General features: G+C 40.1%; 55 protein-coding genes, 2 rRNA genes, 1 pseudogene and 1 other annotated feature (1 of these 59 running past the window's edge). Of the genes and pseudogenes, 43 read left to right on the forward strand and 15 right to left on the reverse strand.

Annotated elements, in window-relative coordinates:
* From ACTWP7_RS02235 to ACTWP7_RS02245, 3 genes are all read left to right on the forward strand, one after another.
* Positions 1-139: ribosomal RNA gene (locus tag ACTWP7_RS02235) — 23S ribosomal RNA — on the forward strand; the annotation flags it as partial.
* 93 nt (positions 140-232) lie between these two features.
* A 5S ribosomal RNA gene (rrf, locus tag ACTWP7_RS02240) occupies positions 233-346 on the forward strand.
* A gap of 207 nt (positions 347-553) precedes the next feature.
* Positions 554-811, forward strand: coding sequence for a hypothetical protein (locus tag ACTWP7_RS02245; RefSeq protein ID WP_014644075.1), 258 nt, complete (start codon positions 554-556; stop codon positions 809-811).
* A gap of 96 nt (positions 812-907) precedes the next feature.
* Here the strand turns inward: ACTWP7_RS02245 and ACTWP7_RS02250 are convergent, their stop codons facing one another.
* Positions 908-2,167 (reverse strand): NAD(P)/FAD-dependent oxidoreductase, encoded by a 1,260-nt coding sequence (locus ACTWP7_RS02250; RefSeq protein ID WP_443121871.1) that lies wholly within the window; start codon positions 2,165-2,167, stop codon positions 908-910.
* Positions 2,168-2,272: 105 nt separating this feature from the next.
* On the opposite strand from ACTWP7_RS02250, the gene ACTWP7_RS02255 reads away from it, so the two are divergent.
* Both ACTWP7_RS02255 and ACTWP7_RS02260 read left to right on the forward strand, forming a co-directional pair.
* The gene (locus tag ACTWP7_RS02255; RefSeq protein WP_443121872.1) at positions 2,273-3,892 is read left to right on the forward strand and encodes a putative polysaccharide biosynthesis protein; all 1,620 of its coding nucleotides are present in this window, start codon (positions 2,273-2,275) and stop codon (positions 3,890-3,892) included.
* Between the two features lie 13 nt (positions 3,893-3,905).
* Positions 3,906-4,628: a pseudouridine synthase gene (locus ACTWP7_RS02260; RefSeq protein WP_443121873.1), complete on the forward strand. Its 723-nt coding sequence runs from the start codon at positions 3,906-3,908 to the stop codon at positions 4,626-4,628.
* A 48-nt stretch (positions 4,629-4,676) separates the two neighbouring features.
* Here ACTWP7_RS02260 and ACTWP7_RS02265 read toward each other — a convergent pair whose 3' ends face one another.
* Entirely contained in the window at positions 4,677-4,874 is a 198-nt protein-coding gene (locus tag ACTWP7_RS02265; RefSeq protein ID WP_412098132.1) for a DeoR family transcriptional regulator, read from the reverse strand.
* A gap of 174 nt (positions 4,875-5,048) precedes the next feature.
* Here ACTWP7_RS02265 and ACTWP7_RS02270 point away from each other — a divergent pair, with 174 nt between their 5' ends.
* The 5 genes from ACTWP7_RS02270 to ACTWP7_RS02290 are packed head-to-tail and all read left to right on the forward strand — an operon-like array spanning position 5,049 to position 10,143.
* Entirely contained in the window at positions 5,049-6,071 is a 1,023-nt protein-coding gene (locus tag ACTWP7_RS02270) for a potassium channel family protein (RefSeq protein ID WP_443121874.1), read from the forward strand.
* Positions 6,071-7,459, forward strand: a complete 1,389-nt coding sequence (gene pepV / locus ACTWP7_RS02275) for a dipeptidase PepV (protein WP_443121875.1) — start codon at positions 6,071-6,073, stop codon at positions 7,457-7,459. Before ACTWP7_RS02270 ends, pepV begins: the two co-directional genes overlap by 1 nt.
* Positions 7,460-7,481: 22 nt before the next feature.
* Positions 7,482-8,663, forward strand: coding sequence for an MFS transporter (locus ACTWP7_RS02280; RefSeq protein WP_014644068.1), 1,182 nt, complete (start codon positions 7,482-7,484; stop codon positions 8,661-8,663).
* Positions 8,660-9,208 carry an RNA 2',3'-cyclic phosphodiesterase gene (gene thpR, locus ACTWP7_RS02285; protein WP_443121876.1) on the forward strand — a complete coding sequence of 183 codons (549 nt, stop codon included), beginning with the start codon at positions 8,660-8,662 and terminating at the stop codon, positions 9,206-9,208. The genes ACTWP7_RS02280 and thpR overlap by 4 nt, the downstream gene beginning before the upstream one ends.
* A 14-nt stretch (positions 9,209-9,222) precedes the next feature.
* The gene (locus tag ACTWP7_RS02290) at positions 9,223-10,143 is read left to right on the forward strand and encodes an NERD domain-containing protein (protein WP_443121877.1); all 921 of its coding nucleotides are present in this window, start codon (positions 9,223-9,225) and stop codon (positions 10,141-10,143) included.
* On the opposite strand, the gene ACTWP7_RS02295 is transcribed toward ACTWP7_RS02290, so the two are convergent.
* Positions 10,127-11,149, reverse strand: a complete 1,023-nt coding sequence (locus ACTWP7_RS02295) for an EAL domain-containing protein (RefSeq protein ID WP_443121878.1) — start codon at positions 11,147-11,149, stop codon at positions 10,127-10,129. The two genes, ACTWP7_RS02290 and ACTWP7_RS02295, sit on opposite strands and share 17 nt — an antisense overlap.
* An 84-nt stretch (positions 11,150-11,233) precedes the next feature.
* Between ACTWP7_RS02295 and ACTWP7_RS02300 the strand changes: the two genes are divergently transcribed.
* Both ACTWP7_RS02300 and ACTWP7_RS02305 read left to right on the forward strand, forming a co-directional pair.
* Positions 11,234-12,169 carry a diacylglycerol/lipid kinase family protein gene (locus ACTWP7_RS02300; protein WP_443121879.1) on the forward strand — a complete coding sequence of 312 codons (936 nt, stop codon included), beginning with the start codon at positions 11,234-11,236 and terminating at the stop codon, positions 12,167-12,169.
* Between the two features lie 155 nt (positions 12,170-12,324).
* Positions 12,325-13,122 (forward strand): phosphotransferase family protein, encoded by a 798-nt coding sequence (locus ACTWP7_RS02305; RefSeq protein WP_014644063.1) that lies wholly within the window; start codon positions 12,325-12,327, stop codon positions 13,120-13,122.
* 84 nt (positions 13,123-13,206) lie between these two features.
* On the opposite strand, the gene ACTWP7_RS02310 is transcribed toward ACTWP7_RS02305, so the two are convergent.
* The gene (locus tag ACTWP7_RS02310) at positions 13,207-13,374 is read right to left on the reverse strand and encodes a hypothetical protein (protein WP_014644062.1); all 168 of its coding nucleotides are present in this window, start codon (positions 13,372-13,374) and stop codon (positions 13,207-13,209) included.
* Between the two features lie 260 nt (positions 13,375-13,634).
* Between ACTWP7_RS02310 and trmB the strand changes: the two genes are divergently transcribed.
* Both trmB and ACTWP7_RS02320 read left to right on the forward strand, forming a co-directional pair.
* Positions 13,635-14,276 (forward strand): tRNA (guanosine(46)-N7)-methyltransferase TrmB, encoded by a 642-nt coding sequence (trmB, locus tag ACTWP7_RS02315; protein WP_443121880.1) that lies wholly within the window; start codon positions 13,635-13,637, stop codon positions 14,274-14,276.
* A gap of 69 nt (positions 14,277-14,345) precedes the next feature.
* Positions 14,346-15,206 carry a YtnP family quorum-quenching lactonase gene (locus ACTWP7_RS02320; protein ID WP_443121881.1) on the forward strand — a complete coding sequence of 287 codons (861 nt, stop codon included), beginning with the start codon at positions 14,346-14,348 and terminating at the stop codon, positions 15,204-15,206.
* 52 nt (positions 15,207-15,258) lie between these two features.
* Here the strand turns inward: ACTWP7_RS02320 and ACTWP7_RS02325 are convergent, their stop codons facing one another.
* Positions 15,259-15,576 carry a PepSY domain-containing protein gene (locus ACTWP7_RS02325; RefSeq protein ID WP_014644059.1) on the reverse strand — a complete coding sequence of 106 codons (318 nt, stop codon included), beginning with the start codon at positions 15,574-15,576 and terminating at the stop codon, positions 15,259-15,261.
* 149 nt (positions 15,577-15,725) lie between these two features.
* Between ACTWP7_RS02325 and ACTWP7_RS02330 the strand changes: the two genes are divergently transcribed.
* A complete protein-coding gene (locus tag ACTWP7_RS02330) occupies positions 15,726-16,796 on the forward strand; it encodes a M42 family metallopeptidase (RefSeq protein ID WP_443121882.1) in 1,071 nt (356 codons plus the stop codon).
* A 72-nt stretch (positions 16,797-16,868) separates the two neighbouring features.
* Positions 16,869-17,375: a DUF84 family protein gene (locus ACTWP7_RS02335; RefSeq protein ID WP_014644057.1), complete on the forward strand. Its 507-nt coding sequence runs from the start codon at positions 16,869-16,871 to the stop codon at positions 17,373-17,375.
* 52 nt (positions 17,376-17,427) lie between these two features.
* Here ACTWP7_RS02335 and ACTWP7_RS02340 read toward each other — a convergent pair whose 3' ends face one another.
* Positions 17,428-17,868, reverse strand: coding sequence for a YtoQ family protein (locus ACTWP7_RS02340; protein WP_443121883.1), 441 nt, complete (start codon positions 17,866-17,868; stop codon positions 17,428-17,430).
* Between the two features lie 752 nt (positions 17,869-18,620).
* On the opposite strand from ACTWP7_RS02340, the gene ACTWP7_RS02345 reads away from it, so the two are divergent.
* From ACTWP7_RS02345 to motS, 14 genes are all read left to right on the forward strand, one after another.
* Positions 18,621-19,649 (forward strand): PTS transporter subunit IIC, encoded by a 1,029-nt coding sequence (locus tag ACTWP7_RS02345; protein WP_443121884.1) that lies wholly within the window; start codon positions 18,621-18,623, stop codon positions 19,647-19,649.
* 34 nt (positions 19,650-19,683) lie between these two features.
* The gene (locus tag ACTWP7_RS02350) at positions 19,684-19,995 is read left to right on the forward strand and encodes a thioredoxin family protein (protein ID WP_014644053.1); all 312 of its coding nucleotides are present in this window, start codon (positions 19,684-19,686) and stop codon (positions 19,993-19,995) included.
* Between the two features lie 147 nt (positions 19,996-20,142).
* Positions 20,143-20,961, forward strand: coding sequence for a DUF1444 domain-containing protein (locus tag ACTWP7_RS02355; RefSeq protein ID WP_014644052.1), 819 nt, complete (start codon positions 20,143-20,145; stop codon positions 20,959-20,961).
* A 3-nt stretch (positions 20,962-20,964) separates the two neighbouring features.
* Positions 20,965-21,570: a YtpR family tRNA-binding protein gene (ytpR, locus tag ACTWP7_RS02360; RefSeq protein ID WP_014644051.1), complete on the forward strand. Its 606-nt coding sequence runs from the start codon at positions 20,965-20,967 to the stop codon at positions 21,568-21,570.
* Positions 21,571-21,722: 152 nt separating this feature from the next.
* On the forward strand, positions 21,723-24,299 hold the full coding sequence (locus tag ACTWP7_RS02365; protein WP_443121885.1) for a DNA translocase FtsK: 2,577 nt from the start codon (positions 21,723-21,725) through the stop codon (positions 24,297-24,299).
* A 117-nt stretch (positions 24,300-24,416) separates the two neighbouring features.
* Positions 24,417-25,538 (forward strand): nicotinate phosphoribosyltransferase, encoded by a 1,122-nt coding sequence (locus ACTWP7_RS02370; protein ID WP_089754158.1) that lies wholly within the window; start codon positions 24,417-24,419, stop codon positions 25,536-25,538.
* A 209-nt stretch (positions 25,539-25,747) separates the two neighbouring features.
* Positions 25,748-27,040: a UDP-N-acetylmuramate--L-alanine ligase gene (gene murC, locus ACTWP7_RS02375; protein WP_443121886.1), complete on the forward strand. Its 1,293-nt coding sequence runs from the start codon at positions 25,748-25,750 to the stop codon at positions 27,038-27,040.
* A 209-nt stretch (positions 27,041-27,249) separates the two neighbouring features.
* Positions 27,250-27,666 (forward strand): DUF948 domain-containing protein, encoded by a 417-nt coding sequence (locus ACTWP7_RS02380; protein ID WP_014644047.1) that lies wholly within the window; start codon positions 27,250-27,252, stop codon positions 27,664-27,666.
* Between the two features lie 14 nt (positions 27,667-27,680).
* Complete coding sequence (locus ACTWP7_RS02385; RefSeq protein WP_443121887.1) at positions 27,681-28,112, forward strand: YtxH domain-containing protein; 432 nt, start codon at positions 27,681-27,683, stop codon at positions 28,110-28,112.
* 62 nt (positions 28,113-28,174) lie between these two features.
* Positions 28,175-28,498: a bacillithiol system redox-active protein YtxJ gene (gene ytxJ, locus ACTWP7_RS02390; RefSeq protein WP_443121888.1), complete on the forward strand. Its 324-nt coding sequence runs from the start codon at positions 28,175-28,177 to the stop codon at positions 28,496-28,498.
* A 262-nt stretch (positions 28,499-28,760) separates the two neighbouring features.
* Positions 28,761-29,819 (forward strand): bifunctional 3-deoxy-7-phosphoheptulonate synthase/chorismate mutase, encoded by a 1,059-nt coding sequence (locus ACTWP7_RS02395; protein WP_443121889.1) that lies wholly within the window; start codon positions 28,761-28,763, stop codon positions 29,817-29,819.
* 321 nt (positions 29,820-30,140) lie between these two features.
* A complete protein-coding gene (gene ccpA, locus ACTWP7_RS02400) occupies positions 30,141-31,142 on the forward strand; it encodes a catabolite control protein A (RefSeq protein WP_224893030.1) in 1,002 nt (333 codons plus the stop codon).
* 51 nt (positions 31,143-31,193) lie between these two features.
* The gene (motP, locus tag ACTWP7_RS02405) at positions 31,194-32,018 is read left to right on the forward strand and encodes a flagellar motor protein MotP (protein ID WP_443121890.1); all 825 of its coding nucleotides are present in this window, start codon (positions 31,194-31,196) and stop codon (positions 32,016-32,018) included.
* A complete protein-coding gene (motS, locus tag ACTWP7_RS02410; RefSeq protein WP_443121891.1) occupies positions 32,008-32,799 on the forward strand; it encodes a flagellar motor protein MotS in 792 nt (263 codons plus the stop codon). Before motP ends, motS begins: the two co-directional genes overlap by 11 nt.
* 39 nt (positions 32,800-32,838) lie before the next feature.
* On the opposite strand, the gene ACTWP7_RS02415 is transcribed toward motS, so the two are convergent.
* The 4 genes from ACTWP7_RS02415 to ACTWP7_RS02430 all read right to left on the reverse strand — a co-directional run bounded on the left by ACTWP7_RS02415 (position 32,839) and on the right by ACTWP7_RS02430 (position 39,141).
* Positions 32,839-34,011, reverse strand: a complete 1,173-nt coding sequence (locus ACTWP7_RS02415; RefSeq protein ID WP_443122133.1) for an acetoin utilization protein AcuC — start codon at positions 34,009-34,011, stop codon at positions 32,839-32,841.
* Positions 34,008-34,655 carry an acetoin utilization AcuB family protein gene (locus ACTWP7_RS02420; protein WP_443121892.1) on the reverse strand — a complete coding sequence of 216 codons (648 nt, stop codon included), beginning with the start codon at positions 34,653-34,655 and terminating at the stop codon, positions 34,008-34,010. The genes ACTWP7_RS02415 and ACTWP7_RS02420 overlap by 4 nt, the downstream gene beginning before the upstream one ends.
* Before the next feature lie 5 nt (positions 34,656-34,660).
* A complete protein-coding gene (locus tag ACTWP7_RS02425; RefSeq protein WP_443121893.1) occupies positions 34,661-35,308 on the reverse strand; it encodes a GNAT family N-acetyltransferase in 648 nt (215 codons plus the stop codon).
* Between the two features lie 251 nt (positions 35,309-35,559).
* Positions 35,560-39,141, reverse strand: a complete 3,582-nt coding sequence (locus ACTWP7_RS02430) for a transglycosylase domain-containing protein (RefSeq protein WP_443121894.1) — start codon at positions 39,139-39,141, stop codon at positions 35,560-35,562.
* Positions 39,142-39,265: 124 nt separating this feature from the next.
* Positions 39,266-39,472, forward strand: a binding site (T-box leader).
* An 80-nt stretch (positions 39,473-39,552) separates the two neighbouring features.
* Between ACTWP7_RS02430 and tyrS the strand changes: the two genes are divergently transcribed.
* Together tyrS and ACTWP7_RS02440 are read left to right on the forward strand one after the other, a co-directional pair.
* Positions 39,553-40,818, forward strand: coding sequence for a tyrosine--tRNA ligase (tyrS, locus tag ACTWP7_RS02435; protein WP_443121895.1), 1,266 nt, complete (start codon positions 39,553-39,555; stop codon positions 40,816-40,818).
* A 128-nt stretch (positions 40,819-40,946) separates the two neighbouring features.
* Positions 40,947-41,531 (forward strand): kinase, encoded by a 585-nt coding sequence (locus ACTWP7_RS02440; RefSeq protein ID WP_443121896.1) that lies wholly within the window; start codon positions 40,947-40,949, stop codon positions 41,529-41,531.
* Positions 41,532-41,588: 57 nt separating this feature from the next.
* Here ACTWP7_RS02440 and rpsD read toward each other — a convergent pair whose 3' ends face one another.
* Positions 41,589-42,191 (reverse strand): 30S ribosomal protein S4, encoded by a 603-nt coding sequence (gene rpsD, locus ACTWP7_RS02445; protein ID WP_014644034.1) that lies wholly within the window; start codon positions 42,189-42,191, stop codon positions 41,589-41,591.
* Positions 42,192-43,203: 1,012 nt separating this feature from the next.
* Here rpsD and ACTWP7_RS02450 point away from each other — a divergent pair.
* Positions 43,204-43,653, forward strand: a pseudogene (locus ACTWP7_RS02450) (GGDEF domain-containing protein).
* Positions 43,654-43,960: 307 nt separating this feature from the next.
* Here the strand turns inward: ACTWP7_RS02450 and ACTWP7_RS02455 are convergent.
* Entirely contained in the window at positions 43,961-44,440 is a 480-nt protein-coding gene (locus ACTWP7_RS02455) for a GAF domain-containing protein (RefSeq protein ID WP_443121897.1), read from the reverse strand.
* A gap of 123 nt (positions 44,441-44,563) precedes the next feature.
* Here ACTWP7_RS02455 and refZ point away from each other — a divergent pair, with 123 nt between their 5' ends.
* Entirely contained in the window at positions 44,564-45,166 is a 603-nt protein-coding gene (gene refZ / locus ACTWP7_RS02460) for a forespore capture DNA-binding protein RefZ (RefSeq protein ID WP_443121898.1), read from the forward strand.
* On the opposite strand, the gene hisJ is transcribed toward refZ, so the two are convergent.
* Entirely contained in the window at positions 45,149-45,958 is an 810-nt protein-coding gene (gene hisJ / locus ACTWP7_RS02465; RefSeq protein WP_443121899.1) for a histidinol-phosphatase HisJ, read from the reverse strand. The genes refZ and hisJ overlap by 18 nt on opposite strands.
* 159 nt (positions 45,959-46,117) lie before the next feature.
* Between hisJ and ezrA the strand changes: the two genes are divergently transcribed.
* The 5 genes from ezrA to ACTWP7_RS02490 all read left to right on the forward strand — a co-directional run bounded on the left by ezrA (position 46,118) and on the right by ACTWP7_RS02490 (position 52,330).
* Positions 46,118-47,809, forward strand: a complete 1,692-nt coding sequence (gene ezrA / locus ACTWP7_RS02470) for a septation ring formation regulator EzrA (protein WP_443121900.1) — start codon at positions 46,118-46,120, stop codon at positions 47,807-47,809.
* Between the two features lie 10 nt (positions 47,810-47,819).
* Entirely contained in the window at positions 47,820-48,137 is a 318-nt protein-coding gene (locus tag ACTWP7_RS02475; protein WP_443121901.1) for a hypothetical protein, read from the forward strand.
* 127 nt (positions 48,138-48,264) lie between these two features.
* Complete coding sequence (locus ACTWP7_RS02480) at positions 48,265-49,407, forward strand: cysteine desulfurase family protein (RefSeq protein ID WP_443121902.1); 1,143 nt, start codon at positions 48,265-48,267, stop codon at positions 49,405-49,407.
* 3 nt (positions 49,408-49,410) lie between these two features.
* Positions 49,411-50,619, forward strand: a complete 1,209-nt coding sequence (thiI, locus tag ACTWP7_RS02485) for a tRNA uracil 4-sulfurtransferase ThiI (protein ID WP_443121903.1) — start codon at positions 49,411-49,413, stop codon at positions 50,617-50,619.
* Between the two features lie 124 nt (positions 50,620-50,743).
* Complete coding sequence (locus ACTWP7_RS02490) at positions 50,744-52,330, forward strand: amidohydrolase (protein ID WP_443121904.1); 1,587 nt, start codon at positions 50,744-50,746, stop codon at positions 52,328-52,330.
* Between the two features lie 50 nt (positions 52,331-52,380).
* Here the strand turns inward: ACTWP7_RS02490 and ACTWP7_RS02495 are convergent, their stop codons facing one another.
* Entirely contained in the window at positions 52,381-53,184 is an 804-nt protein-coding gene (locus tag ACTWP7_RS02495; protein WP_014644024.1) for an NAD kinase, read from the reverse strand.
* Between the two features lie 238 nt (positions 53,185-53,422).
* Here ACTWP7_RS02495 and ACTWP7_RS02500 point away from each other — a divergent pair, with 238 nt between their 5' ends.
* From ACTWP7_RS02500 to ACTWP7_RS02515, 4 genes are all read left to right on the forward strand, one after another.
* Positions 53,423-54,415, forward strand: coding sequence for a class I SAM-dependent methyltransferase (locus ACTWP7_RS02500; RefSeq protein ID WP_443121905.1), 993 nt, complete (start codon positions 53,423-53,425; stop codon positions 54,413-54,415).
* Positions 54,416-54,537: 122 nt separating this feature from the next.
* A complete protein-coding gene (locus tag ACTWP7_RS02505) occupies positions 54,538-55,728 on the forward strand; it encodes an acetate kinase (protein ID WP_443121906.1) in 1,191 nt (396 codons plus the stop codon).
* Positions 55,729-55,833: 105 nt separating this feature from the next.
* Positions 55,834-56,685: an EcsC family protein gene (locus ACTWP7_RS02510; protein WP_014644021.1), complete on the forward strand. Its 852-nt coding sequence runs from the start codon at positions 55,834-55,836 to the stop codon at positions 56,683-56,685.
* On the forward strand, positions 56,666-57,181 hold the full coding sequence (locus ACTWP7_RS02515; RefSeq protein ID WP_443121907.1) for a MogA/MoaB family molybdenum cofactor biosynthesis protein: 516 nt from the start codon (positions 56,666-56,668) through the stop codon (positions 57,179-57,181). Before ACTWP7_RS02510 ends, ACTWP7_RS02515 begins: the two co-directional genes overlap by 20 nt.
* Before the next feature lie 34 nt (positions 57,182-57,215).
* Here the strand turns inward: ACTWP7_RS02515 and ACTWP7_RS02520 are convergent, their stop codons facing one another.
* A protein-coding gene (locus ACTWP7_RS02520; protein WP_089754275.1) for a universal stress protein crosses the window boundary here: on the reverse strand, positions 57,216-57,671 show its 3' portion. 3 nt of this gene lie beyond the right edge of the window; the window shows 456 of its 459 coding nt (coding positions 4-459); its start codon lies beyond the right edge, outside the window — the gene reads right to left on this strand; the stop codon is at positions 57,216-57,218.

Here is a 57,671-nt window from a genome sequence, read left to right on the forward strand (position 1 = left end):
TGAAGCCCCCCTTGAGATGAGATTTCCCCTTACGCCAAGTAAGTAAGATCCCTCAGAGACGATGAGGTTGATAGGTCCGAGGTGGAAGCGTGGTGACACGTGGAGCTGACGGATACTAATGGATCGATGACTTATCTATCCTTTAAAAAAGAAGTCGGAAGAGACGTTCGCTCGTCCGATGGTTGAATGATTCCTTATCCGGTTTTGAAGGTTCACTTTAAATTGAATATGATGTGGTGGTGAAGGCGAAGAGGTCACACCTGTTCCCATGCCGAACACAGAAGTTAAGCTCTTCAGCGCCGATGGTAGTCGGGTCGATCCCCGTGAGAGTAGGACGCCGCCACATCAATAGAAAAGTCTTGGATATTTTCAAGGCTTTTTTTTACGGGTGAAATATGGTGGTGACAGGTTATTCCATACACATATAAATGATACCCTTTCTTTTCCTTCTGAACTAAACCTAATAGACAATTAGATCTTACAAGGGAGCCAACTCTAATAGGGGAAGGGATTGCTCTTCGATAGCATCATAGTTATAATGATATAGGAATGTATGTTCGGAGGGGTTTCTATTAAATTAACAAGATGGAGCTATTCTGGAAGAAAAATGGTACGTGGCTATTTTGATAAATTTCCCAATACCACAATCTATTTTAGAAGAATTCGGAGCTATTATATCGTATATTCACTTGATTGGGTTAAGGAAGATCCGGTAGTGGAGAAAGAAGATAGAGAAGAGATGCAGATTCTCTTAAATAGAGAGCTAGGAAGAGAAAAAGAATATAAAAAAAGAAAATCGAGAAGCTCTTAATGCTTCTCGATTTTCTTATGGATAACGACATGAGGATCAATTTGAGGGAAGATCGAAACTGTCTTCATCTGTTTAACATGTGTCGTTTTTCCTTCCTCATCCCATCGATTCCCAGGCAGCATGCATCCCTGCTACTCGACCGGTTACCATTGCCGAGGTAATATTATATCCTCCGGTATAACCGTGGATATCTAGAATTTCACCACAAAAGTAAAGCCCGTTCATAAGCTTTGACTGCATAGTATTTGGTATAATTTCCTTAATTGATACTCCTCCACCTGTGACAAAGGCTTTTTCAATAGGAAGGGTATCGTGGGTTTTGACTTGAAAATGTTTGATAAGGGACACGAATTTCTGTAACTTTTGATTAGAAAGATTAGCTGCTTTTTCATCTGCTTCAATTTGCGTGTAATCTAATAAATAATCTAATAATCGTTCGGGAACGATCCCTTTTACCAGGTTTCTAAATGTTTTCTTAGGATGAGCCTTCAAATCCTGCTGAAGTTCTTCATAAAGGAAATGTTCTTTTTTATCAGGCATACAGTCTATCTCAATTGTAACCGGTTTATGACCTTTCATAAATTCTTTAACCACATATTGAGAACACCGCAGGATGGCAGGACCCGAAAGTCCGAAATGAGTAAAAAGCATATCCATGCGATGGGTCACAATCTGCTTTCCTTTCTGGTTAAGAACAGATACGTCTACTTCTCTTAAAGATAAACCTTGAAGACTTTTATCTTTTATAAATTCTTCGTTCGATCGTAAAGGAACCTCAGTAGGAAAAAGCTCCGTAATGACATGTCCTGCTTCCTTCGCCCAGGCGTAACCGTCTCCAGTACTACCCGTGTAAGGCACCGCTTTCCCTCCAACTGCAATAATAACAGCTTTCGTTATAACTGTTTCTTTGGATTGAAGTGTAATTTCGTGTCCTTCGCTGCCATAGTGAATACTCTCTACCGGTGTTTTCTTTCGAACCTCGACATTCAGCTTCTCCAGTCGGTCCAATAGAGCCTGTACAACATCTTTTGCTTTATTACTTACAGGAAACATACGGCCGTGATCCTCTTCTTTTAAAGCAACACCCAGTCCTTCAAAAAAATCTATGATGTCATAGTTATTAAATACTGAAAAGGGACTATATAAAAACTTGCCATTTCCCGGAATATGTTTGATCACTTCTTCTTCTGGAAGACGATTGGTAACATTACAGCGGCCTCCGCCAGAGATTGCAAGCTTAGTACCTAATTTATTTCCTTTATCAATTAGAAGTGTTTTTACGCCTTGTTCAGCAGCAGCAATGGCTGCCATTAAACCTGAGGGGCCTCCCCCGATTACGGTTACTTGGTAAGTCATGAGGTTCTTCCTTTCTTTTTGTCCAATCGTTCATTGTTTCACCTTTATCTATGATAAAATAGATGAGGTCGATTCTACAATAAAATTGAAGGTGAATAGTAAAATATGTCGAAAATCTTAAAAGGCACGATGTTATTAACAGCTGGGACTTTTTTATCAAAATTCCTGGGTATGATTTATACGGTACCATTTGAAAATATGGTAGGCACGGAAGGAACGGATTTATTTTCCTACGCTTATGTTCCTTATAGCATTCTTTTAAGCTTATCCAGTATGGGGATACCTGTAGCCGTGTCCAAATTTGTTTCTAAATATAACGCGCTTGAAGACTATGAAACCGGCAGAAGGATGCTGAAAGCTGGACAGACCCTCATGGCTATCAGTGGTGTATTAGCATTCTTAATCCTATTTTTCGCTGCTGAGCAAGTAGCTTCCTGGACAGTTGGAGCTGATTCACCCATTCTAGGTGACGCGACCATGGTGATCCAGATGGTAAGTTTCGCTCTGTTAGTGATCCCGCCTATGAGTATTACACGGGGATTTTTCCAGGGATATGAATCGATGGCACCTACGGCTGTTTCACAAGTAGTGGAGCAAATTGTAAGAATTGTATTCTTACTTGGGTCCGTTTTTATTATTGTTCAAGTACTGCAAGGGCCGATTTCAAGGGCAGTAGGGTTCGCAACTTTCGCTGCATTTATTGGAGGTATTGCTTCTTGTATTGTCCTGTATATTTACTGGAGAAAACGAAAACCATATTTAGACCGTCAATTAGACGCACAGGAATACACGTATGGTTTATCCAATAAAGAAATGTTTCAAGAGCTGTTTACCTATGCTGGTCCGTTTATTTTAGTAGGGATTGCTACACCGCTTTATCAGTTGATTGACCAGTTTACGCTGGAAAGAGCAATTACGGCGGCTGGAATGGAATATAAAAATTCTTTTTCAATCATTAACTTTTTAAGTCATAAACTGGTTATGATCCCTGTAACGTTCGGAATTGGTTTGTCTTTAGCCCTGCTGCCAGCTATTACTCAATCCTTTACGAATAAAAACATGAGGCAGTTGAATAACCAGGTGAATCAAGCCCTGCAGATCATTGCCATTCTTATTATACCTGCCGCAGTCGGATTGTCTGTAGTAGCATTAGAAGCTTACGGCACGTTTTATGGAGTAGATGAAAACCTTGAAGATTTTCTTTTTAAAGGGAGCTTGTTAAGGTGGTACGCTCCTGTTGGTTTATTCCTGGCTCTTTATACGGTGACGTCATCTGTTCTTCAGGGAATTAACCGTCAGAACTTTGCGGTAATCAGTCTGGGAACCGGCATTTTCCTTAAATTACTACTTAACACATGGCTTATTACTATAATGGGACCTAAAGGAGCCATTCTGGCTACCGGGATCGGAGTAGTAGCTGCCGTGACTTTGAACTTTTGGCGGATATTTACCGCGATAGAGTTCTCGTACAGACAATTATATAAGCGTACACTACTTGTACTTATTTTAACAACCATAATGGCCATTTCCGTCTTCCTTGTAAAAGGACTGGCAGGATTCTTTCTTAACCCGACAGAAAGCAGATTGGACGCTTTACTGGTGCTAATAGTAAGTATAGGCTCAGGCGGTATAATTTATTTGTGGTTAACATATAAGTCCACGTTATTAGAACGAGTACTTGGTGGAAGAGTAAGAGTATTAGATAAATTCTTAAAGCGCAGGTGAAGGAGATTTTAATATGAGGATCGATAAATTGTTAGCCAACATGGGCTATGGAACACGCAAAGAGGTAAAGTCTCTGCTTAAAGGTGGTAACGTGCGAGTAAATGGACAGCCGGAGAAGAGTCCTAAAACGCACATTAATACAGAAGCAGACGAAATTACTGTGATGGGAGAAGAAGTGGAGTACCGTGAGTTTATTTACATTATGATGAACAAGCCAGGGGACCTGATCTCAGCTACTGAAGACGCGAACGAGACTACCGTCATTGATATTCTTCAGCCGGAAGATTCCATATTTAATCCTTTTCCTGTCGGCCGGCTTGATAAAGATACAGAAGGACTTTTGCTGATCACGAATGATGGCCAGTTAAATCATCGGCTGACTTCGCCAAAAAAAGATGTTGGTAAAACATATTTTGCGATTATTGAAGGAAAGGTAACAGAGAAAGATATAGAAGACTTTTCTAAGGGTGTTACGCTGGATGATGGGTATAAAACTAAACCCGCTGAGCTCGACATCCTTGTATCGGATAATCGCTCCGAGATTGAATTAACCATAACGGAAGGGAAATTTCATCAAGTGAAACGAATGTTTGAAGCGGTAGGAAAAAAAGTGGTTTATCTTAAACGAATCAAAATGGGAACGCTTGAACTTGACCCGGAATTAGAACTGGGTGAATACCGTGAGCTAAGCGACGAGGAACTCAACTATTTATTCTCCATTACTAACCTTGAATAAGCACTAAAAAACCACCCGATCTTAAGGAAAGGGTGGTCTTGTACATATTTATCCAGTTTTAACTTTCTTTTTAGTAGTGGTCCACTTCCCACGATTAGGACTTGATACAAGTCCGTTATATTCCAAAACGCTTAAGTCCCTCTGCATGGTTCGATCTGTAATTCCGAATTCGTCAGCGAGCTCGTTCGTTGTCACAATTCCCTGGTCTCTTATAAAAAGATAAACAGCCTTAATTCGATTGAGCATGCGGGAAGATGGATGATTCAAAAAACCACTCCTTATTCGTTATCATTGGAATTTGTGGTGCCAGTGAAGATGGTTTCATTCTACTATAGTGAAAAAGGCTGGTGCTACAAAAATACACTAATTTTACAGATAATTCACTAAATTTACAACTTCTTAAAAAAAGGAGGCGGCGTGATGGTGATTCTCAGGAAATTCTTTCTTAAAATGGTGAAAATAAACAACACCGTGCTTTTCTTATCAAGTGCATTGCTTGTTATATTATCTTCCGTCTTGATTGTGCTAGTTGAGAATGAAACATTCCCTACTATCTTTGATGGATTCTGGTGGGTGATGACCACTGTAACTACAGTTGGATATGGGGATTACTTTCCTGTAACAGTAGGTGGGCGTTTAATCGCCATTGGCTTATATGTGATAGGAATCGGACTTATCGGAGTAGTGATCAGTAAAATCATTGACACTTTGGCTTTATTTAGAAAAAAACGTTTGGAGGGTGATATCATGTATAAGGATTCCGGACATTTCATCATTATAGGCTGGTCGCAAAAAGCCCATTTTGCCATAAAGGAGATTATAGATACGAATCCTAGAGCTGAAGTGATTATCATTGATCAGCTGAAGGAAGCCCCATTACTTGAAGAAAACATCCACTATGTAAAAGGGGAAGCTTCTAATACGGACACATTGGAAAAAGCAAATATTAAACATGCAAAGGCGGTCCTTGTATTTGCCAATGATAAATTGAGTAATGAGCAGGTAGCTGATGGACAGACATTATTAATTGCTTCCTCCATTGAGTCGATTGCTAAGGAAGTCCATACCATTGTGGAAATTATGGATGAAAAACATATTAAGAACTTTAAGCATATCCATGTCGATGAATTTATCCTTTCAAACGATACGATTTCCTCTCTTGCTGTCCGCTCAGCTTTCAGAAAAGGGGTTTCTGAGATTTACGGTCAGCTTTTAAAAAGATCTGTCGGAGAAGATCTATACCATATCCCTATGAGAAGCCACTGGAAGATATACAGAGACGCTTTTCAAGAATTACTGGGTGAAGGGGCGACTCTCATTGCTGACCGACAGGACTTGTCTATTAATCGTAAATTAGACGAATCTATACCAGAAAATGCAGAATTATATGCGATTTGCAATGACGAAGTTTACACAAAGATTATAAAAGGAGAGTCTTCTTAATGGATTTCAATAAATTGAGTAGTATGTACGAAGAGGAATTTGTCACAAAGGTGTCTCAAATTCTTAAAATTCCTAGTGTATACGAAGATAGTGAAGAATATCCATATGGAAAACCAATCGATGATGTGTTAGAAACCATGCTTCACATAGCTCAGAAAGATGGTTTTCTCACTAAAAATATCGATGGACACGCCGCGCATATCGAATTCGGGGAAGGGGAGGAATTATTGGGGATTCTTGGTCATCTGGACGTGGTGCCTGCTGGGAGTGACTGGACCACACCTCCTTTTGAGCCGACTATAAGAGATGGCCGTTTATTTGCAAGAGGAGCTCAGGATGACAAAGGTCCAGTCATGGCGGCTTATATTGCAATGAAAATACTTAAAGACAAGGGTTTTAAACCTAACAAACGAGTCAGACTTATTCTGGGGACAGATGAAGAAAGGGACTGGAAAGGGATAGATTATTATTTTAAAAAGGAGGAAATGCCGACTTTCGGATTCTCTCCTGACGCCTCCTTTCCGGTTATACATGCAGAAAAAGGATTATTGGATAGCTATATCACTTTTCCCACTCCTTTTTTCAGCGGGCATGAAGTTCCTGCCGTAGAGTTCGTCAGTCTAAGTGGAGGAGACCGCTTGAATATGGTTCCTGATCAAGCCAGAGTAGTGTTACGTTCTAAAGAAGACTTGGAAACTCACGTAAACAAGTACGCGGCGGAGCATAAAGTTAGTGTCTCCGTTGATAAAATTGAAGAAACTTATACGATTACATTTTATGGAGAAGCTGCTCACGCCAGTAAGCCGGAAACAGGCGTGAACGCCATTATCGAGTTACTCACCTACTTACTTACCGTTCCTATTCATTCAGAATGGAAGCATAAGCTTAAAAAAATCACTGAAGGTTTTAATCAGACTGATGGAAGTGGTCTGCTTCTTAAACAGTCTGATGAAGACTCTGGTGCACTTACTAGTAATCTTGGTTCTCTCAGCATTCAACCTGATAGTTCCTTAACTCTTGGGGTGAATGTCAGATACCCGGTTACATCTGAAGGGGAGGAAATTATCTCCACACTTCAAAGTTATGCAGAAGAAAATAGTGGTACCCTTGAAGTATACGATCATTTAAAAGCCTTATTCATGGAAAAAAACCATCCATTTTTGGAAACTCTTTTGCGTGTCTATAATGAGGCAGTAGGAAAAAATGACACACCTGTATCGATCGGCGGTGCTACATACGCTCGCTCCCTTCATGCCGGTGTAGCGTTTGGAGCAATGTTTCCGGACAGTCCAGATACAGCCCACCAAAAGGATGAACATGTCAGGCTCGCTGATATGAAGAAAGCTGTCGAGATCTATGCAGCCTCTATTTACGAACTGGCTAAATGATGATCTTTAAGAGGTTATTTTAATGACAAAGCCTTCAATTGAAAAAACGTATCGCTTTATCCAGCTTTTTTATTTTTTTGCATTCTTCTCCTTCGGTTCCCTTTTTCCGTTGTTATCGGTTTTCTTAGAAGAGGAGAAAGGACTGAACCACACGCAAATAGGTATAGTTATAGCAGCTTTACCGCTTGTTACTATTTTTGTCCAGCCAGTGTGGGGGATGATCAGTGATTATACCAGAAGGCCAAAACGGCTGTTAATGATCGCTTCCATAATGGCAGCTGTACTTGGTTTATTTTATCCATTTATGCAGCTCTTTCCTTTTTTACTAATTGGAATCATTTCTATTGCCTTATTTCAATCCGGCATTGTACCGTTATCGGACAGTTTGTCCTTGAACTTTGTGCACTCCAACGGGAAGGAATATGGGAATATACGTTTATGGGGTGCCGTAGGGTTTGCGGTATCCGTATTTATCCTTGGCCGTGTGACTGATTTGACGGGTTCTCTTAATTGGATCTTCTATTTCTTTTCATTCGGGTTAATTCTAGCCTTGCTCGCATTATTTCAATTTCCAAGACGATCTGAAGAAGTATCCGTTTCGTTCCGAGCGGGATTGAAGGTTCTGTTGAAACAAAAGCCGTTCATGCTGTTCCTGATTTCGAACTTTTTTATATTTGGTCCAGTACTGGCAAATAACTATTATTTTGGAACGTTTATTTTATCAGTAGGAGGTACATTATCTGGTGTGGGCATCGCTTTCCTGCTAGCAGCAGGGAGTGAGGCTCCCTTTATGAAATATGCCCAGAAGGTCATCGATAGTATAGGAGTTTTAAATGTTATTTTGTTTAGCTCGTTCGTATCTTGCAGTCGCTGGTTTTTGTACTTTTTTGAGCCTTCAAGTGAACTAGTATACGCAACAACGATCGTGCAGGGAATCTCCGTGGGTCTTTATATACCAGCTGCCTTGATTTTAGTTAGAGAACTGGCCCCTCCAGAGGTCCGTGCTACAGCTGTTGGTTTATACTCTGCTGTTGGAAATGGTCTAGGGAATGCCTTTTTCACCTTTACAGGTGGCGTAATGATTGATATTTGGAGTGCAGCCGGAATGTACGGGTTTTTCTCCGGTATGACATTACTTGGGATGTTATTAGTAACCGTGGTTAAGAAATGGACAACAAATTTGATGAAGGAGCCTATAGGATGAGTGCACACTATTTTTTTGGAATTAAAGCCTCTACTCACATACAAAAGTACTTGAAAGAGTGGCAGGAGATCCTTTCTAAATCAATGGATTATAAGGTATGGACAGATCCTGAGGACTTACACATTACCATAAAGTTTTTAGGAGGATGTTCCGATGAAATAATGAAAGCTTATCTAAATGAGCTTAAAAAACAAGAGTGGCCGGAATCTTTTTTCTTAAAGGTGGGTCCAGCAGGCTATTTCGGGCAACTGGTTAAACCGCGAGTGTTTCATGCAGAGGTTGAAAATGAAACGTCACTACAAATCATGAAAGATCAAATTGATCGTACAGGTGAAAAGTTTGGATTCAAAAAAGAAAATAGAAAATTTAATCCTCATATCACGCTGGCTAAGAAGAACGCTGAAGGGTGCTCTCCATTATCAAAAGAGGCATATTCCAGTGTTTTTGACGAGGAGTATTCAATGAGAGTTGAGCATTTTTATCTTTTTCGTATTCATCCTGATCAGAACCCAAAGTATGAAGTGGTCAAGAAATTTGACTTATAAGTAGAGGTGAAAAAGTGGCTCAATTAATTAAACTGCAAGACTATATATCCAGATATGAAATGGATGTCTTTCAGTATCCCAGACAATTTATAGAATTGAAAAAAGAAAAATGGAGTAAAACGAAGGAAGCGTATGAACAGGGTAGACTTGAAAAGAAAGATGAAAAAGAAATCGAACCTGAAGAAAACCCCCGGCAAGGATTGAAGCGACTCTTCTTTCGGTTCAAAGATAAAGAAAAACATGAAAAGGAAAGAAGTATAGAAAACGAAACTGCACCACCTGAAACGATTCAGGAGGTAAAGCAGAATTTTTTGGACCAACTGATTTCCTTTCAACTGAAATGGGCATCCACTACACTACAGGAAAAATCTTTTTTAGACAGGACCTATCAGAAAGATGAAAAACTAAAGTTTTTTCTGCAGAGATTTCCAGATACCTACTTTATTATGTATCATCCCGTAGTTAAGGTACGCAACGCAACCATGGAATCTGAAATCATACTTATTGGTCCTCTTGGAATAGAAATCATTTACTATTTGCATCTGCCCGGAGCTGAGAAGATCCTGCCTTCTTCTGATCATAGCTGGAATGCTTTACATAAGGAGGGCAGCTCTAAAGTTATTAATCCACTATTATCACTAAAACGAACAGAAACGTTTGTCAAAAGTGTTTTGAAAACATACGGAATAGACTTTCCTCTACGGAAGGTCGTATTAGCTCCTGATTTAACTTTTCAATCCTTCCAGGAGCCATACGATACAGATTATGTTGATAAGCAAAGATACGAAGAGTGGATGTATAATAAGAGGAATATAACTTCCCCGCTGAAGCATAAGCAGCTGAAAACCTCAGAAGCGCTTTTGAAGCATTGTCAGACTACGTCCTTCAAACGTCCTGCATGGGACACAGAAGGGGATTCTAAGGAAGAAGGTTAATGGTTTCCTTAGGAAGAGGTGCAGGCTTACCTATAAAGTACCCCTGTCCATAGTCAACGCCAAGTTCACGTAACCAGTCCCATTCGTTTCTTGTTTCAATGCCTTCTGCCAGAACTTTAATACCTAGGTTTGAAGCACGCCTCATAACTTGAAAAAGAAAATCTTGACTGGTCAAGTCCTCATAACAATTTTGGATATAGGAACGGTCGATTTTTAAGTAGTCAGGCTTTAACAAACTTAACATCTCGAGTGTACTGTATCCCGCCCCTACGTCGTCTAACGCAACTTTCATCCCAGACGTTTTGTATGTATCTAAGATTGATTTTAGGTGCTTTACATTTGTGATTTTTTCCGTTTCAACCACTTCAAATACTAAATCAGCAGGATCAATGTTAAACTCTTTTACTATTTGGAACGTATGTTGCAGGCAGAATTCAGGAACATAGATGGTGGAGGGGAGAAAGTTAATAAAAATTTTCTGGCCCTTTTGTAGAAAATCTGACTTTGCTTTTACAGCCGTCCGGCGTGCCTTTTGGTCAAGCATGGATTGAAGACCTGATCGCTGAGCATGGGAAAATAATTCAGCTGGATTTATGTTCTCACCTTCCGTGCGGAGCAAAGATTCATAACCATAGATTTCATCATTTTTCATGTCTACGATTGGCTGTAAGTGAGAGGTGAAGGTACCATGCTGAATAATCTCTCCTAATTCAGGTTTATCTAATCTTTCATAAAGGTGCTGAATGGAAATTGGCAAAGACTGGGTTGAATCTAAGTTTAAAATATGCAGCCAGTCTTTGGAAGTTGCTGTTGTTGGTGATGAAAGCAAGACTCCCAACGAAGTTTTAAGTTCTTTCTTTGATTTATACCTATAAATAATGGTCTCCTCATCTTCATGACTTACAAAAAGCTGCAACGGTTTAATGGATTTTTTCTGATTTAGTACGATAGATCCACTTTCTGGAATTAGGAAGTTTGTACCGCAGAATTGACAGTCTTTCGACATGAAACCCCTCCTCTTTGATGATATTACCATATAATATTACCATATTTTTAAATAATTTATCTTTTTAAATAGGAGAAATGTCATGTGTTTGTAATCATTATTAATCCTAAAGCAGGTCATGGACAGGCAGAGAGGTTATTTAGGACCATTCAAAAGGATCCTTTGTATCAGAATCAGAAAAAGAATTTTCAGACTCATTTTACTGATTATCCAGGTCAAGCCGAAAAATTGACGGGGGATCTTTGTGCTCTTTATCAAGACTTTCTAAATTACTTTATTGTGATCGGAGGGGATGGTACCCTTCATGAGGTAATAAATGGTGCGCATCATTACCCTGATCTTTCTATTGGTTTTATCCCGGCTGGAGCTGGAAATGATTTCGCGAGAGGGATAGGACAGGTTACAGACGGCGTCTCTTTATTTCGCAAGATGGTTCATGCCCCAAAGTTTCAAAGAATCCGTACAGGCACCTTCACATCTAATGATGGGGAGGCAGCGAAACCGCGTTCTTTTATGAATAGTATTGGATTTGGCATGGACGGTCTAATAGTGGAAGAAGCCAATAAATCTGCTTTTCGTAAATGGGCCAAGTATTTTCGAATGACTTCATTTATATATCCACTGGCTCTGCTGAGAGTTTTACCAAGATTAAATCCTATTTCAATAGAATTAAAAATTGATGGCAGAAAGATCGAATGTAAACAAGCAACAATGGTTACTATTACAAACCACCCTTATTACGGAGGAGGAATGAAAATTGCTCCTAACGCAAGTATTGAAAAACCAACTTTTCAAATTATCGTCATAGAACCTATGTCTAAATGGAAAATACTAGCATTCTTTAAAACTGTATTTACAGGACGGCACATTCAACAAAAAGAAGTGCATCAGTGGGAAGGGCAAGACGTTCACATTTCTTCATCTGAGCCTTTACCTTTTCAAGTAGATGGACAGAGTGGGGAGTGTTATGAATGTTATATTGAAAAAAGCACTTCCGAAAGGTCGATTTTTGTAGGATAAAATAGATATTTCTTGAAAGTATGCAGAGCAATGAGTTAATCTAATCTAAGGTAACTCTTTTTAGATCATTTTAAAGACTTTGGAACGGTCCTAAAGTACGATATACTGAAAGAAGTATAATCAAAGGCAGATTTGAGGAATTGAAGGTGAATTGGTTGGAACATATACTTGGTAATGATTGGACGGTAACACCAGCAGGAGGATCCACTGGAGAAGCATATTATGCCCAAACCGAAGGGAAACGTTTATTTCTGAAAAGAAATTCGTCTCCGTTTCTTGCTGTGCTTTCTGCCGAGGGAATTGTACCCAAGCTTGTATGGACCAAGCGGTTAGAAAATGGGGATGTAATCACGGCCCAGGAGTGGCTGGAAGGGCGCGAGTTAAATCCGGAAGAAATGAAACATCCTCGAGTAGCCGCCCTGTTAAGCAAAATTCACCACTCGACGGAGCTTCTAGATATGCTGATGCGGTTAGGAAAGACCCCGCTGACTCCTCACGAGGTTTTGAAGGACCTAAAAGAGAATCAGCAGGTTCTTGACGAAGTTGCACCTAAACTCAATATTCATCAGGCCATTCAATTTCTGGAATATAGAGTGGACGATGTAATACATGACTTCCATGTGGTTTGTCACTGTGATACGAATCATAATAATTGGCTTCTCTCCTCTTATGACCAGCTTTATCTGATCGACTGGGATAATGCGATGGTTGCAGATCCTGCTCTTGATTTAGGCATGATGCTCTTCTCCTATATACCAGAAGAAAACTGGCATCATTGGTTAAAAGAGTATGGAATCGATCCTGATACGCATTTATTCGAGCGGATGATATGGTATTCTATATCTCAGGCTCTCGCTTTTATTCAGTGGCATCAGATGAGAGGAGAGTACGACGAAGCTTCTATTCGTACAAAGAAGCTTAAGAAAATTATGGATAAACATAAAATCATTTAAAAATCATGATGGGATTCATGAGATAAACAAAAAACAAACCGTTGCTGTTAAAGCAGCGGTTTGTTTTTTATTTATATGTTTATATTAACCTTCAGTAATCGTAGGTGTATATTTTAGTTTTTTCTCTTTGACTTCAGTGCTCATTTTCTCGTTCATTTTTTCAAAAGGGTATACAAATAGTGCGTATCCAGCGAACATTACAGAGAAAGTGGCCACCACTGTCATATCAATTACTTGGTTCATCAATTTCATAAATTAATTATCACTCCAATATCCGTTATTATCACACAAATATAATGGTATATGAGAAAGCGTTTACAACCCAACCCCCTGTTTCAAGGATTTTTATCAGTTAGGAGAAGAACTTACTCTTTTTAGCTATATATCTCTCCCATGGTTAAACATAAGAGGTATTAGGCACAAATCCGTCTAAATTCACCGTATTTAATAAAAACTTTAAATTGGAAGCTTGTTCATGGTACGATTTTAACGATAAGAGGAGGAATCTAATTATGCGATTAAGGAATAAACCCTGGGCCGATGATTATATGCGGGAGCATGATCATATAGTTGTCCAGGAACCATTTAAAATGTTAGGTAAATGGAGCGAATTATTTAAGAACCCGAAGGCGCCTTTACACCTGGAAATTGGCTCAGGAAAAGGGCAATTTATAGCAGGTATGGGAAAACAGCACAGTGATATAAATTTTGTAGGAATTGAGCTTGTGAAAAGTGTAATAGTTGGCGCTCTGAAAAAAGTATTAGATGCAGATGTAGATAATGTAAGACTAGTGAACGAGGACGCTCAAGATCTTCGAGAGCTCTTCGGAGAGAATGAAATTGATCATATATATTTAAACTTTTCTGATCCGTGGCCGAAAAACAGACACGAGAAGCGTCGTCTTACTTATCACACGTTTCTTGACCAATATAAAAAAGTTCTTGTCCCTGGCGGTGAAATTACATTGAAAACGGATAATAAGGGCTTGTTCGAATATTCATTAGTCAGCTTTTCGCAATATGGAATGATCTTGGAAGATGTGTCGGTCGATTTACACGCAGATGAGGATCCTTTGAATGTTCCCACAGAATATGAGGAGAAGTTTTCAGCCAAAGGGCAGCCAATTTACAGATGCCGCGCACGTTTTAATTAACCTTACTTAAGCAGGGCTCTAGTCGATATGGTAGACTAGAGCTATATTTACGTTAGGGGAGATGCTTACATGAAAACAATGCAAGTTGGACGAGCCAAATTGACTTGGCTGGATGGTGGAGTTACTCATATGGATGGGGGAGCTATGTTTGGGGTTGTTCCCAAACCTTTATGGAGCAGAAAATATCCCGTCAACGAAAAGAACCAAATTGAGCTCCGAACGGACCCTATCTTGATAGATATTGATGGAAAAAAAATGATCATTGATTCAGGCATCGGAAATAATAAGCTGACGGAAAAAGAACTTCGAAATTATGGAGTTAAAGAAGAGTCGAAAATTGAACAGTCTTTAAATGTATTGGGACTGAGCCGGCATGATATTGATTATGTTCTAATGACCCATTTGCATTTTGACCATGCTTGTGGACTAACCATGTGGGAAGAGGACCATCTTGTACCTGCTTTCCCTGAAGCCAAAATATTTACGAATTCTACGGAATGGGAAGAAATGCGGAATCCTAATATACGATCAAAAAATACATATTGGGAAGAGAACTGGAAACCTGTAGAGGAACTGGTTCATACATATCAGGATTCAGTGGAGATTGTTCCAGGTCTTCGTATGATTCATACAAGCGGCCATAGTAACGGCCATTCCATTATAGTATTTGAAGATGGTGATGAAACTTTTATTCATATGGCTGATATAATGCCAACACATGCCCATCAGAATGTGCTATGGGTCCTCGCTTATGATGACTACCCAGTTACTTCAGTTCATGAGAAACAAAAGTGGATGGCCTATGGTTATGAAAGAAAAGCATGGTATGTATTCTATCACGATGCGAGTTACTGCGCGCTGCAATTTGATCAAGATGGAAAGGTCCTAAATGAACTGAAAAGAGAACCGCATTCCTATCCTGGAGAGTAATAGAAAGCCCCGCTTTGTCAATGACAAAGCGGGGCGGTTTTTAGATTCTTTATTAAGCTGAAGTTTCAGCGACATCTACAATAGTGCCTGTTTCAGTATCGATGTAAAATTCGAACTGAGATGTTTCGCCATCCTGGTTCTTAGAAATTCCTCCACGATATACATCGTAGTTAATGCCATTTTTATTAAGTTCCTCAGGCTTCATGTAGATCCAAGAGCCACTAATTGGTCCTTGCTTTTTAAAGGCTTCTTTTGCAATCTTGAGAGCTTTCTCAGGGGTTACATTCTGGTTGCTGCTAAACTGTTGTTTTACTGCGTAGCCAGCCACTGCTCCTACACCGGCGGCTATTGCGACTTTTTTCCAATTCATTCACCAATCACCTCACAACTTTATTCTACTTTTCACTATACTAGATTTTCCCGATAAAAGGAAATTAAAACATAAGGGCCGGATTTGTAGAAACGTTTTCAAAGTTCCGTTAAAATAGAGAAAGACGTACAAAAAGGAGAGGTACATAAATGAATCAGGAAACGAAAGATCTTTTTAAAACGTTAACCGAATTACCGGGGGCACCGGCGAACGAACATTTAGTCCGTCAGTTCATGAAATCTGAGCTTGAAAAATACTCCGATGAAATCGTTCAGGATCGCCTGGGCGGCGTATTTGGACTTCGAGATTCCAAAAAGGGACCTACCGTAATGGTCGCCGGACATATGGATGAAGTTGGATTTATGGTGACACAAATTACGGATAATGGAATGTTACGCTTTCAGCCTCTCGGCGGCTGGTGGAACCAGGTCATGCTTGCTCAGCGTGTACAAGTTATTACAGATAACGGTCCTATTGTAGGCGTCATCGGTTCGATTCCGCCTCATAATTTGACACCGGAACAAAGAAAAAAACCGATGGAAATCAAAAATATGATGATTGATATTGGAGCAGATGATCGAGATAATGCTAAACTGATTGGAATCAAACCCGGACAGCCTATTGTACCGATCTGTCCTTTTACTCCTATGGCCAATGAAAAGAAAATCCTTGCTAAAGCCTGGGATAATCGTTATGGTTGTGGATTGTCCATAGAACTTCTGAAAGAACTTCAGGGAACAAAACTTCCAAACAAGTTATACTCTGGGGCCACCGTACAAGAGGAGGTTGGTTTAAGAGGTGCTCAAGCATCGGCAAACAAAATAAATCCAGATATTTTTTATGCTCTGGACGCCTCGCCAGCTAACGATATGAGCGGAGACAAAAAAGAGTTTGGGCAATTAGGTAAGGGAGCTTTACTTCGAATTGTAGATAAATCGATGGTTACCCATCGCGGGATTAGAGATTTTATTCTGGACACAGCCGAAACGCATAGTATCCCTTATCAGTATTTCGTATCACAGGGAGGTACAGATGCGGGACGCGTTCACATCGCCAATAATGGTATTCCCTCTGCAGTTGTAGGTATTTGCTCCCGTTATATCCATACTTCGTCCTCCATCATACATGTAGATGACTATGCAGCTGCAAAGGAATTGCTCGTTCATTTAGTAAAAACCACGGATCAACAAGCTGTAGATCATATCCGGAAAAATGTATAGAAATGAACTTAGCTTTTGTGATTTAATAGACGATAATGTTAGACATTTGTATAAAGAAAGGTGTATAGACTGGTGAAAATATATGTTGGATCGCAAAACCCTACTAAAGTTGATTCAGTTAAACAAGTATTTGTAAATCATGATGTGACAGGCATGGAAGTTGAATCCAGAGTTGCTGCTCAGCCATTTTCAGATGAGGAGACGTTGGAAGGCGCAATTAACCGGGCTCGGGAATGTGCTTCCATTAATAAAAGTAACCTTGGGATTGGTCTTGAAGGCGGAGTGATGGAGATCGAAGGTGATCTTTATCTCTGCAACTGGGGAGCACTCGTTGATTCTAAAGAAAATGTATTTACGGCCAGCGGAGCTCGAATTGCTTTGCCAGACGAAATTAAGAAGAGTTTGGAAAAAGGAAAAGAGCTTGGCGAAGTCATGGATGCTTATGCAAATAAACACGAAGTACGTAAAAATGAGGGTGCGATTGGAATTTTCACAAATGGGGTTATTCAAAGAGAAGAGATGTTTTCTCATGTCGTTAAATTACTAAAAGGTCAATGGGAATTTTATCAACAGTCTTAAAAAGTGTGCCGACCCATAAAAGGGCGGCACACTTTTTTGATCAGAGTAGTTTTCACTCATAAATATAGCTTAAAACTGCCAGAGCTTGGTCAATCGTTTCCACTGTGACATCCGCTTGATTTGATAATTCTTTTAAAGGATGAATCAGTGACTTAGGTCGAACGAGAATTAAGGGCTTACGAAGCTGAATAGCAGCGCTTGCATCCATTGCCGTATTCCACTGTTTGTAACTTTCACCGAATAGAGCAATTACAGCATCTGATTTATGGAGTAAAACCTGAGTTCTGAAATTATTAATGCTAGAAGCGGCATCATCACGGTAGAGATTATCAGGCTGTTCACCCATGATGGATTCCCCAATATTATCAGAGCGTTCATGATTTTCCTGAGGGCCTACAAACTGGAGTGGTAACTTTTTTTCCTTTGCTTGAGCCTTTACATCATTACGCCAATCATCATGAATCTGTCCAGCTAAATAAACAGTTAGTTCCATCTAAAATACCTCCTATAGTAATTAAGTCTAGCTTTAGTATGAAATAGTCTTATTTTTCTGTCTAGCAAAGGCACTTGATATAATTTCCAATAGTATGGACGTGTGGAAGCCAGCTAAGAAGATAAACTCTTTTTTATAGGATAGATTTATGTGGTCTATAGTTTGATGTGCTAGAAAATTTGTTGCGTTTCTGCCTCACTTCTACCACAGATTCATCGGAGCGTTAAGAGCTAAAAAATTATTGGGGACGCTTATGTCTTATACTGGATAGACGATTCTATTTACGTCATGAAATAGACGGTAGGCGTGATTTCATGACGTTTCTAAACAATGTTTCTACATCTGATTGAAATTCCCTTAAATATATTTATTACTTGTTGGTTTAATTAAGTTTGTTGATTAATCTTAAGCTGCAGAAGGGAATTATGTAAGAAAGTTCTATCCATTTCTTTCAAGATGGTGTTGAGACTATTATAAGAGGGTGCGATGAGCTGATACATGCAATGAGCAGGGGGAACCTGTACATATTAATGAGAGACTTCAATTCTTTTATATATTGAGCTGAGCTGTACTTGATTTTCGTAAATCCATCGTGTATAGGAAGGAAAGAGGAATAATTGTCTGTACACTCAGAGGGACCATAGTTCGTAAGTGTTTTGTTCGTAAGTTGGCAGGTTATGTATTGTTTGTGTATTTACACATGTATATAAAAAATGTACTATTGATCCTGGGAGTCTAAAAGGGGGACGATCATGAAAGCATTTTTAGAGAGAAAAGGAATTCATATATCCGTTCATACTTATTTGATTACTGCTCTGAGTTATATGGCGCTAGGGCTATTTTCATCTTTAATTATCGGGTTAATTATTAAAACCATGGGTGAACAACTAAACCTGGGGATTATTTCGGACGCATTTATAGAAATGGGAACATTCGCTATGGACAGTAAAATATGGGGGGGAGCTATAGGGACTGCAATTGCCTATGGACTGAAGGCGCCTCCGCTTGTAATTTTTGCGTCTTTATTTAGCGGAGCCTACGGAGCTGAGTTAGGGGGGCCGGCAGGAAGTTATATAGCTGCCCTGATAGCTACTGAATTTGGTAAGATGGTAAGCAAAGAAACAAAAATAGATATTATTCTGACACCATTTGCAACCATTACGGTCGGTTTTGTAATGGGAGCTGTTATCGGACCGCCTATAGGCGGATTTATGACTGGTTTTGGAGAGGTTATTAATTGGGCAACGCTCCAACAGCCTTTAATTATGGGGGTTGTAGTTGCGGTACTTATGGGTATAGCCTTAACTGCGCCTATCTCAAGTTTGGCTATTGCATTAATGCTTTCAATAGACGGGGTAGCAGCTGGTGCTGCTACGGTAGGTTGTGCTGCCCAGATGATCGGTTTTGCTACAATCAGCTATAAAGATAATGGGTTTGGAGGTTTTATAGCTCAGGGAATTGGCACGTCTATGCTGCAAGTTGCTAATATAGTTAAAAAACCAATTATCCTTCTTCCACCTACAATTGCAGGAGCTGTAATCGCTCCGTTTGCTACCGTTTGGCTGGAACTTGAAAATAATGCAGCGGGGGCAGGGATGGGAACGAGCGGACTAGTAGGTCAGATCATGACGTTTCAAACAATGGGCTTTAATTGGCACATAGCTGGTATTATACTTGGGTTACATATCCTTGCTCCAGCGGCTATTAGTTACGTTATTGCATTGTGGTTTAGAAAAAAAGGATGGATCAAGCCAGGAGATATGACAATCAAGTATGATTAGAATTATACTTAATGGGATGATGGAGGTGAATAATATGATTAAACTTGAGTCCGATGGGCACCTTCGATCATTATTGGAAGAAGATGTGATATTGTTGTTTTCTGCCAATTGGTGTCCTGACTGCCGAGTAATTGAACCGGTTCTTCCAGAAATTGAGGATAAATTTAGTGAATGGACTTTTGTATATGTAGATAGGGATCAATTTATCCACATATGCTCTGAGTATGATGTGTTTGGTATACCTAGCTTTATCGCTTTTAAGGATGGGGAAGAGACAGGCAGGTTTGTAGGAAAACAGAGAAAATCTCAGGAAGAAATTGAAGATTTTATACGAAATGCGTCGTAGTATAGACAAGCTGTGCTTTTTCCGCACAGCTTGTTTACTTTTTCAAGAGAGTGAGGATGTGTATAATAGGAAGAGGTATCCGTAAGCTAAAGTATGCTACTATAAATAAGGGAATTGATTTCTTCCATCAATTAAGGAGGAAAAAGGATGAAAATGACGAGTGTAAAAATGAAGAAGAAATTAGAAGATCGTCTTCACCATCAAGATTGGAAGACAACTTATAATCGTGATAAAGACACTTTTCGCATTGAGTGGCGTGATAGTGGTGAAGGGATTACAATTACTTTACCTAATGTGATTTCCAAGTATGAATCTCGCGGAGAGGAAGCAATTGATGAATTGGAAGATCACGTACAAGAGGCATTGAAAGTTATGAATGAAACTCATGATCTTTCTGGAAAAGAACAACAAATCTTTCCTGTGATTAGAGCTGCGTCTTTTCCAACAGAAACAGAAAATGGTAAAAGGCTGGTCCATTCAGAACATACAGCTGAGACCAGGGTTTACTATGCGTTGGACTTAGGGAAGTCCTTTCAGTTAATCGATGAAAGTATGCTGGAAAAGGAAGAATGGACATTAGCACGACTGAAGGAAGTGGCAAGTTTTAATGCCCGTTCACTCCCGGTTGAAATGAAAAAGGATACAGTGTACGGAAATGATTTCTACTTCCATTCTACTAAAGATGGGTATGACGCAAGCCGGATTTTAAATGAGGTTTTACTGGAGGAGCTTAAGGCTGAGTGCAAGGGCGAGCTAGCTATCAGTGTACCTCACCAGGACGTTATTATATTTGCTGATGTTCAGAACTCAGAAGGGTACGACATTCTGGCTCAAATGGCTATGAAGTTTTTCGCTGAAGGCACCGTGCCTATTACTTCATTGTCCTTCCTATATGAGGATAAGCAATTAGAACCCATTTTTATACTTGCTCAAAAACAACCGAAAAAAGAGCGAAAGGACGATTAAGTCATGGATGTATTTTACAATGAAAAAGGTATTGGGGATGTATTGATTATTCCTATTAAAGAAGGAAACCGCCAAACATTTAAGCAGCAAGCTTATGGGGACGTGGTTAAAATTACGGATAGCAGGGATGGATCATTGCTCGGATATAATATCTTTAATGCATCCAATTATTTTAATATGCCAGGTCAGGGAAAAATGATGCTGACGGAGGAAATGCTTCGTCCAATCAAGGATTTGTTTACACAGAATCAGCTCGAAGACGTACTGGATTTTGATTTAAGCCCTAAATTTGTAGTGGGGTATGTGGAAAGCATAGCACCTCATGAAAATGCGGATAAACTTAAAGTCTGCCAGGTGGATACAGCTGATGAACAATTGCAGATCGTATGCGGAGCACCTAATATTGAGCGGGGGCAGAAGGTCGTAGTAGCTAAAGTTGGAGCAACGATGCCAGGCGGAATGAAGATTAATGACGCAGAATTGCGTGGTGTACCGTCTAGTGGAATGATTTGTTCTGCTAAAGAACTAGGTTTACCAGATGCACCAAAAGAAAAAGGGATTCTCGTTCTCTCTGACGAATATGAAGTTGGGGCTCCTTTTGAAGTTTAATGCCAGTATAAAAGACAAAGCAGCCCGGCTGCTTTGTTTTTTTTTACGAATTCTTAATTTTTAAAGCGATTGTAAACCAAACATTAAACAAAAACTGTTAAAATAAAAGGGACCACAAGAGATTTACATATAGGAAAAGAGAGTGAGAAAATATGTGGAATGATATAAAAAATAAATTTAAACAATGGTTTGATGATGAAGAAGAAACCCCAAAAGAGATAAAAGAACAACAACAACCTAAAAGGCAGGAGCGGCAGGAAATGAATGCTAAAACAAAAATGACCTATCGGTATCCTAAGCAAGGTGAGTTTCGGTTCCCTGTCATTCCTGACCAGTCTTCAACTTCTCATGAAAAAACAGACTCTTCTAGAAGACCGGAGAGATCCAGAAGGAGCCAGAGTTTAAAGCAAACAGAGAAACAAGATCAGCATAAAGAAGTTGAATCAACTGATAAACAGACGAAAAAGCAGCAGGATCAAAGTGAGAAGCAAGAACTTCCAGAAACTTCCACGGTTCCTTTTACACCTACAGATGTTCCTTCGCCTATTTATGGATATCATAATCGTCAACTGACTGCCGGCATAGAAAAAATTGAAAACACAGTAGAAACCAAGTTCCCCGGTGATTCTTTTACAAATGATGAAGAAGCCTGGCAGGATTTGAGAAGAAGACTCAGAAGTAAAGTCACGGAGACTAAAGACATTCAGCAAAAGCCAGAAAATACGATTGAATCATCAGTTGAAAAGGAAGAAAAAGTTTCACAGGAAGAGGATCGTAATTCAGCATCAGGGGAGAGTGGCCAGTCTTCTTTCCTGCAAACCCTGTCAGCATCAGAAGGGAATACAATAGAATCCAAAAAAAAAGAATTCGAACCTGAAGAAGCAGCTGCAACTATTGAATTAGAGGAGTTGGAAGCAGAAACCGAAATCAATTCTCAAGAGACTCCGACAGATGAGTATTCATCTGGTTTTCAATTAATAGACTCTGGAGAAGCAGCCGAGAATAATGAAGCTCCCCAAATGCAAGAGCAGACAGAAAGAAAGCCTGAGGAAGAATCTGAAGTTTCACACGATAGAGCGGTGAATCATGAGGGGAAACTAAGGTCTGAACCGAAAGAAAACCCAAATGGAGGAGAGAAGAAAAAAAGTCTTCCATTCAACGTCATCATGACACCAAGAGATAAGCGAACCCGAGATCAAAAGAAACAAGGTAGGACGGAATCAGGAGAGAATCATAGTGTGAGTGTTAGTGTCCAGACTCCCACTATAGAAGGTGAAAATGAAAATAATCAGGAGAATACTCCGGATTCTCCTCGTAAGGAATATAACACACCTTTACATTTGCTGGAAGATACAAAGAAGCCTACAGGTGAAGATGAGGATTGGACTGCTCAGCAAATGGAACTGCTTGAAACTACCCTTAGACATTTTCACGTGCGTGCGAAGGTAGTGAACGCCATGAAAGGCCCTACGGTAACCAGGTTCGAAGTACAGCCTGAACCAGGAGTTAAGGTTAGCAAAATAACTAATTTAGCGGATGATATCAAACTAAGCATGGCAGCACGCGACATTCGAATTGAAGCACCTATTCCCGGAAAGCAGGCCGTAGGTATAGAGGTCCCGAATCCTAAGTCTCAAATGGTAGGATTACAGCAGATATTTGAATCAGAGGCTTTTCATAAAGACCCTTCCCCATTGTCTGTAGGGCTGGGGCTTGATATTGGTGGTGCTCCAATCGTTACCAATTTAAAAAAGATGCCTCATGGATTAATAGCAGGTGCCACTGGTTCCGGGAAAAGTGTATGTATTAATACTATTCTCATTAGTCTTTTATATAAAGCCCATCATGAAGACGTAAAATTTCTACTGATTGATCCTAAGATGGTAGAACTGGCTCCTTATAATGACCTGCCGCATTTGGTTTCTCCTGTAATCACAGATGTAAAAGCTGCGACATCTGCTCTGAAATGGGCAGTAAAAGAGATGGAAGAACGGTATGAGAAATTTGTTCAAGAGGGAGTTAGGGATGTAGAACGGTATAATGACAAAATGGTGAAGCAGAATCGTAGAGGGGAGAAGCTTCCATATCTAGTCATTGTTATCGATGAACTTGCTGATTTGATGATGGTCTCTCCTCAGGATGTAGAAGATGCTATCTGCCGAATTGCTCAGAAAGCAAGAGCATGCGGCATTCATCTGCTATTAGCTACACAGCGGCCCTCAGTAGATGTCATTACAGGGCTCATTAAAGCAAACATTCCGACGCGGATTGCATTCAGTGTCTCTTCCCAAGTGGATTCTCGAACGATTATTGATTCAGGCGGAGCAGAAAAACTGTTAGGAAAAGGTGATATGCTGTTTGTAGAAAATGGTTCAGGTCAGCCATTAAGAATTCAGGGAGCTTTCTTATCGGATGAGGAAATCGAACGTATTACCAATTATGTGAAAAAAATAGCTCCTCCTCAATATTTGTTTCATCAAGAAGAGTTAATGAAACAAATTTCAAACGAAGAAGAAACAGATGCTCTCTTTAGTGAAGCGGTTCAATTTGTAATGGAACAGAACGGAGCGAGTGCTTCACTTATTCAGCGCCGTTTTAAGGTAGGATACAACCGTGCTGCTCGTTTAATTGACCAGATGGAAGAGTACGGAATTATCTCGGAGCAAAAAGGAAGTAAACCGAGAGATGTGCTTTTAACTCACCAGCAAGTGGAAGAAATGCTTAGTTAATCTGCAGATTTGTAGTGAATCAACTAAATACTTGTGGAAAAGTTTTTAGTTCTATATGATAATACTTGAATATAACGATACAGTTTTTACTGACCCCAATGTTTAAGGAGTATAGTTATGAAGGAAATAGCACGTAAGTTAAATGGCGAAATCAGTCGTTTAACGAATAAAACATTTAAATTTGATAAGCGAGTTTCAGAGGGATGGTTTTCTGCCGTTTACTTCTTAAAGACAAGAGATATTGTAGCCGACCAGCTCCCTGAACACAAAGTAACCATGCAGTTCTTTCAAAAGGATACTGCTGTTCTATGCGGCACGGATGAAGCCATTGCTCTTATTCATACGTTTGCTGAAAATCCTGAGGAACTGGAGATCCACTCTTTAAAAGATGGAGATAAAATTAGTCCCTATGAAACGGTATTAACCATTACAGGGCCTTATCAGCTGTTTGGGTTTCTGGAAGGGATTATAGATGGGATCCTTGCGAGACGTACCTCTGTAGCCACCAATGTTTATAATGTCGTAAAGGCCGCCCGTTCTTCAGGACGTCAAAAACCGATTATTTTCATGGGTGATAGGGACGATCACTTTACACAGCAATCCGGGGATGGATATGCAGCTTTTATAGGCGGTTCGACTGCTCAGGCTACTCATGCTATGAATGAATGGTGGGGGAAAGAAGGAATGGGAACGATGCCCCATGCTTTAATACAGATGTTCAAAGGGGATGTAGTCGCTGCTACTAAAGCCTATCAGAAACAATTTCCAAATGATCAGCTTATGGCTCTTGTGGATTATAATAATGATGTGATTACCGACTCTTTAAAAGTTGCCCGAGAGTTTGGAGATGAATTGAAAGGTGTACGGGTAGATACTTCCCAGAACCTGGTAGATAAGTACTTCCTTAGAAATCAGCATTTAATGGGTACATTTGACCCGAGAGGGGTAAATCCTGAACTCATTTTTGCATTGCGGAGGTCACTGGATAAAGAAGGATACCGCCATGTGAAAATAGTTGTCAGCGGTGGTTTTACTAAAGAAAGAATACGAGCTTTTGAAGAGAAAAAAGTCCCCGTAGATATGTATGGAGTAGGCGGAAGTCTTCTGAAGATCGGTATTGGATTCACGGGGGACAATGTCCTTATTAATGGAGAACCTGAAGCCAAAGAAGGACGCAGATATAAAGTAAATCCAAGACTTGAATATGTTCAGTTTCATAAAGAGGATGAAGGTGAATAAAGGCACATAAGTATGTGTCTTTTTTTTACACATGGAGAAACCACGGGAGAAGAGCCTCTTTTTCTAATCCTGTTTCCATGATAAGATAAGTAAGGTTATTAGAGACTTGCAGGTCAGGGTTTAAGATAACGAATGATTAAATCGCACTTTAGTGGCTGTTACATACACTATACTTAAAGTGATCCACATTATTTTGGAGGTTCTTGTTTATGACAACTTACCATTTCGTTGGTATCAAAGGGACAGGAATGAGTTCGCTTGCACAAATTCTGCACGATTCTGGAGAAAAAATTCAAGGATCAGACGTAGAAAAGCACTTTTTTACTCAAGAGGTTCTGGAAGAAAAAAATATTGAAATACTGCCTTTCTCAAGTAAGAATATACATGCGGGACTTACGATTATTGCGGGAAATGCTTTTAACGAAGAGCATGAAGAAATAAGAGAAGCTAAGAAACTCGGGTTACCTTTTTACTGGTATCATGAATTTTTAGGTGAGTGGCTTCAGCAGTACACTAGTATTGCCGTAACAGGTGCTCATGGAAAAACATCAACGACTGGTCTGCTCGCGCATGTTTTATCCGAAAACTACCCTACGTCTTATTTAATAGGAGACGGTACAGGCAGAGGTCATGAAAACAGTCAGTACTTTGCATTTGAAGCGTGTGAGTATCGCAGGCATTTTCTATCTTACCACCCAGATTATGCGATCATGACGAACATTGATTTTGATCATCCGGACTATTTTAAGAGTGTGGATGATGTTTTTGAAGCCTTTCAACAAATGGCAAAGCAAGTGAAGAAAGGTATTATCGCCTGTGGAGATGATGATCACCTTCAGCATATTCAGGCAAATGTTCCGGTTCTCTACTATGGTTTTGCAGATACGAATGATTTCCAGGCTCAGAACATCACAGAGAGCAGTGAAGGAACCACATTTGATGTGTTTGTCAGGAACAATTTTTATGACACATTTACGATTCCTCAATTCGGTAATCACACCGTTTTAAACGCATTGAGTGTAATTGCTATTTGTCACTATGAGGAAATGCCGGCAGATGAAATAAAAAAAATGTCCACTTTTAAAGGAGTCAAGCGCCGTTTCACTGAAAAAGAATGGGGCAATCAAATATTGGTGGACGACTATGCCCATCACCCGATTGAGATTACAGCTACGATTGATACGGCCAGAAAGAAATATGGTGAACGTCCTGTAGTCGCTATCTTCCAGCCGCATACGTTTACTAGAACCAAAACTTTCTTGCATGAATTTGCTGAAAGTCTAAAGCTTGCAGATTATATATATCTGTGTGATATTTTTGGTTCAGCAAGAGAGGATCAAGGAAAGTTGACGATAGAAAATTTACAAGAGTTAATTCCTGATTCCCATGTATTGACGCTTGAGGACACTGCCCAGTTGCAGAATTTTGATGATGGTGTCCTATTATTTATGGGCGCTGGAGATATTCAAAAGTTTCAAAATGCCTATGAAAATATTAAGTAGTAAAAAGACGTGCGGCTTCTCTAAATAGAACTGCACGTTCCTTTTTACTCATTTTCCTGAAATTATAAATAAAATATTCTTTTAAAGAGGGAACTTCCACTTATTTATCGAATATAACTATTTAATGCGGATATCACGTTTTAATTTCTCTGAACTTGGGGAATAATTAAGAACGTGACAATTACATAGTCGAAGGAGTTGCAGGGGGCATGATAATCATTCTCTACATTGCTGCATTAATTGCAGCAGTGGCTTTTGCTGTTCTAGTCATTTTTCTGGCAAGAACACTAACAGCTGTACGTCGAACCATGAATAACGTTGCGGATACACTTGAAGGTGTAGAGAAGCAAATGGAGGGAATTACCCTTGAGACGACAGCCCTCTTGAACAAGACCAATAAATTAGCTGAAGATGTCGGGGAAAAATCTGAAAAACTAAATACATTAGTTGACGGAGTGAAAGGCATCGGAGATACTGTTCAAGAGTTTAATCAATCCATAAGATCCATTTCAATGGGATTGACCCAGTCCGCCCAGGACCATACAGAGAGTGCTGCTCAAGCTATGAAATGGGGACAAGTGGCAATCAATTTATGGAAAAAAGCTAAAAAAGAAGAAAAATACTAAGGAGGAGATTTTTAATGAGTTACAATCAGAAAAATCATAATGACAATGGGGCAGGAAGAGATTTTGTACTAGGTTCACTAATTGGAGGTATTGTAGGCGCAGTAGTTGCTTTGCTATTTGCTCCAAAATCAGGACGTGAATTGCGTGACAACATTAACGAAAGCTCTACAGGCATAAGAGAGAGAGCCGGAGAATGGAAAGATGTAGCTTATGAAAAGGGCGGAGCATGGAAGGATCGTGCTGTAGAAACTTCTTCTCAATTCTCTAAAAATGTTTCTGAGAAATCACAGGATTTAAGTGGAAAAGTGAAGGATAAAGTAAAAAATATTCGCAGTAATGAAGACGATGAAGCGGAAAAAGCAGCTCAAGAAGTAGCGGAAGCTATTGAAGAAGCAGCTCAAGAGCTTGAAAAGCAGCAAGATTCTACAACGTCTTCAAATGTATAATACAATATAAATGGTGGAGGCCTTTGTGTCTCCGCCATTTTTAGCTGAGAGGGGAATAATTCATGAGTATACAATTGCTAAAGACGAAAGAAGAATTTACAAAAGTACTGAATAATGAACCCATATTCTTTCTTTTAAAGCATAGTTTAACTTGTCCAATTTCAGCAACAGCTGAGAGTGAATATGAACAGTTTAGTAAGCACTCGGAAGTTCCTTGTTATGAGCTTTTTGTACAGGATGCGAGAGAACTTTCTAACCAGGTTGCGAGTGACTATGATGTAAGGCATCAGTCTCCACAAGCTATTTTATTTAAAGACCAGCAGGTGGCATGGCATGACAGTCATGGTGCCGTTACGAAACAGCGTTTAAAAAAAGCAGTAGAATAGTAATAAACGCGCAGGGAAATCCTGCGCGTTTTGTTATTAGTGAATGACTTGAAATACAAGTTTCTAGGGGAACATATATCCAGTAGTTATAGATTTGCAATTTCATAACAAGATATCAAATGGATTTTTTCTTTTATTTCTTACAAAAGAATTCCTTCTCTAAGGGTGACAATAAATGAAATATTAGCTATAATTGTCCCTAATTATCAATAGGATGAATTATCTTAATTTTACTACTAATTATTTCTAGGGGGACGCACACATGAGTAACCAACAACTCGACCAATTACGCAGTCAATTAGATGAGGTAAATTTAGAGCTTCTGAATTTAATCAATAAACGCGGTGATTTAGTAAAGGAAATTGGCCAGATTAAAGAGCAGCAAGGAACCAATCGGTTTGATCCTGTACGGGAAAGAACGATGCTTGATCATATTTCAAGTCATAATGATGGGCCTTTCGAGGACTCCACAGTTGTTCATTTATTTAAAGAGATTTTCAAAGCCGGACTAGAACTGCAAGAGGATGACCATAGAAAAGCTCTTCTAGTATCCAGAAAGAAGCAGCCTGAAGATACAATCGTGGAAATCAACGGCGAAAAAGTAGGCGATGGAAATACACACTTCATTATGGGCCCTTGTGCGGTAGAAAGTTACGAACAGGTTTCCACCGTAGCACAAGCCGTTAAGGGTGAAGGATTAAAGCTGCTGCGAGGAGGTGCATTTAAACCGAGAACCTCCCCTTATGATTTCCAGGGGCTGGGGATTGAAGGATTGAAAATGCTGAAGCAGGCAGGTGATGAAAATGGCTTAGCTGTGGTAAGTGAAATTGTAAATCCAGCCGATCTTGAAGAAGCACTGGATTACCTTGATGTTATTCAAATCGGAGCCCGCAATATGCAGAACTTTGAACTCCTGAAAGCAGCTGGTTCAGTAAATAAACCTGTCTTATTAAAACGCGGAATGTCGGCCACTATCTCTGAATTCATTAATGCGGCTGAGTACATTATCTCCCGCGGAAACAAAAATATCATCTTGTGCGAGCGTGGTATCCGCACCTATGAAAAAGCCACAAGAAACACTTTGGATATCTCATCTGTACCAATTTTGAAACAAGAAACCCACTTACCAGTGATGGTAGATGTAACTCACTCCACTGGCCGACGTGATCTCCTGCTTCCAGCAGCTAAAGCGGCTATGGCGATTGGTGCTGACGGAGTAATGGCTGAAGTACACCCTGATCCAGCGGTTGCCCTTTCTGATTCAGCCCAGCAAATGGATATTCCAACGTTCCAATCATTTATGAGAGAGTTAACAAAATAATACTTTGGGATAAGCTAGACTGCTATTCAGTCTAGCTTATTTTTTTGAATATGCTCACTTAGTCACAGAGGGACAGAGATGCCGGCTCATCGGATTTTGATTGATATTCAGACCCTACATGTGCCTGTATGTGTAAAGAGCCTTAGAACGGATTAATTTAACTGTGCAAGAATCTGTTTTGTTCTGAATAATGAATCCGTTATAATAAAATGGGTAATCTTATATAAGAAGAAAGAGGCAGACATTGCGCGAGGACGCTATCTATCGTATGATTATTTTATTATAAATTTGCAGCAAGGGATTAACTAAGGAGGATGCATGATGAATGTAACAATATATGATGTAGCAAGAGAGGCAAACGTATCGATGGCTACCGTCTCACGAGTAGTGAATGGGAACCCGAACGTAAAGCCTGCGACAAGAAAAAAAGTACACGATGCCATTGAGCGGTTAGGGTATCGTCCAAATGCAGTGGCAAGAGGTTTAGCAAGTAAGAAGACCACGACGGTCGGTGTGATCATCCCCGACATATCAAGTATATTCTTTGCTGAGCTTGCCCGTGGCATCGAAGATATTGCCACTATGTACAATTACAACATTATCTTAAGTAATTCTGACCAGAATAAGGATAAAGAGCTGCACCTGATTAATGCTATGCTAGGTAAGCAGGTAGATGGATTAGTATTTATGGGTGGAAAAATCACAGAAGATCATATTCAGGAGTTTAAAACTTCTTCTGTACCTATTGCCTTGGCAGCGACAGTAGATGAGTCAGGGGAGACTCCTGCTGTAAACATCAATTATCAGCAAGCGGCTTATGAAGCCACAGAGTTATTACTATCCCACGGAAATAAGGAGGTAGCTTTCGTATCGGGACCTGAAGATACTATTATCAATGTGCAGAAACTAGAAGGTTATAAAAATGCTATGAGGGCTAATGGTTATGACTCCCCTGAAGATTATATTGTATCCGGGGACTATTCATACGATTCAGGTATTGAAGCATTAGAGCAGCTGCTTGAATTTGATAAGAAGCCTACGGCTGTCTTTGTCTCTTCCGATGAAATGGCCCTGGGAGTCATTCATGGGGCACAGGACCGAGGCATTCGAGTGCCGGAGGATCTAGAAGTATTTGGATTCGATAATACACGCCTCGCAACGATGGTACGTCCAACATTATCAACTGTAGTGCAGCCGATGTACGATATAGGAGCAGTAGCAATGCGCCTGCTAACTAAATTTATGAATAAAGAAGAAGTTGAAGAGCAGAATGTGATACTACCTCACCGAATTATTGAAAGAAACTCAACTCAGCAGAAATAGTACCGATATAGTAGATAGACTGTATTTGTACGAAACTGAGGAGAGAGCATTATGACTAAAAAAGACTTGTTGACTCCCATTGGCATTACGATTGGGTTCATCATGGTTATTTTCGGTATTGCATCTAACGCCGGGTTTGGAGGTATGACTTCATTTATACAGGCTTCCTCCATCGTTATTGTGCTAGGTGGTCTAGTAGCTGCTTTATTAGTTAATTTCAACGTAAGTGAAGTCAAATTAACCTTTCGCGTAACGAAAGAAGCTTTTAAACAGACGGACATGAATTTAAGGCAGCTGATCAATTTATTTGTTGGATTATCAGAACGAGCCCGGCGTGAGGGTTTACTTGCTCTTGAAGCACAGCTTGATGAGGTTGAAGATCCTTTCATAAAAAAAGGGATTCTACTGGCTGTTGATGGGATAGAACCTGTAGTAATTAACGATATTATGAATGCTGAAATTGTTGCAGTAGAAGAGCGTCATAAGCGTGGAAGAGCGATCATAGAGAAAGCAGGGGAGTACGCTCCCGCATGGGGTATGATTGGAACGTTGATAGGTCTTGTACTGATGCTTCAAAGTCTTTCAACTCCGGAAACGCTTGGACCAAAAATGGCGGTAGCACTATTAACTACGTTTTACGGTACACTCTTAGCCAACCTTGTTTTTATACCGATGGCGGGTAAACTTGAGAACAAAACGGAACAGGAAATATTTATGAAGCAAGTAATTATTGAAGGGGTCATAGGCGTCCAGTCTGGTCAGAATCCTAAGATTCTTGAAGAAAAACTAAGTGCATTTCTATCTGAAGAGGATAAAGCCATCGTTGAAGAAGACGAAAAGGATGAATCTTTAGGAGAAGCGGCCAATGAAGCTTAGGAGAAGAAAGAAACCTGGTAATAAAGGGACTCCAAAATGGATGACCACTTATGCAGATATGATTACCTTGATTCTCGTTTTTTTTATTCTGTTGTTTTCAATGTCTCAGATTAATTTAGTTAAGTTTGATGCACTATCAGAATCTTTTCGTAATCGCATGATCTTCGATTTCTATCCTTCTCCTGTCGAAAGTCAGTTTCCAACCGAACAGACAAAGGTTCAGGATAATGGGGAAAAGAATAATGAATTTCAAGAACCTACGGAAGTTCCGGATCACATAGCTGAAAAAGATGAAGCAAAGAAGGAAGAAAAAAATAAAGATTTAGAAGAACTAAAAAAAGAAGTGGATGAATATTTGGAAGAAAATGAACTTAACGACATTATTTCGGCCAGCCAAACTAAACGTGGCATTGTACTCGTTTTGGAAGAGCAGCTTATTTTCGAAACAAGTGAGGCTCAAATTTTAGAAGGTGCCAAACCTTTTTTGAAAAAAGTGGGTACACTTCTTAAGAACATTCCTAATTTCGTAAAGGTGGAGGGGCATACGGATAATCGGCAGATATCTACATATCGTTACCCTTCAAACTGGGAATTGTCAGGAGCACGTTCGAGTAGTGTCATTCGATATTTGTTAAAAAACACGGATGAATTGGACGCCGGCCGATTTACAGCTGTGGCTTATGGTGATACGCGGCCTGTAGCTCCAAATGATTCAAAAGAAAATTGGCGTAAGAACCGAAGAGTTGAAATTGTCATATTAGATCCTGATTATGAAAGTTAATCATGTGGAAAGCCACTACTGCTAAGTAGTGGCTTTTTATCACAGTGAATTATATTTTTTTTGATTGGTAATCAACTGCAAGGATTTCTCCAGAAGCTTTTCGTTTTTTTCAGTGATTTCTTTTCTTCGAGGAATAGGATTATAGGCGTCCTCGGGGTCATGCCAGTTTTCCGGCAAAGGCACTGGAGACTCTTTTTCCCATTTTTTAAGCCAGTCTTTTGGCAGGGGACCTTGGAAATGAGTGCCTTCTGACATAACCTTCCAAATCTGCGCCCAAGCTCTAGGAACTACACGCCAGATATCATATCCGCCTCCTCCTAATGCGATCCATTTTCCACCGCAATACTGATGAGCTAATTCATGTGCGAGGGCAGGAATTCTCTCATAGATTTTCATAGTTGAGCATAAGTGAGTGAGCGGGTCCAAGAAATGTGCGTCCGCTCCGTTTTGTGTAACTATCACATCAGGTTTAAAATAATGTACAATTTCTTTCATAGCGGTTTCATAGACCTGGAGGAAAGATTCATCTTCTGTGAATGCGTCTATAGGTAAATTGAAAGAATAGCCATATCCTTCTTTAAGTCCTCTTTCATTAACATTCCCGGTTCCAGGAAATAAGTAGCGTCCCGTTTCATGTATAGAGAAAGTACATACATTGGGGTCATCATAAAAGGCCCATTGCACACCATCGCCATGATGGGCGTCCGTATCAACGTATAGAACTTTACAATCGTATTTTTTGCGCAGATATTTTATTCCAACTGCCCCGTCATTATAAATACAAAAACCAGATGCTTTTCTTTCAAATCCGTGGTGAAGCCCCCCACCTAAATTCAAAGCGTGCTTAACCCGGTTTTCCATAACGGCTTCTATAGCAGATAATGTACTTCCTACTAGTAAAGAAGATGCTTCGTGCATTCCTTTAAACATAGGTGTGTCCTCTGTTCCAATTCCGAATTCCATGCCGTCTTCTTCAGACAACAGTCCTTCTCCGGCCTGTTTGACAGCTTGAATATAAGTTCGACTGTGAGCAAGTGAAAGTTCTTCTTCTGTAGCGTGTCTTGGTGTAATAAAGTGATCCTGTCTTAAAGCTGAAGAAGCTTCCAATAACTCTTTCGTAAGTATAACTCTCATTTGGTTGAAGGGGTGATCGTCCCTAAACCGGTAAGTCGTAAAATCATCGGTGAATACAAAACCAGTATGGCAGCTCATAGAGTCAACCCTGGGCTCTTTGGCCATAAGACTTCGTAACCTTCTGTCTTAAGGTCTTCAATCGTAGGTAACGGGTTCATGGTCTGAATACGTACCACAATTACTTTATATTTAGGGTCGGGTTTGTAAGGGTAAATTAAGACAGAACTGATATTTACCTTTCTTTGGCCAAACACTTGCATAACCTGAGGCAGTATTCCAGGTTTATTGATCACTTTAACTTCAATCTGAGAGCTTTGCACATGGGTGCCTGTTAATTGAATAAGCGTATAGAGCATATCTTTTTCCGTGATAATCCCTACTAATATATCGTCTCTTGTTACAGGTACACAAGCGATTTCCTGTTCATAAAAAATCGAGGCCACCTCTTCTACGAAATCTAATGGGTGCACTGTCGTTACTGGATAAGTCATAATAGTTCGAATAGGATTTTTAAGTTCATCTGTAGACGCGTGCTCGTCAAATGTAGATGGACTGGCATCCCTGACATCCCGATCAGACACGATGCCGATGACTTCATTATTCTCATCCACTATAGGTAAATGCCGGATATGGTTTTCGTGCAGTAATTTGAGAGCGGTTTCAATTGTTTCCTCAGGAGAGAGTGTAATGACCTCGGTTTTCATGATTTCTTCCACTAGCATAACGGTTACCTCCTTGATTGACGATATTGATGTCGAGTAAGAAAACGAAGAATATCAAATTGTTCCACTGATTCTTTAGGAACATTTTTCCCAATGCGTACCATCAAACAGTTGGCAGGGTGGGAAATGATCTCTGGATCATCAGTGGGGGAAGGAGTGAGTCCACCCGAAGCCATCATTTTTTCCATAACACGTCGATAATCCCAAATATTTAATCCTGTACCTTTCAGATCCCAGTGCCAATAATATTCAGTTGAGATTGTAATGTAGTTCTCCATAAATTCATCCATCATAGAGATTTTTAAGAGACGGGACCCTATTCGATAGCCTCGGAATTGAGGGATAACCTCAATGGCACCAAGTTCAATTAAATCCTCCATCTGCCCTTCTGACCAGCGTTCTAATGGATCAGGGTGGAGGAAAGTTACATATCCAACTATGTTTTCATTATGGCGTGCAATGATAATTCTTCCTTCTTCAAAATCAGCTATGCTTTTGACGGCTTCAAATTGTTTTTCATAGGGGCGAAAGGCAATTAAGCCTTTATCAAATGTGAATTGACTTAACTCTTGAGAAGATAGAGGACCTTCAATTACAACAGGTCCGTACTCAGAATCGAACGTTTCATTATAATAGGTTTTTTCATGCTTCATTCAGTCACCACCTGACGGAGAATAGTAGAAAAATATGGCTATTTTTTATTATACATGATATCTGTAAATTTTAAATTGTTAGAAAAGAAAATTCATTGAATAGTAAAAAGTAGAGGTGTCTAGGCAATAAAGAGAGGGAAATGATTGCATATGGGCTTCGCATAATATTTTTACAAATTTAAACCACCGGACTTTAAAGACCGGTGGTTCAAAAACAAATTTTAGAAATATGAATTTAAGTCCTTTCCATCCTAAGGACTAGTGGTATTTTCTTCACTACTTTCAGTCTCAGAGCTCTCCGATTCTTCATCTGAACTTTGGTTTGAGGAAGAATCAGAGCTTTCCTCAGAATTATTGTCTGTACTGTTCTCGCCGTCTGAACTGGATGATTCACTATCAGTTGAGTCATCTTCAGTACCGGAAGCCTGACTTTCGGTAGAATCACCTTCGTCTTCTTCTGATCCAGATCTATCGCCTGATCCAGAACTATCGCCTGAACCAGAGCTATCGTCTGAACCAGAGCTATCGTCTGAACCAGAGCTATCGTCTGATCCAGAGCTGTCGCCTGATCCAGAGCTGTCGCCTGATCCAGAGCTGTCGCCTGAACCAGAGCTGTCGCCTGATCCAGAGCTGTCGCCTGAACCAGAGCTATCGTCTGATCCAGAACTATCGCCTGAACCAGAGCTGTCGCCTGAACCAGAGCTATCGTCTGATCCAGAACTATCGTCTGAACCAGAGCTGTCGCTTGAGCCAGAATTATTGTCTGACCCCACATCATTTCCTGATTCATCACTAGATTCGCCGCTGGAACCGGAGTTATTGTCGGCAGCAGAGCCATCATCTGAACTAGAATCGTCTTCTGATCCAGAGCTATCATTGGAACCAGAATCATTGTCAGAACTTGACTCCTCATTCTCTCCAGAACTGGAACTGTCTTCTGAGCGTTGCTCCGTTTCACTTTCTTGACCTTCTGAATCAGAACTGTTTTCTGATTCGCTCTCAGACCCGCTGCTGGACTCAGAATCATTATTTGAACTAGAGTCCGTAACAGGTTCTGGATCTCCTGGATTACCTATAGTTGTTGTATCGGAAAGAGAAGAATCCATACCGAAGTAATCGACTGCTCTTACCGCAAATACTCCTTCGCCTAAACCACTGTAGGAGGTCCTTGTTGTGCTTCCCACTTTAGAGAAAGAACCTCCAGCAGAGGAAGCGCGATAGATACGGTATCCTACTACATCGTCACTCGATGATGATGCCCAGTCAACCGTCGATCCGCTCGATGTTACAGAGCGGGGGGCAGAAGGAGACTGCCCGTCGTTGTTTATGTTGGAACTGGATGCTTCTGATGCACTGGAAGAAGGAAGAGAAACTTGATTCCAGTTATCGGAATTAGGAATTAATTCATCTAAAACATCTTCACTTGTATATCCATTTTTTTCTAGAAACTCTGGACTTAAGACCACTCCGTCTTCACCAGTAACAAATTCTGATGGTGTATCCGGTCCCGCTACAACTAGTTCACCGTCAACTTCCACAAAATTCCCGCTTACTAGACTATCATCCTCTTCATCAGGTGCGTTTTCCTCAATATAGAGATCATCTCTGTCGAGTCCGACGGATTCACATAGATCTGAAGGTAACAGCCCGGAAGTAGCACAATACTCTTGTTCCACGATACCTTCTGGTTTCTCAAAATCGTTTTCAGGTACCATTAATTCGGGGCGGATTTCGGATAAGGCATTTACTACGTTTGCCCAGGCTCCCTGGGTTCTGCTGCTGTAGCCCGGGTCCAGTTGTGCCACCTCGTTATACCCCGTCCACATGCTTACGGTTACGTTAGGATTGGTTGCTACGAACCACGAGTCTTTATAGCTTTGAGAGGTTCCTGTTTTTCCAGCCCAGTCAACACCAGGATTCGTTAGTTTCCCTCTGATACTGGAAGCAGTGCCGTAGTCAAGCACATCGCGCATCATGTCAATCGTCAAATATGAGCTTTGAGGACTGAAAACTTCCGTTTCTTCCGTATCGTGTTCAAATACGGTTTCACCGTCTTTGGTTTCAATTTTTTCTATCATGTAGGCGTCGACGAATTTCCCCTTGTTTCCAAATGTCCCATAAGCATTTGTGTTTTCTTCGACTGTGATTGCTTTTGCACCTAAGGCCATGGCCCTATTAGTGTAATCTCCCTTATTCAGGTTGCTGATTCCCATTTTCTCCAGATAATTCTTGGCTGGATTTTGGTCTACTATTTTTTCATATTGTTTAACCGCTGGGATATTAAACGAATTTGCTAAAGCATAACGAGCTGAAACCAGACCATGATGGGTTCCGGAATAGTTATTTACTTCTGTATCTTCAGTTGTATATTTGTAAGGTACATCGGCTATAACTGTGGCTGGGTGCCCTTCTCCCATATCAATACTTGGTCCATAGACCAGCAATGGCTTCATCGTACTTCCGATACTTCTGGCTGCATAAGGATTTGTAGCATGGTTAACCTGGGACTCTTCAAAATCCCGACCGCCAATAAACCCATAAATTTTACCTGTGGCATTTTCCATGACTACGCTGCCGACTTCAACAGGGAGAGTCACTTCATACTTTTCACCTTCGGCATTTTCTTTAGTAATTGTTTTGTCACGTCCAAATCTAGCACCGTATTCATTTTTCACTTCCTGCATAGTGTCATATACTTTTTTATCTATGGTGGTTTTGATTTGGTAACCACCGGAAGTTAGTCGGCGTTCTGCGAGTTCTCTATATTCTTTCGCAAGCTCTTCATCTTCTTCAAGGTCTTTTTCACTATGTCCATTTTCTTCTGCCAGCTGGACTTCTAAAATATCTTGAGCTCTTCTCTTAATCTCGTTGGTTAAGAAAGGATACGTGATATTAGCGGATGTTGTAGAGTTTGCTAGATTGTCTTTAGTAATTTGAAAGTCTTTAGCTTCTTCATATTCCTGCTTTGTAATATACTCTGCTTCATACATACGCTCAAGCACCTCATGCATACGATCCATGCCTGGCTCCAGTCCTTCTTCACTTTTTATGGAACCATCGTTATTAAAAGGGGTATAAGCGTATGGGGCCTGTGGCAAACCGGCTATAAAAGCAGCCTGCGCAATGGACAGCTCTTCAGCTTCTACTCCGAATATTCCCTGGGCGGCAGTGGCCACGCCGGCAATGTTTTGGCCGTTGGCGTTACGTCCGAAAGGCACAATGTTCAGGTAAGCTTCCAATATTTCTTCTTTCTCGAAAAAACGTTCAATACGAAGAGCAAGCAGCATTTCTTTAGCTTTTCTCTCAAAGGAGACTTCATTTGTGAGGATTTGGTTTTTAACGAGTTGCTGGGTTAATGTACTTCCGCCGGTCTTCACCGCTGAGTTTGAAACTTCCTGTACGACCGCACGCATAATCGCTTTAGGCACCACGCCACTGTGTTCTTTAAAGTATTCATCCTCTGTGGCAATGACGGCATTCGTAACATTATCGCTTACCTCATCCAGCTTTACTTCTTCACGATAAAGATCTGATCGGACCTTGCCTAACATTTCGTCTCCAGCAAAGAACATTTCTGAGGTTTCTGAATAGTTGTAAATGCTTTCCTGCATTTGTTCTTTACTCCGAACCTCTTCATCCTTAACGAGAGATGCAAAGTAACCGGCTCCGACTCCTCCTGCAAAGAAGAGTCCTAAGACGCCGATAATAATAAAGAATAAAATGACATTCCAAACCACGTCGGCTGTGATACGTGATTTTTTTTGAATGCTTCCTTTTTTCCATAATGATTTAAAATCCATTTTATTTCGACCGCTATTTTTATTATTAGACATGATGAGACCTCCTAAAAAATCCATTCCATATTATAACACAACGGAATGAAAGAGGACATAAATGGAGAGGATATTCTTATTGCTTTTCCTTTATGAGTGTGATAAAAATATTACATAGTTAAATATGCGTGCGTTGAACGATTGAAGTAAAAAACAAATCACTGGTACAGAGACCTGACGGCTGGTGGAAGTCAGGCCACATTTGTTTTTGAATTACGGTCCGGAGCATTCTTCTGGTATGAATCAGAAGACGGTTATGAGTAGCCGTTATGGATACAAGTGGCACAAATGTGCAACAAGGGTGGTACCGCGACGAGATCTCGTCCCTTTATTATAGGGATATTGAGGTCTTTTTTTTATGCTCTACCTGCCATTTAACATACGCATACCAAGAAAAAGAGGAGTGATAACATGGAATTGCTGAAAGATTTACAACAAAGAGGTTTAATTAATCAAATTACGGATGAAGATGGCTTGGCCTCTCACTTGAATGAGAAACAAGTTACTCTTTATTGCGGATTTGATCCCACAGGAGCGAGTCTCCACATCGGGCATCTTCTTCCTATTCTAATGCTGAAGCGATTCCAGCAGGCCGGTCATCGGCCTATCGCGCTGGTAGGAGGGGGCACTGGAATGATCGGGGACCCTAGCGGCCGATCGTCAGAACGACAATTAAATGAGGCTAGTGTGGTTCATGAATATAGTGAAAAAATCAAAGGACAGCTTGCTAAAATTCTGAACTTTGATGAAGGAGAAAATGCTGCAGCAGCTCGAAATAATTTCGAATGGCTATCTGAGATGACTATTATTGATTTTCTGAGAGACACGGGGAAACACTTTGGAGTCAATTACATGCTTTCGAAAGAATCTGTAGAATCAAGAATTGAACAAGGGATTAGTTTCACTGAGTTTAGCTACATGATTCTTCAGTCCCTCGACTTCCAAAAGCTGAACCAAAAAGAAAATTGTACGCTGCAGATTGGCGGCAGTGATCAATGGGGAAATATTACAGCAGGATTAGAGTTGATTCGTCGTGCCCGAGGAGAGGAAGAAGTAGAAGCCTACGGGTTAACTATGCCTCTTATTACAAAGGCGGATGGTTCAAAATTTGGAAAGACAGCTGGAGGAGCCATCTGGCTGGATCCTGAAGCTACTTCTCCTTACGAATTCTACCAGTTCTGGATTAATGCTGATGATAGAGATGTGATTAAATTTCTCAAGTATTTCACTTTCTTAGGGATGGACGAAATCGCTGCATTAGAAAAAGAAGTGCAGGAGCAGCCGGAAAAACGTGTTGCCCAGAGGCGTCTAGCTGAGGAGATGACGAAGCTGGTCCATGATGAAGAGGCGCTGGCTCAGGCTCAGAGAATTACGGAAGCTCTTTTCAGCGGAGATATTAAATCTTTATCAGGAAAAGAGATTGAGCAGGGCTTTAAAGATGTACCAGCATTTTCATCTTCTGAAAAAGCACCACAGCTTGTTCAGTTGTTGGTAGACGCCGGAATTTCCTCTTCAAAACGACAAGCCAGGGAAGATATTAAAAACGGAGCTGTGTATATTAATGGTGAGCGTAACCAGGAAGTAAATCACCAGATTAATGAAGAAAACCGTATTGAAGATCGATTTACTATTATTCGCAGAGGTAAGAAAAAATACTTCTTAGTCCGCTACGAATAAACCATTTAAATCTGCCTTTCTTTTAAGCCGTTTCAGGCTATAAGGAAGGCATTTTTTATCTTTAAGTCTTTAACGAAAGCGTGGGCACAAAGCAATTAAAAGCTAATTAAAAGGAGGTTTAACTAGATATGGTGCACGAGCTATTCGACATTATTCCGTCTTTTTCGTCTCATCAACTATATATAATAGGAGTCGATGGTTTAAGCCGGTCGGGGAAAACTACATTTGTAAATCAGCTGGATAGAAAGCTAAGTAAAAAAGGAATCGACTCCTGCACTATTCATATGGACAATCATATCGTTACAAAGAATGAACGTTATCATACTGGATTTGAAGATTGGTATGAGTATTATCAGTTACAATGGGAGGTGGAGTGGCTACGAGATCATCTGTTTGAGAAAGTCAGAGGCGGTTCTCATCTTACTCTTCCTTTTTATAATAACGAATCGGATGAGCGTGAATATCGAAAGGTGAATTTACCTTATGAGGGAGTAATTTTTATAGAAGGGGTTTTTCTTCAAAGAAAAGAGTGGCGGCCTTATTTTAATCACTTAATATTTTTAGATTGTCCGAGGAACCGAAGATTCGCACGTGAGGATCCATCTGCTCGAAAAAATAAGGAAAAATTCAGAAATAGGTATTGGAAAGCGGAGGATTATTATCTGAGAAATATTAAACCTCATAAATCTGCTAATTATATCGTGAATACTTAAAAGTAAGATCAAAGTAAAAAAAACCGCCGTTTAAAACGGCGGTTTTCATCAAAACGATTAACGGGAGTAGAATTCAACGATAAGAGCTTCATTGATTTCAGATGGAAGCTCAGAACGTTCTGGGTAACGAGAGTAAGTTCCTTCACGTTTATCTTCATCAAATGTAAGATATTCAGGTGTGAAGTTATTTACTTCGATAGCTTCTTCTACCACGTCAAGTTTTTGGGATTTTTCACGTAGGCTGATCACTTGATTAGGTACTACGCGGTAAGATGGAATATCAACACGTCCTCCATCTACAGTTACGTGACCGTGAGTAACTAGCTGACGAGCCTGGTTACGTGTACGAGCCAGACCTAGACGGTATACGATGTTGTCCAAGCGAGACTCAAGAAGAATCATGAAGTTCTCACCGTGGATACCTTTCATATTACCAGCCTCTACGAATAGACGGCGGAATTGACGTTCTGTCAATCCGTACATGAAACGAAGCTTCTGCTTCTCTTGAAGCTGAAGACCGAATTCAGATAGTTTTTTACGTTGATTTGGACCGTGTTGTCCAGGTGCGTAAGGGCGCTTTTCAAGCTCCTTACCAGTTCCGCTTAAAGAAATACCATAGCGACGGGATTTTTTCCAGGTTGGACCTGTGTATCGTGCCATAGGAATTCCTCCTTTTTTATTTTATTTGCATAAAATAAAAACAGTGTGGCCTTTATACGTTGCTCATTATGTTTTCATGCACCATCGCTCCAGCAGCAGAGAGTTACACGATGCACCTCTTGAAAGAGGAACAAAATGATGACAACGCCGGTTCACATAGGCTGCCATTTATTTTACACAACGACAAGTATAATTTTTTTAAGGCGATAAGTCAAGAGGAAGAAATGAAAAAGTAACAATAATAGAGAAGAAAAACTTAGAATAGCTACTAAGAAAGTTTTCGCTATTTTGCTGTTGTTAGAATAGGGACTGTAGTGACGATCACTTACCAATGTTATTTCACGATAAAGGCAGATTCGAAAACACCCTGACATTTAAAAATATGGATGCAAGAATACATAAAATCGAAAGTAAGCATATTAGAATTCGTGTTAAGGTACAAATGACTGGTACAATAGACCCATTTAAAAAGGAGGACAGGTGATCCTCTATAATGCGATCAGCGACTGATCAACTACAAATTCAACATATTCAGATTGACTTTTTTAATTTACTTACAAATTCTACTCTGTGCTCATATGAGGAATTTGTCATAGAAGTAGCTGATATAATAAAAACTCAACTGTACCTGTTGCTTCTATATTTAAAGTTGGGTTCGTGCCTTTTAATGATTGTAATCACGATGAGGACACGATTCTCTAAGGAAGTTCTTCCTATTTTGAAGCGGACCACTCACAACTACTAATTTCGATGCTAAAGCATAGGGTTAAGAAAGAGAAAGATGATGTTTTCATTGGGAATTTATCCTCTAAAAAAATAAGTATGGTGAAAAGTATAAATCAATAGTGGCTGTAAGGATGCGGATCATGAGCACCTGGATGGTCTTGCAATTGTTCTTCATAAACAGCCCTATTTCTTCTCATTTGATTCGTTCAAACTTCTTCAGTCTCTGATTCATTACTCAACACTTGCTTTTGCTAGTTCGATGCTCATAGAAAAATCAGAGAAAACGGTGGTTACCGATTATTTAACCAAACTTCATTCAAGAAATTACTTAGATGAATGTTTAGAGGCACATAGGCTGAACGACAAATGCGGTACTTTTATTCTACTTGATATCGACAATTTCAAGGCGGTCAATGATACATATGGCCATCAAACAGGAGATGAGTTTCTCTGCCAGACAGCAGAGACTATTCTATCTGTATTGAAGGGAAGGGGAATGGCTGCAAGGTGGGGAGGAAAGGAATTGGCAGTTTATATTCCAGGTATGATTTATGAAGAGGCATTTCAGGTAGCGGATAGCATTCGAAAGGAAATCTTCCTGATTACTTAGCCTTCGGTAACCGTTTCTTGCGGAATATCTTCCTGGAAAACTGACTATCCTTTAAATGGAAAGGAATTAGTAAGGCGTGCCGATGAGGCTTTATATAAAGCAAAGGAAGCTGGGAAAATCAAATAGTTATGGCAGGAATTACTTAAACATAGGCAACCGGGAAGGTAATTCAGCTGTTAAACTAATTTTACATCTTTTTCCAGTAAGTTCTTGAAGGAGAATATAAATTAAAAACCCGCAAGCATGCGGGTTTTTAATTTATGAATTTGTTAAACTTCTGTGTTGATTTTAAGGTTATGCTCCATTATTTGATGACTTGATTTCGAGACATTTGTTGAACGGAAGGTCCTCCAGTGGACGATTTCGCTTTCCGACCCTATCGCGCCATAATCCTCTAATGAAAAATCAATAATAAACTTTAACAGAGCCTAATTTATAGATAAGTTTGAAGTATCTCAACAAACTTGGTTAGGTATTCTTCATCCTGTTCATCAAATCTGCTTTTACTTGGACTGTCAATATCCAGAACTCCAAATATTTCATTGTTTTTGAGAATTGGGATTACAATTTCTGACTGACTGGCCGCATCGCATGCAATGTGCCCGGGAAAGGCGTGGACATCTTCAATTCTCTGAACACTTCTTTCAGCAACAGCCGTACCGCAGACTCCTTTACCAGATGGAATCCTTACGCAGGCTGGCAATCCTTGAAATGGTCCTAAAACAAGCTGATCTTCTTTCCAAAGGTAGAAGCCTACCCAATTTACGTCTTCCAGAAATTGATTTAATAATGAAGAAGCATTGGATAGGTTTGCGATAACATCAGGTTCATCTTCTAATAATGCTTGTAATTGCTTTAAAAGCAACTCATAGTTTTTTTCTTTTGTACCTGTATACGAAGTAGATTGGAACATAATTAGAACCTCCTATAAATATTGATTCGACACACTTACTTAGACTGCTGTCGGGATTTGATGTACGATTCAAAGCAGGAAAACCCTCCAACAGGTAGAATTAATCTGTGAGGGGGAAAAATGATGAACCGACAGAATGTCACACGTGATAGAGTGTTGGATGTTGCCTGCCGTCTATTTTACAGCAAAGGTTTCAACGGAACCTCGGTTCGTGATATTGCTAATGCTGCTAATGTAAACGTATCCTTAATCCATTATTACTTTAAGAGTAAGCAAGGGTTATTTGAGTCTCTGGCTATCAATTATTTTGAGCCTTATTTAGAAATTTTAGAGAGTATTCATTTTACTGATGCAAATGAGCGTGTAGAGACTTTAGTGAGAAAAATATTACATTATAAACTGTCTCATAATCAACTTTCCTGTTTAGTATATCGAGAACTTTCTTTAAATACAGTGTTTGCCCGGGAAATGCTTGTTACTTATTTAGCCAAAGAAGACCATTTACTATCTAATATTTTGTTCCATAAATCATCGAAAATGGAAATCACTTTTAAGGAAAAGCTGAAAGTATTGCAGTTGAAAGGGCTGCTAAATGCTCCATTTACGATGCCTCATGAATTTAGGGAGCCATTTATTACTGAGGCTTCCCTAAGCCATTTTGTGGAGGAGTACAGCCAGTCCATGCTAGAACAGGAAACCGTGCAAAAGTTAGCGGTTAAAGCTTAGGATTCTAGGGTCTATTTCGCTAAACCCCTGCTTCAATCCGGACACTGCGTGAGCATCAGATCCATAAACTAAAGGGAGCCCCATTGAAGAAGCTTGATCTGCTATAGACTTTGGCGGATATGTTTCTTTGCAATGGGGCTTTTGAAGTCCTGCTCCATTGTAATCTAGTTCCATTCCCTGTTCCTTGAGTACTTTAAGAAATTGTTCAGCTCGTACTTCCCAGCCCGGTGGGGAGGGATATAAGTCTTTAAATTTCCTGATCAGCGTCATGTGGCCAATCCTCGATGGTTTATAAGCACCTAAATCTGCTTCAGCAGATTTTCTTAAATTATTAAAATAGGCTTGATACAAATGGTTGCTGCCACCCAGGTCATGAAAAGCCTCTTCATACATGTCAGGGCTGTAATCTATACAATACCATTGGCTATTTCCTTTGATAAAATGTACAGATAGGATGCTGTCATCCAATTCAGGTCCATATCTGTTTAAGAAAGTCTCCGTTTCTCTTTCATATCCTTCGATATAGTCAACTTCAAACCCTGCTTGAATAGAAATATCATCCTTGTATTCTTTTTGCAGACGATTGATATCAGAAAGATAAGACTCAACTTCTGCGAGAGCCATTCCACTGTCTTTTTCAGGAACAGGGTCAACGAACGAGGTTGGCAGAGGAGCATGCTCAGTGAATGTCATGGTGTCGTAGCCAATAGATATGGCTTTCTCTATATATGATTTAAATGAATCTGCCGTTCCGTGCGGGCAGTATGGGGTATGGATGTGACCGTCTCTCATTCTTAAATGCTCCTTTAGGATTTTATTTTTGGTCAGTAGGTTAATATTTTTGAAATATTTTAGCCAAAATCTCTAAATACATGGTATCATTATAAACAACTATTTTACATTTCGGAACGAAAGAATCCGTCGGACGGTGATTTTGTAAGGAGGCTATTTATGAAGTACATCATTGGAGTTATACTGCTTGTGATTGCGCTTTTTATCGCAGGGTTAATTTGGCGTAAGAAAGTCTATGATGCGGTGGACCGGTTAGAAAATTGGAAGATGGATATTACGAATAGGCCGGTGACCGAAGAATTATCAAAAGTGAAAACCCTGAACCTATCAGGGGAAACGCAAGAGAAGTTTGAAGCTTGGCGTGAACAGTGGGATACAATTATAACTAAGGAGCTTACTGCAATTGAGAAAGATCTTTATGAGGCAGAGGAAGCTGCAGACCGCTATAAATGGAAACGAGTCCAGAAAATATTAGATAGCACAGAAGACAAGTTAGTAGCGATTGAAAACGACATTCAAAAAATTCTGGAAGATCTTAAGAGTCTGCTGGATTCGGAGGAAAACAGCCGAATTGAAATCGAATCCATTGGTCCTGAAATTAAGGAATTGTCCCGCAAACTAATTCAGCACCGTAACCAGTTTGGCCAATCTGCTTCTTTGTTCGAAAAACGAGTAGAGCAGCTGGAACTGCAGTTGGGAACGTATGAAGAATTAGCCGAGCAGGGCAACTATATTGAGGCGAATAAACTGGTTCAGTCCATCCGTGAGGAATTGGTGAACCTTCAGGAAGAAACCGAAACGTTCCCTGAGCGTTATAAGAAAGTAAACTTGGAACTGCCAGAGCAGTTAAGAGAGCTTAAGCAAGGGATCGAAGAAATGAAAGCAGAAGGTTACCGAGTAGCTCATTTAGATTTGCTCCCTGAAATACATAGGTATGAACGTATTCTTACGGAAGCACTAGCCAGATTAAATGAAAACGACCAAACAGGTATAGAAGAATTAATTGTTGAAATTGAAACAAGAATTCAGGAAATTTATCAGATGCTCGAGAGAGAAGCTGTAGCTCATCAATATGTTGAGAAACAGTATGCACCTTTAAGGTCGCAACTTGATAACCTCGAAGCTGTCTTCATGGAAACGGAAGAAGATATGGAAGAAATTGATGTTTCTTATCAAATGCAAGGGGAAGAAGCCGAATCCTATGAGGGATTGAAAAGCTGGTTTAGTCAGCTTAAGAAAAAGTTTATCAGCCTGGAACATAAAAGACAGGATGGTGAGTCGGCTTATTCAGAGCTCAGACTGGAGCTTGAAGAAGCACGCCAGAATTTGATGGAACTTCAAGAGAGACATCAGGAGTTCGATGAGAAAGTTCAAGCTTTAAGAAGAGAGGAAATGGATGCAAAAACGAAGCTTTCTGATATGGAGCAGTTACTCTTAGAAACATATCGGAGATTAAAACGCAGCAACATTCCAGGAATTCCATCTTCGATTTATGAAGACATGAAAATAGCCAGTGATAAAATTGATGATGTTTTTGCATGTCTTGAAAGAGAGCCTTTGGATATGGCCGCCGTTCATAATCATTTAAACGATGCATCAGAAATGACACAGAATATCTATGACGAAGCTCAAAAAATTATGGATAGAGCCCGCTTGGCTGAGAGAGTTATCCAATATGCCAATCGCTATAGAAGTAAATATCCAATTCTAGCAGCGCGACTCCTGGAGGCAGAAAATAAATTTAGATCTTATCAGTATGAATCAGCCTTAGAGTTAGCGTCTGAGGCTCTGAAGGAAGTTGATCCGGATGCCTTTTCACGCATAGAGGAAAGGGAACAAGTCATGGTATAGGGTGGTGCCTATGAGAAAGATGCTAGTGATCGGTACAGCAAGTGTTTGTGTGCTGGTATGGAGTGCTGTGATAATTGTCTATCTTCTTGCCCCACCGCAAACTTTTGCAGCAAGTGATCATGGGTTGGCGTCTGATTCCGATAACCTGCTAAAGGAAAAAAAGTCTCCAGTTTTTTTTGAGAAAACAGATAAAATCGAAAATCTCATATCCCAAAGCGAAACAATAGTGGGGCCAGCTTCTATATCAAAGGCTTGGACGAAAGACCTTGAGAAGGATGGCAAACTAAGTATTGATACGTTACTTGAAACTTTGGATATAGAGGAATAAAAAGTATATCAAGGACACCTGCTTAACATAGCAGGTGTCCTTTTGTATCTTGAACTGTCTATTTATTTATAAAAGATGGTATGATAATATAATGGACTGCATTTTGAAATAAAGGAGTACACCTTTTATGATTTACTTTGATAATAGCGCTACAACAAAGCCTCTTCCTGAAGTACTGGATAGTTACCAAAAAGTAGCTGCAGAACTTTTTGGTAACCCATCGTCAGTCCACAGCTTCGGCGGTCAAGTAGAGCGCTTAATGCAGCAATCTCGTCATCAAGCCGCCCAACTATTTGGAGTAGAATCTCAAGAAGTGATTTTCACTTCGGGAGGCACTGAAGGTAATAATATGGCGATAAAAGGAATTGCATTTATGCACCAATCAAGAGGAAAGCATATAATCACGTCTAAAATTGAACACCCTTCGGTCCTGGAAGCATTTCGAGCTTTGGAAACCTTAGGGTTTGAGGTCACATACATTGATGTAAATAAGGAAGGTAAGGTAGACCCTGAGAGTGTGGAACATGCTCTGCGTACAGACACCATACTCGTAAGTATTATGTCTGTAAATAATGAATTGGGATCTGTACAGCCCGTGAAGGAAATAGGGGACAAGCTTAAACACTACCCCAAGGTGTTTTTTCATGTGGACCACGTTCAGGGACTGGGAAAAATTCGTATGCCCATAATGGAGTCAGGAATCGATCTTTGCACAGTTTCAGGCCACAAAATCCACGGATTGAAAGGGTCAGGAGCTTTGATCATCAGAAAAAATGTTTCTCTTTTTCCTTTGCTGCATGGGGGCGATCAAGAGCTTGAACGGCGAGCGGGCACGGAAAATCTTCCGGCAAATGTGGCTTTTGTGAAAGCACTTCGTTTAATCTTGGAAAAACAGAAACATTCGAGTGAACATTTATCTCAAATCCATCAATATATACGGGGAGAATTAAAGAAGATGGAACAAGTGGTTATTAATTCACCGGATGACTCTGCCCCTCATATCATTAATTTTTCAATCCCTGGATTTAAACCTGAGGTAGTTATTCATTCCTTAGGAGAAAAAGAGATTTATATTTCTACAAAATCTGCATGCTCCTCCAGAGAACCAGAGGTTAGTACAGTATTAAAGGCATGCAGCCTTGACTATGACCGGACAAGTTCTGCTCTTCGAGTTAGTCTAAGCTACCAGAATACGATAGAAGAAGCTGATTCGTTTATTGAAGCCCTTAAAGAGACGATTGAACAACTAAAAGAAACGATGAGGAGATAAATTATGAATTTCGATCATATTATGATTCGGTATGGAGAAATGGCTTTAAAAGGTAAAAAAAGAAAAATATTTGAGCAGAAGCTTCGGAATAATCTGCTCAAGAAACTTCAAGAATTTCCTTCTGTGCGAATCCATAAAACAAGAGGCCGTATGTATATCTTGTTAAATGGTGAAAACCCGCAAGAAGTTATGGATCGATGTCAGGATATTTTTGGTATTCACAGCTTAAGTTTTGCTGTAAAAGTGGAAAAAGAAGAAGAAGAAATGAAGAAAGCTGTACTGTTGGCCTTCCAGGATGCAGACCATGCCAAAACCTTTAAAATTTCAGCTAAGCGTTCAGATAAGGATTTTCCAATTGATTCTAAAGAGCTTAACCCTCTTTTGGGAGGATATATTCTTAGAAATACAGAGGGGGTTACAGTAGATGTACACCAGCCTGATGTAGAAATTAAGGTGGAAGTACGCCAGGAGGCCGCCTATATAACGGCTCAAGATTATCCTGGTGCAGGTGGTTTTCCAGTGGGTACGACTGGGCAGTCTCTGCTAATGCTTTCAGGCGGAATTGACAGTCCTGTCGCAGGTTACCTGACTATGAAGCGTGGAGTGGAACTGGAGGCGGTTCACTTTCATTCTCCTCCCTATACCAGTGAGCGAGCGAAACAAAAAGTGATTGATTTAGCCCAAAAGCTTTCCAACTACGGAAACTCGGTTAAAGTTCATGTTGTTCCATTTACAGCTATTCAGCAAAAAATTCATCAGGAAATGCCCGAGGGCTATAGTATGACAATTATGAGGCGAATGATGCTGCGAATTAGTGAAAAGCTTGCAGCTAGGCAGGGGATATTGTCCATGACTACAGGAGAAAGCCTGGGTCAAGTAGCGAGTCAAACAATGGAGAGTATGAATACCATCAATGAAGTGACGAACTATCCAGTGCTGCGTCCACTTGTTTCTATGGATAAAGTTGAAATTATTGATATTGCTAGAAAAATTGATACCTATGATATTTCTATCCGTCCTTATGAAGATTGTTGTACTGTATTTGTACCGAAATCCCCAAAAACGATGCCTACAAGAAAAAATGCAAATTACTATGAATCAAACAGTGACTTTAGTGCAGACATTGAAAAAGCACTCGATGAGACTTATATTGTAGAAGTTGACCATTTGGCTGGAAAAGATCAAAAAAATGATTTCAGTGACCTATTATAGTTTAATAAAGTAAAGAAGAAGATGCTGAGAATGAGGTGAAGCATCTTCTTTCTATATATGGAGTTATTGATTTATGATGAGTATATAGATCAAACAATCAGATAACTGGAGAGGATGGATAGATGTGAAACTTTGGTATGGTGGGAAAATCTACACGATGGAAAAAGAAGGCGTCTGGGTAGAAGCGGTTGTTACCAAGAATGGAAAGATACTGGAGGTTGGGGATACTCAAGATCTATATAAAACCTATAAGAATGAAATTACAGAAGAACATGATTTAAAAGGAGCGGTTATGTATCCAGGGTTCACTGACAGTCACCTCCATATTATTGGACATGGAGAACGGTTGATGCGCCTTGATTTAACATTCATGAAATCAGCTGAAGAAGTGAAGCAGGCTTTGAAGCTTCATGCGGAGCAGTTAGATCCCGGAGAGTGGATTATTGGTGATGGATGGAATGAAAATCAATGGGAAAATAAACGAATCATACATAAAGATGAACTGGACGAAATATCTTCCAACCATCCAATGATGCTCACAAGAGTATGCAGGCATGCGGTACTTGCCAATTCAGAGGCTATGAAGCTTGCCGGGATTGAAAGAAGTACACCTGATCCTCAAGGTGGTGTGATTGTGAGGGATGATGAAGGAAACGCTACTGGATTCTTCCATGAGAAGGCTCAGGATATGATTAAAAAAGCAATGCCAGAAGTAACGAAAGATTATTTAAGAAAAGCTACAGAGCTTGCCGTGAGGGATATGCATAAATACGGCCTCGTTGGAGGGCACAGTGAAGACCTGAATTATTATGGGGGATTTAAAAAAACATTCGACGCCTATACCGATGTGATTAATGATTCAAAATTGAAGTTTAGAGCCCATTTACTTGTTCATAATGGAGTAGTCGAACAAATGGACGAAGAGTCTCTTGGCTACAAGAAAGGAACAGATTTTGTAGAGCTGGGGGCGCTGAAAATCTTCTCCGATGGAGCTCTTGGAGGTAGGACTGCCTGGTTGTCGGAAGCCTATTCAGATGATCCTGGAAACTTTGGTGTACCTATCCATACTCAGGAGCAATTGACTTCATTAGTTAAGAAAGCACGTAAACGTCTGATGCCTATAGCTGTTCATGCAATTGGAGATCGGGCAGTCGAGGCAGTTATTCAAGCCATAGAAGCTGCTCCACTTCATACAGGAGAAAGGGATCGAATCATCCATGCTCAGATTTTAAGACCAGACCTAATTCAGAAACTTAAAAATATGAATGTTGTACTTGATATACAACCAACTTTTGTAGCTTCTGATTTTCCCTGGGTCATGGAACGGATAGGAAATGTAAGACTTAAAAACTCTTATTCTTGGAAGACTCTGATGGATGCTGGAATTATGTGTGCTGGAGGATCTGACGCTCCTATTGAAGAAATTAATCCTTTATTGGGCATTCGGGCTGCTGTAGATCGAAGAGCCACATACGATCATTTGGTGTATCAAGCTGAAGAAAAACTTTCGGTCTTTGAAGCCATATCTTTATATACGAAAGGAAGTGCTATGGCCATTGCAAGAGAGGATACACAAGGAGTCATAAAGTCAGGTTATATTGCAGATTTTACTATCCTTGATCGCGATCTTTTTGCGCTAAAGCCTCATGAATTGGCCGATGCTACTGTAACGATGACAGTTGTAGATGAAGAAATTGTCTACCAACGTTAAAAAATCCGGAGCGGGATCGGCCGCTCCGGATTTTACTTATTATAATATTGTTAAAGGAAGGTGCGCTTGACACGGTCCCAATAAGAATTGTTTTTCAACTTGACGGTTTTTACCACCTGATCACTTAGGCGAACCGTAACATCATAGATATTACGAATTGAAAAAGCCTCATTATCCATGCCGATAATCGGATAGTCATTTCCATCCTGTCTAACATGCAGTTTTAGTGTGCGCTCACCGCTTAAAATAAAAGAAGAGCCCAGAGTTCTAAAGCGATTGTTGTTTAAGGAAGCTAGTTCACTAACCTGGAAACATGGTAATTTGGGATCTACTACAGCCCCTTTTGTGGACTTATTATAACCGGTACTGCCAGTAGGAGTGGCTACGATAAGCCCATCTCCCCTGAATGTTTCGAAGAGAAGGTCATCAATATAGACATCTACATCAATGGATTTAATTAAAGTGGACCGCACACTGCATTCATTTAAACAATAGAAGGTGGATTCATTGTTGACAGTTGCTTCAATAATTGGAAATCTACGAACTTCCACCTCGGCATTTTCCATTGCTTCGACCATTTCATCATGATTGTCTATACTAAAGTCGCAATAAAGGCCTGCTTCATTTTGACTTCGTATTCCAACATAGAGGCAATCTTGTCTGAATCCAGTATTTCGCACAGCCTGTAAAAATGTCCCATCACCACCGACGGCTACAATAATATTTGCATTTTTGGAGTCTTCCACGATAGAAAAGTCTTTATCTCTTGCTAATTGATAGAGTGGTTTAAGTTTCTCATCCAGCTCCTGGTTCGGGTGATAATAAAAGTATAGGTTTCTACGTTGTTCAGCCATAAAACTTCCTCCTTATGTATTCTTTATCGTCATTTTATCATTATAATGCTCTTCCCGCACACAATTTTCAAACTAATCGGTAAAGTAGCGTATTGTTGAAACCCGCTCCATTATTCGATATGGTGGGGGTAGACTTTAATTCGGAACAGCGCAAACGTAGTCAAGCTGGCGCATTACTGTTTCAAGTAAATGCGTCAATTTCTTGTGTTGACCAGGCAGGCTGAAAAGGAGAATGAAGATGAAGCAAGAACAGGTAGAAAAACTATTTCAGTGGGTAGATGAAACAGCTGATACCATTTCTAAAGATATGAATATTACTTATTTGGAAGCCATTGCTGAAACCTTAGATATTTTGTTCAATGGACAGCCTTTTAAGGATATGAGCAAAGAACTTCAAACGAAGCTTACCAATGAGCTTACGAAGATCAATAAGGATAATTTCGAAAAAGAAGAAATTCGAAAAGCCGTACAGCTTGCTATCTTAAAAGGTATGAAAGGAGCAACACAGCAGCAGCATTTAATCACTCCTGATTCTGTCGCGATGTTTATGGGCTATCTGGCTTCTAAACTCTTTGATAACGAAGAAAACCTGAAGCTTTTTGATCCTGCCTCAGGTTCAGGAAATTTAATTTCTTCTGTAATGAACCAGCTTGAAATGCCATTAACAGCATATGCAAGTGAGGTGGATCCTACGCTCATACAGTTAGCCGTAACCAATGCCAACTTACAAAAAAACAATATTGAGTTCTTCCACCAGGATAGTTTGCAACCTTTCCTGATGGAGCCCGTCGATTTTGTTCTGGCTGATCTACCGGTAGGTTATTATCCAGACGATGTGCAGGCTTCCCGTTATCAGCTAAAAGCTGAAGAGGGGCATTCCTATGCGCATCACTTATTCATTGAACAAGGGTTGAACTACACGAAAGAGGGCGGTTATTTAATGTTTATCGTCCCAAACTTTTTATTTGAAAGTGACCAGTCGCGGGAACTGAACACCTTTTTAAGGGAAAATGCTCATATAGTCGGAATGCTTCAGCTATCCGATTCGCTATTCAAAAATGAAAAGCATGGTAAAAGTATTCTGATCCTTCAGAAGAAAGGTCCGGAAACTAAGCCGCCGAAGCAGGCGCTGCTTGTAAAGCTTCCATCCTTTAAAAATCCAAACGCTATGGGCGACATACTCGGTCAAATGAATCAATGGTTTGATGAATATAAAACGGCACAATTGTGAGAAAATAACGAATATAAGAAGTAAACGTTATCATATTCTTTCTACCTTGAAAATGAGGAGAACGGGTGGTTAAATGGTAGTGGTAGAAACATACGAACCTAATTGTAAGGGGATGAGCAACGTTGAGTAATAAAATTCTTGCTATAAATGCAGGCAGTTCATCACTAAAATTTCAATTGATTGATATGCCTGAAGAAACTGTAATTACTAAAGGGTTAGTAGAGCGTATCGGACTTGAGGATGCGGTATTTACAATTGAAGTGAATGATGAAAAAGATAAGACAGTTACTGATATTCCAGATCACGGAGAAGCGGTCAGAATTCTTCTTGATAAATTAACATCTAATGGCGTAATCAATTCTTTAGATGAAATTAATGGCGTGGGTCACCGTGTAGTTCACGGAGGAGAACGTTTTAGTGAATCTGTGTTAATAACAGACCAGGTCATTCAGGAAATTGAGGAAGTGTCAGATCTTGCCCCGTTGCATAATCCGGCAAACCTGACTGGAATTCGCGCATTCCGTGAGGTTCTTCCGGAAGTCCCTCACGTTGCAGTATTTGATACAGCCTTCCACCAGTCCATGCCGGAACAATCCTATCTTTACAGCCTCCCTTATGAATATTATGAGGACTATGGCATTCGTAAATACGGCTTCCACGGTACATCTCATAAATATGTATCAGAGCGTGCGTCAGAGATGATGGGACGCCCTGTAGAACAGCTGCGACTGTTATCATGCCACTTAGGAAATGGAGCAAGTATCGCTGCAATCGAAGGCGGGAAATCGATTGATACTTCCATGGGCTTTACACCACTTGCTGGTGTAACAATGGGGACTCGTTCCGGAAATATTGACCCAGCCCTCATACCTTTTATTATGGAGAAGACAGGAAAGACAGCGAATGAAGTTATGAATGTATTAAATAAAGAGAGTGGTATGCTAGCCCTTTCCGGTTTTTCAAGTGACCTTCGGGACATTGAGATCCGAGCAAGTGAAGGAGATGAGCGTGCGGAGCTGGCTCTTGAAGTATTTGCTGCACGTATCCACAAGTATATTGGTTCCTATGCCGCACGTATGCATGGAATTGATGGAATCATTTTCACTGCCGGCGTAGGTGAAAACAGTTATACCATGCGGGAGCGCGTATTAAAAGGTCTAGAGTTTATGGGAGTGTATTGGGACCCATCTCTAAATCAGATTCGTGGTAAAGAAGCATTCGTTAATTACCCTCATTCACCGGTGAAAGTTATGGTCATTCCAACCAATGAGGAAGTTATGATTGCTCGTGATACAGTAGAAAAAGGACTATAAATATTTAAAAGCAATGGTCTCTGAATCAATCAGAGAGCCATTGCTTTTTTTTGAACATTAGGGCTACAATAATAAGAAGAGTGAACCGGTGGAGGAGTGTTGTTCATGACTTATGAACGGGTAGCAAAAGATGTAGATAGTTGGCTTGAGCAGTACCGGGGGTACCAGCCCAACGACTTTGAAATGATTTATGATGATTGGATCAACCAAAGTTTTTATAATTTGGATCCAGACGTAAAGGAAAAGTTTTTTTCAAAACTCGACGCTTGGTTTTTTCATACGCACGCTTTTTTGCAAGGCACATCCTTTCAGAATGAAGCAAGGCAGCGGATTTTATCTGTAGGCAGGGTATTCTCAGAAGAAATTGAGAACATTACAGATATGAAGAGGATGCTTAGTGTAGATCAGCTAAGTTACATTGCTCAGCAGCAAATTGCAAGAGGCAGGCTGTACTCTTTTGCACAAGGCGGACTGACCGGTACAGGAGGGTGGCTGTTACTCGGGCTTGACTATCCTCTAATGATGGTAATGAACATTCGTGCCGTGCAGTTGATTGGTTTGACTTTTGGTCATGAAATGAACCACCCTTATGAAATGATGATTTCTTTAAAGGTTTTTCACGCAGCTACCCTGCCTAAACGGCTTCAGGTCCATGCGTGGGATGAGTTGATGGATGAAGTGAATCGTAATGAACATCCTTATGTTTTTGAAGGAAACGATCAGCTTACAAATGAATCGTGGCTTGAACAGCCCATTAAACAATGTTTCAAATCGATGTTTATTGTAATGTTCCGCAAAAAAATCTTTCAGGGTCTTCCTTTTATAAGTATAGCGATAGGAGCTTATTCCAATTACCATTTAACAAGACAAGTAACTGATTTTGCAATGAAATTTTATCAATATCGGTACTTGCTGGATCATAAGGGGGAAGAGCGTGATGGCAGTCGAAGATCATAAAAGAGAAGCTCCTTTATCGGTAAGATGCATGGTTCTTACCATAAGTGATACACGAAATATAGATACAGATAAAAGCGGAAAGATTATTATCGAAAAACTTACAGAAAAATCTCAGCACAGGGTTAATGAATATAAGATTGTTAAGGATGATCAAAAGAGAATAGCAGAGGCTGTTAAACAAGGATTGACTGACCCGGATATAGACGTAGTTCTCTTAAATGGAGGAACGGGTATTGCAGAGCGAGATGTGACGATAGAAGCCGTTCAAGCTTTAATTACAAAAGAGATCCCCGGTTTCGGTGAGCTATTCCGGATGCTGAGTTATAATGAAGATATAGGTTCAGCTGCTCTTTTATCTCGAGCAACTGCAGGAGTTAGTGAGAAAACAGCAATTTTTTCGATGCCAGGGTCAAGTGGTGCGGTAAAACTCGCTATGGACCGTCTGATACTGCCGGAAATATCACATGTTGTACGAGAAATTAATAAAGAAGAATAATAATAACCCCCATCAATTAAGATGGGGGTTATTATTATTCTTCTACAACTGGTTTTTCAGGACGTACGACAAGGACATCACAAGTGGCATAACGGGTAATATGCTCGGAAACACTACCAATGAAAAAGCGTTCCATGGCATTTAGACCGGTAGCCCCGCATATGATAAGGTCTGCATTATGTTTTGGGGCCACATCTTTAGCAATTTTAATTTTTGGGGAACCATACTCCACAACTATTTCTACATTGGTAACGCCGGCTTTCTCCGCTTTAGACTTATAATCATTCAATAAATCCGTCGCGTACTTTTCTGCGCGTATGGCTAAAGAACGATCGTAAGCCTCTACCGTAGCAAAAGCTCGAGTGTCTACTACGTGTGCTAGAACCAGCTTAGCATCATTTCGATTAGCAATATCAATTGCTTTTTTGAAAGCACCCTCTGCGGTTTCTGAACCATCCACTGCTACAACAATATCTTTGTACTCGAATGT

The sequence above is a fragment of the Halobacillus sp. B29 genome, from assembly GCF_052246755.1.
GTDB lineage: Bacteria > Bacillota > Bacilli > Bacillales > Halobacillaceae > Halobacillus > Halobacillus halophilus.

What these genes read in the sequence shown, in the direction of transcription:
- hisJ (WP_443121899.1), bottom strand. Translation starts at nt 45,958, where the DNA reads ATGAGAGACGGTCACATCCATACCCCATACTGCCCGCACGGAACGGCA.
- ACTWP7_RS02395 (WP_443121889.1), top strand. Translation starts at nt 28,761, where the DNA reads ATGAGTAACCAACAACTCGACCAATTACGCAGTCAATTAGATGAGGTA.
- motS (WP_443121891.1), top strand. Translation starts at nt 32,008, where the DNA reads ATGAAGCTTAGGAGAAGAAAGAAACCTGGTAATAAAGGGACTCCAAAA.
- ACTWP7_RS02270 (WP_443121874.1), top strand. Translation starts at nt 5,049, where the DNA reads ATGGTGATTCTCAGGAAATTCTTTCTTAAAATGGTGAAAATAAACAAC.
- ACTWP7_RS02380 (WP_014644047.1), top strand. Translation starts at nt 27,250, where the DNA reads ATGATAATCATTCTCTACATTGCTGCATTAATTGCAGCAGTGGCTTTT.
- ACTWP7_RS02280 (WP_014644068.1), top strand. Translation starts at nt 7,482, where the DNA reads ATGACAAAGCCTTCAATTGAAAAAACGTATCGCTTTATCCAGCTTTTT.
- ACTWP7_RS02440 (WP_443121896.1), top strand. Translation starts at nt 40,947, where the DNA reads ATGGTGCACGAGCTATTCGACATTATTCCGTCTTTTTCGTCTCATCAA.
- ytxJ (WP_443121888.1), top strand. Translation starts at nt 28,175, where the DNA reads ATGAGTATACAATTGCTAAAGACGAAAGAAGAATTTACAAAAGTACTG.
- ACTWP7_RS02415 (WP_443122133.1), bottom strand. Translation starts at nt 34,011, where the DNA reads ATGAGCTGCCATACTGGTTTTGTATTCACCGATGATTTTACGACTTAC.
- ACTWP7_RS02480 (WP_443121902.1), top strand. Translation starts at nt 48,265, where the DNA reads ATGATTTACTTTGATAATAGCGCTACAACAAAGCCTCTTCCTGAAGTA.
- trmB (WP_443121880.1), top strand. Translation starts at nt 13,635, where the DNA reads ATGCGATTAAGGAATAAACCCTGGGCCGATGATTATATGCGGGAGCAT.
- ACTWP7_RS02320 (WP_443121881.1), top strand. Translation starts at nt 14,346, where the DNA reads ATGAAAACAATGCAAGTTGGACGAGCCAAATTGACTTGGCTGGATGGT.
- thpR (WP_443121876.1), top strand. Translation starts at nt 8,660, where the DNA reads ATGAGTGCACACTATTTTTTTGGAATTAAAGCCTCTACTCACATACAA.
- ACTWP7_RS02340 (WP_443121883.1), bottom strand. Translation starts at nt 17,868, where the DNA reads ATGGAACTAACTGTTTATTTAGCTGGACAGATTCATGATGATTGGCGT.
- ACTWP7_RS02345 (WP_443121884.1), top strand. Translation starts at nt 18,621, where the DNA reads ATGAAAGCATTTTTAGAGAGAAAAGGAATTCATATATCCGTTCATACT.
- murC (WP_443121886.1), top strand. Translation starts at nt 25,748, where the DNA reads ATGACAACTTACCATTTCGTTGGTATCAAAGGGACAGGAATGAGTTCG.
- ACTWP7_RS02260 (WP_443121873.1), top strand. Translation starts at nt 3,906, where the DNA reads ATGAGGATCGATAAATTGTTAGCCAACATGGGCTATGGAACACGCAAA.
- ytpR (WP_014644051.1), top strand. Translation starts at nt 20,965, where the DNA reads ATGGATGTATTTTACAATGAAAAAGGTATTGGGGATGTATTGATTATT.
- pepV (WP_443121875.1), top strand. Translation starts at nt 6,071, where the DNA reads ATGGATTTCAATAAATTGAGTAGTATGTACGAAGAGGAATTTGTCACA.
- ACTWP7_RS02325 (WP_014644059.1), bottom strand. Translation starts at nt 15,576, where the DNA reads ATGAATTGGAAAAAAGTCGCAATAGCCGCCGGTGTAGGAGCAGTGGCT.
- ACTWP7_RS02500 (WP_443121905.1), top strand. Translation starts at nt 53,423, where the DNA reads ATGAAGCAAGAACAGGTAGAAAAACTATTTCAGTGGGTAGATGAAACA.
- ACTWP7_RS02310 (WP_014644062.1), bottom strand. Translation starts at nt 13,374, where the DNA reads ATGAAATTGATGAACCAAGTAATTGATATGACAGTGGTGGCCACTTTC.
- motP (WP_443121890.1), top strand. Translation starts at nt 31,194, where the DNA reads ATGACTAAAAAAGACTTGTTGACTCCCATTGGCATTACGATTGGGTTC.
- tyrS (WP_443121895.1), top strand. Translation starts at nt 39,553, where the DNA reads ATGGAATTGCTGAAAGATTTACAACAAAGAGGTTTAATTAATCAAATT.
- ACTWP7_RS02510 (WP_014644021.1), top strand. Translation starts at nt 55,834, where the DNA reads ATGACTTATGAACGGGTAGCAAAAGATGTAGATAGTTGGCTTGAGCAG.
- thiI (WP_443121903.1), top strand. Translation starts at nt 49,411, where the DNA reads ATGAATTTCGATCATATTATGATTCGGTATGGAGAAATGGCTTTAAAA.
- ACTWP7_RS02425 (WP_443121893.1), bottom strand. Translation starts at nt 35,308, where the DNA reads ATGAAGCATGAAAAAACCTATTATAATGAAACGTTCGATTCTGAGTAC.
- ACTWP7_RS02250 (WP_443121871.1), bottom strand. Translation starts at nt 2,167, where the DNA reads ATGACTTACCAAGTAACCGTAATCGGGGGAGGCCCCTCAGGTTTAATG.
- ACTWP7_RS02330 (WP_443121882.1), top strand. Translation starts at nt 15,726, where the DNA reads ATGAATCAGGAAACGAAAGATCTTTTTAAAACGTTAACCGAATTACCG.
- ACTWP7_RS02245 (WP_014644075.1), top strand. Translation starts at nt 554, where the DNA reads ATGTTCGGAGGGGTTTCTATTAAATTAACAAGATGGAGCTATTCTGGA.
- ACTWP7_RS02265 (WP_412098132.1), bottom strand. Translation starts at nt 4,874, where the DNA reads ATGCTCAATCGAATTAAGGCTGTTTATCTTTTTATAAGAGACCAGGGA.
- refZ (WP_443121898.1), top strand. Translation starts at nt 44,564, where the DNA reads ATGAACCGACAGAATGTCACACGTGATAGAGTGTTGGATGTTGCCTGC.
- ccpA (WP_224893030.1), top strand. Translation starts at nt 30,141, where the DNA reads ATGAATGTAACAATATATGATGTAGCAAGAGAGGCAAACGTATCGATG.
- ACTWP7_RS02295 (WP_443121878.1), bottom strand. Translation starts at nt 11,149, where the DNA reads ATGTCGAAAGACTGTCAATTCTGCGGTACAAACTTCCTAATTCCAGAA.
- ACTWP7_RS02455 (WP_443121897.1), bottom strand. Translation starts at nt 44,440, where the DNA reads ATGTTCCAATCTACTTCGTATACAGGTACAAAAGAAAAAAACTATGAG.
- ACTWP7_RS02420 (WP_443121892.1), bottom strand. Translation starts at nt 34,655, where the DNA reads ATGCTAGTGGAAGAAATCATGAAAACCGAGGTCATTACACTCTCTCCT.
- ACTWP7_RS02385 (WP_443121887.1), top strand. Translation starts at nt 27,681, where the DNA reads ATGAGTTACAATCAGAAAAATCATAATGACAATGGGGCAGGAAGAGAT.
- ezrA (WP_443121900.1), top strand. Translation starts at nt 46,118, where the DNA reads ATGAAGTACATCATTGGAGTTATACTGCTTGTGATTGCGCTTTTTATC.
- ACTWP7_RS02355 (WP_014644052.1), top strand. Translation starts at nt 20,143, where the DNA reads ATGAAAATGACGAGTGTAAAAATGAAGAAGAAATTAGAAGATCGTCTT.
- ACTWP7_RS02475 (WP_443121901.1), top strand. Translation starts at nt 47,820, where the DNA reads ATGAGAAAGATGCTAGTGATCGGTACAGCAAGTGTTTGTGTGCTGGTA.
- ACTWP7_RS02350 (WP_014644053.1), top strand. Translation starts at nt 19,684, where the DNA reads ATGATTAAACTTGAGTCCGATGGGCACCTTCGATCATTATTGGAAGAA.
- ACTWP7_RS02365 (WP_443121885.1), top strand. Translation starts at nt 21,723, where the DNA reads ATGTGGAATGATATAAAAAATAAATTTAAACAATGGTTTGATGATGAA.
- ACTWP7_RS02255 (WP_443121872.1), top strand. Translation starts at nt 2,273, where the DNA reads ATGTCGAAAATCTTAAAAGGCACGATGTTATTAACAGCTGGGACTTTT.
- ACTWP7_RS02430 (WP_443121894.1), bottom strand. Translation starts at nt 39,141, where the DNA reads ATGTCTAATAATAAAAATAGCGGTCGAAATAAAATGGATTTTAAATCA.
- rpsD (WP_014644034.1), bottom strand. Translation starts at nt 42,191, where the DNA reads ATGGCACGATACACAGGTCCAACCTGGAAAAAATCCCGTCGCTATGGT.
- ACTWP7_RS02495 (WP_014644024.1), bottom strand. Translation starts at nt 53,184, where the DNA reads ATGGCTGAACAACGTAGAAACCTATACTTTTATTATCACCCGAACCAG.
- ACTWP7_RS02515 (WP_443121907.1), top strand. Translation starts at nt 56,666, where the DNA reads ATGGCAGTCGAAGATCATAAAAGAGAAGCTCCTTTATCGGTAAGATGC.
- ACTWP7_RS02370 (WP_089754158.1), top strand. Translation starts at nt 24,417, where the DNA reads ATGAAGGAAATAGCACGTAAGTTAAATGGCGAAATCAGTCGTTTAACG.